Genomic DNA, 51287 nt, shown 5'->3' with positions numbered 1-51287 from the left:
GGATTAAGTGTTGTTGAGGTGGCAGATATAACGGCGAACCGCCGTGCAGACGATTCGGGGCAGTGGATGTATCTGGACGGTCAGGTGAGGAAACGCGAGTATTCGTCAGAGGAAGTCAACAGACAGACAGAGCAACGCAAGGCCACGCTGCTCAGTGAAGCAGATACCATCATCCGGCTTCTGGAGCGGTCGGTAAGGCTGAGTATGGCCACGGAAGAAGAGCGAACCCGGCTGTCGGCATGGGAGCGTTACAGCGTCCTGCTCAGCCGGGTGGATTCAGCGAACCCGGAATGGCCACAAAAGCCAGAGCAGTAAATACCGGAGAAAAGGATTTTACGTTAATCAGTAATTACAGGCAGAGATGATAAAAGCCGCGGAACATTGTATGCAGGAATGTGCTGCGGCATACCGGATAACTGCGTATGTTGTGGAGTTTTATTTGGGGCATATATGGGACAGAAACAGGCCTCAGATAGGCAGTGATATTGAGATCAGGATATTTTTGAAAAGATGCAACCATTTGAAAAAACATAGAAAACCCCAAGAAAACCACAGGATGAAAAAAAACACCTATGAATTATGGATTTCCAGTTATATTCGCTCGGCGCAGCGTTAGTGTTTCATGAAATATTTTTTCCTGAATCATCAACGGCAATGGCGTTAATTCTGGCAATGGGAACCTACGGTGCAGGTTATGTGGCGCGTATTGTCGGAGCATTTATTTTCGGCAAAATGGGCGACAGAATCGGGCGTAAAAAAGTGCTCTTTATTACCATCACTATGATGGGGATCTGTACCACCTTAATTGGTGTGCTGCCGACCTATGCACAAATTGGTGTGTTTGCGCCAATTTTGCTGGTGACGCTGCGTATTATTCAGGGGCTGGGGGCAGGCGCGGAAATTTCCGGTGCCGGTACGATGCTGGCGGAATATGCGCCAAAAGGTAAGCGCGGAATTATCTCCTCATTTGTTGCTATGGGGACTAACTGCGGAACCTTGAGCGCAACGGCAATCTGGGCCTTTATGTTCTTCATTCTCAGTAAAGAGGAACTGTTGGCGTGGGGATGGCGTATACCGTTCCTGGCGAGCGTTGTCGTGATGGTCTTTGCTATCTGGTTGCGTATGAATCTGAAAGAAAGCCCGGTCTTTGAGAAGGTTAACGACAGCAACCAACCGACAGCAAAACCTGCACCTGCTGGTAGCATGTTCCAGAGCAAATCCTTCTGGCTGGCAACAGGGCTGCGTTTTGGTCAGGCTGGTAACTCAGGTTTAATTCAGACTTTCCTTGCAGGCTATTTAGTGCAGACGTTATTGTTTAACAAAGCAATTCCAACAGATGCATTGATGATCAGTTCGATTCTCGGCTTTATGACCATTCCGTTCCTTGGTTGGTTATCCGATAAAATTGGTCGCCGGATCCCGTATATTATTATGAATACCTCTGCGATTGTGCTGGCGTGGCCAATGCTTTCTATCATCGTAGATAAAAGCTATGCCCCGAGCACCATTATGGTTGCACTGATTGTGATTCATAACTGTGCGGTGCTGGGATTATTTGCTCTGGAAAACATTACCATGGCAGAAATGTTCGGCTGTAAAAACCGCTTTACCCGGATGGCTATTTCAAAAGAAATTGGTGGTCTTATCGCTTCCGGTTTTGGTCCTATCCTGGCGGGTATTTTCTGCACCATGACGGAATCCTGGTATCCGATCGCCATTATGATCATGGCATATTCAGTGATTGGTTTAATCTCTGCGCTGAAAATGCCAGAAGTGAAAGACCGTGATTTAAGTGCACTGGAAGATGCCGCGGAAGATCAACCGCGTGTTGTAACAGCTGCGCAACCTTCAAGAAGTCTGTAAATCCTCCATCCCTTCTCTTACCGGAGAGGGGATTTTTTATTCATATAACAAAACATGCAGCTTGCCATATTTAAATTTAAGGAATTGTTATGGGAAATAATTTGTTATCAGCAAAAGCGACGCTCCCTGTTTATGATCGTAATAACCTGGCCCCAAGAATTGTTCATTTAGGTTTTGGTGCATTTCACCGTGCGCATCAGGGCGTGTATGCCGATATTCTTGCTTCGGAACATTACAGTGACTGGGGATATTATGAGGTCAACTTAATCGGCGGCGAACAGCAAATTGCCGATTTACAACAGCAAGATAATCTTTATACCGTTGCGGAAATGTCGGCCGATGTGTGGACGGCTCGTGTCGTTGGCGTCGTTAAAAAAGCCTTGCACGTACAAATAGATGGCTTAGAAACCGTGCTGGCTGCGATGTGTGAACCGCAAATCGCGATTGTCTCTCTGACAATCACCGAAAAAGGGTATTTCCACTCTCCGGCGACCGGACAGTTAATGCTCGATCACCCGATGGTCGTTGCCGACGTGCAAAATCCCCACCAGCCGAAAACTGCAACAGGGGTGATTGTTGAGGTGCTGGCTCGCCGTAAAGCGGCAGGACTTCCCGCATTTACCGTCATGTCATGTGACAACATGCCAGAAAACGGTCATGTTATGCGTGACGTTGTCACTTCCTACGCGCAAGCTGTTGATGTAAAACTGGCACAATGGATCGAAGAAAACGTGACTTTCCCATCAACAATGGTGGACCGTATTGTGCCCGCAGTGACAGAGGATACGCTGGCGAAAATCGAACAACTTACCGGTGTGCGTGATCCTGCTGGCGTTGCCTGTGAACCTTTCCGCCAGTGGGTAATAGAAGATAACTTTGTTGCCGGACGTCCGGAATGGGAAAAAGCGGGAGCCGAACTGGTTAGTGATGTGCTGCCTTATGAAGAGATGAAGTTGCGCATGCTCAACGGCAGTCATTCATTCCTGGCGTATCTGGGTTATCTTGCCGGATATCAGCACATTAATGACTGCATGGAAGATGAACATTATCATCATGCAGCGTATGCCTTGATGTTGCAGGAACAAGCGCCGACGTTGAAAGTGCAGGGCGTTGATTTGCAAGATTACGCTAATCGATTAATTGAACGCTATAGCAACCCGGCGCTACGTCATCGAACCTGGCAGATTGCGATGGATGGCAGCCAGAAATTGCCACAGCGGATGTTGGATTCTGTTCGCTGGCATCTGGCGCATGACAGCAAGTTCGATCTGCTGGCGCTGGGCGTCGCGGGTTGGATGCGTTATGTCGGTGGTGTTGATGAACAGGGAAATCAGATAGAAATCAGTGACCCACTGTTACCTGTTATTCAGAAGGCAGTACAAAGTAGTGCTGAAGGGACAGCGCGCGTCCAGTCATTGCTGGCAATTAAGGCGATCTTTGGTGATGATTTACCAGGCAATAGTTTGTTTACGACAAAAGTAACGGAAGCGTACTTATCTTTATTAGCGCATGGCGCGAAAGCGACCGTGGCGAAATATTCCGTGAAGTAAAAAAAGCAATGCCGCCATCGGCGGCATTCACACGCTTAGTTCATGCCGAGACGAATCAGGTCCAGTGGTGCCAGTTTCTCTTCACAACCTTCAACAACTACGGTTTTTCCGCGGCGGATTTGCTCAGCGGTCAGACCTTCAGTATCAATCGACAGGATCTTGCCAGTGTGACCGGTGCCGCTAACCATAACACGGCTGCCAGTGGTGATTGCGTTACGGTTACGATCGTAGGTCGTCATAGGTGTTTTCTCCTTTCTGATTTACAGTCGAAGCCCACGTAACGGGCGCAATATAAATACTCCTGTCGAGTGAAATATTTTTTGTTTTTGATCAAGCTCACATCTTTTTTGATGCATGCATGAGCCAGATGACGGAGGGAAAAACTCTCACCCCGGATGGGATGAGAGGAAATGAATTACTCTTCGCTAAACCAGTCGCTGTTTTCCTGGCGGATCTGGCGCACGGATTCGCTGATTTCCTGCAAATGTTGCGTCATTGCACGTTCTACCGCATCGCCATCACGTTTTTGCAGGGCAGAGAAAATCTCAAGATGCTGGCGTAACAGCATTTCTGGTGGAGAAACGTGGTCGAAACTCATATAGCGCACGCGATCAACGGTCGCTTTCAGGTTCTCAATGGTATCCCACGCCAGTTGACAGTCGGCAATCTGCGTCAGGAGTTGATGGAAGTTGTCATCAAGTTCAAAAAAATCATCCAGTTGCTTGCGCTCAATGGCAATGCGTTGCTGGTGAAGATTTTGTTCCAGTTGGTAGCACTGGCTTTCGGTAATCATGCTCGCCGCCCGACGCGCCACCGCGCACTCAATGGCCTGACGGATAAAACTGCCGTTGTGCACCTGGGCCATGGAAATTTTGTTGACGTAGCTGCCACGCTGCGGACGAATTTGAATCAGGCCGTTTTCCGCCAGTTTAATAAAGGCTTCACGAACCGGCTGGCGTGACACATTGAAACGAACAGAAACTTCTTTTTCCGACAACGGTGTGCCTGGTGCAATCAGGCAATGGACAATGTCGCGGCGAAGAATACGATAAATCTGCTGATTGACAGGCTGTGTGGGATTAAGTTGCGTTTCGACGGTCATTCGTTCTTGCTTGTGAGTGAGTTAACTGCATGAGTCTACCACTTTTTTGTGACAAGCAATAACCCGGCAGTTACGCCGGGTATAAAAATTACTGACGGTGGACATTCAGTCCGGCATAGCTTTGGGTAACCGGCATCATTTCCAGGGTATTGATATTGACGTGAGCAGGCAGCGTTGACACCCACCAGACGGCTTCGCTGACATCTTCTGGCGTCAATGCAACTGTGTTTTGATAGGTTTTTTCGGCTTTACCGTCATCACCTTTAAAGCGGACATTGGAAAACTCGGTGCCACCCACCAGTCCCGGTTCGATGTCTGTGACACGTACTGCCGTACCGTGCAGATCTGTGCGTAGATTAAGGCTGAACTGACGAACAAACGCTTTCGTCGCACCATAAACGTTACCACCAGCATACGGCCAGCTGCCTGCCGTGGAGCCAATGTTAATGATATGACCATGATTACGTTCAACCATACCCGGTAAGACGGCCCGCGTCATATATACCAGGCCTTTGTTGTTGGTATCAATCATCGTTTCCCAGTCTTCAACGCTGGCTTTATGCGCAGGTTCCATGCCCAGCGCCAGACCGGCATTGTTTACCAGGATATCAATATTGCACCACTCGGCAGGAAGCGATGCCAGCATCTCTTCAATAGCGGCGCGATTACGAACGTCCAGTTGGGCGATATACAGATTATCACCCAGTTCGTCTTTTAACTCCTGCAACCGCTCCTGGCGACGGCCAGTGGCGATAACTTTATGCCCTTGTTGAATAAAACGACGAGTAATGCATTCACCAAAACCTGCCGTTGCTCCAGTTACTAAAACGATCATCTCACTGTTCCTCAACGCTTTTGTGTGTCAATAACATAGCACGTGATGCTTAAGAGCGGGTAATACTGGTTTGCAAGATTGCACTCCGTTATCAGTAAGCCTACGCTATGGAACACCTCGCGTTCAGGAGAAGAAAATGACAACAATGAATCCTTTCCTTGTGCAAAGCACACTGCCGTATCTGGCTCCCCATTTTGATCAAATTGCCAATCGTCACTATCGACCGGCATTTGATGAGGGAATGCAGCAAAAGCGGGCCGAAATTGCCGCCATTGCGCTCAACCCGCAAACACCTGATTTCAACAATACTATTCTGGCACTGGAGCAGAGTGGGGAACTGCTGACCCGCGTCACCAGCGTTTTTTTTGCGATGACTGCGGCGCATACCAATGATGAATTACAGCGTCTTGATGAGCAGTTTTCCGCTGAACTGGCAGAACTGGCTAATGATATCTATCTGAACGGTGAATTATTCGCGCGAGTAGATGCGGTCTGGCAGCGACGTGAATCCGAGGGGCTTGATAGTGAATCCATTCGCCTGGTGGAGGTTATTCATCAACGTTTTGTCCTTGCCGGAGCCAAACTTGCACAAGCTGATAAAGCAAAATTAAAAGTTCTTAATACAGAAGCTGCGACCCTGACCAGCCAGTTTAACCAGCGGTTACTGGCAGCAAATAAATCCGGCGGTCTGGTTCTGGACGATATTGCGCAACTGGCTGGGATGAGCGAACAGGAGATTGCGCTGGCGGCAGAGGCGGCTCGCGAGAAAGGTCTGGATAACAAATGGCTTATTCCGCTGCTGAATACCACCCAGCAACCGGCGCTTGCTGAACTTCGCGATCGCGCGACGCGTGAAAAACTATTCACTGCGGGCTGGACGCGGGCAGAAAAAAATGACGCTAACGATACCCGTGCCATTATTCAACGGCTTGTGGAGATCCGCGCGCAGCAGGCAAAACTGCTTGGCTTCCCTCATTATGCCGCATGGAAAATCGCCGATCAGATGGCAAAAACGCCAGAAGCAGCACTCAACTTTATGCGGGAAATTGTTCCAGCGGCGCGTCAACGTGCGAGCGATGAATTAGCCTCCATACAGGCGGTTATCGATAAGCAGCAGGGCGGGTTTAGCGCGCAGCCGTGGGACTGGGCATTTTATGCCGAGCAGGTAAGACGTGAGAAATTCGATCTCGATGAAGCGCAGCTCAAACCTTATTTCGAATTAAACACGGTGTTGAATGAAGGCGTATTCTGGACTGCGAATCAGCTCTTCGGTATTAAGTTTGTCGAACGTTTTGATATTCCTGTCTACCATCCTGACGTTCGTGTGTGGGAAATTTTTGATCATAATGGCGTGGGGCTGGCGTTATTTTACGGTGATTTCTTCGCCCGTGATTCAAAAAGCGGCGGTGCATGGATGGGCAATTTTGTTGAGCAATCAACGCTGAATGAAACGCATCCGGTAATTTATAACGTCTGCAATTATCAGAAACCCGCTGCCGGTGAACCTGCGTTGTTACTCTGGGATGATGTGATAACCTTATTCCATGAATTTGGTCATACGCTGCACGGCCTTTTTGCCCGCCAGCGTTATGCCACGCTTTCCGGTACCAACACGCCGCGTGATTTTGTCGAATTTCCGTCGCAAATCAACGAACACTGGGCAACGTATCCGCAGGTATTCGCTCGCTACGCCCGGCATTATCAGAGCGGGGCAGCAATGCCTGACGAACTGCAACAGAAAATGCGTAATGCCAGCCTGTTCAATAAAGGGTATGAGATGAGCGAACTGCTTAGCGCCGCGCTTCTCGATATGCGCTGGCATTGCCTGGAAGAAAACGAAGCAATGCAGGAGGTAGATGATTTCGAATTGCGGGCGCTGGTGGCGGAAAATATGGATCTTCCTGCTATACCGCCACGCTATCGCAGCAGTTATTTCGCCCATATTTTTGGGGGCGGATATGCCGCAGGTTATTACGCTTATCTGTGGACGCAAATGTTGGCCGATGATGGTTACCAGTGGTTTGTTGAGCAGGGCGGATTAACGCGTGAAAATGGGCTGCGTTTTCGCGAGGCGATCCTTTCCAGAGGTAACAGCGAAGATCTGGAACGCCTGTATCGACAATGGCGCGGTAAGGCACCTCAGATTATGCCGATGCTGCAACATCGTGGCTTGAACGTATAAACACAACCAATGGCTGGCCTGGATTTATCGCCAGACCAGCCTCGTTATAGCAGTAATTGCAGCAGCTGGGCGAGGGCAAACCTCACCGCTAAAGCTAATACCGTTTCGCAGTCGCCAGCAAAATGCATAACCGCAGTGTAGTTCTGGCCTTTAATATGCCACGCGAACCAGACGGTACCCGCTGGCGTACCATCTTCACCGCCCTCCGGTCCGCCGTAGCCGGTAATGGCAATACTGACATCAGCATCCGCACGCTCTATGGCACCGGTTGCCATTTCTGCTGCCACTTTCTCACTCACCGCAGAATATCGTTCAAGAGATTGCTGGCTTACGCTGAGGATTTTCATCTTTGCCTGATCGGTGAAAGTAACAAATCCTGCACCGTAAAATTTGGGTGTATCTTCAGCTGCACACAGGGCGCTAGCCAACTTACCGCCGGTGCATGATTCGGCGGTAGTTAAGCGTAATTGATCCGCGATAAGTCTTTGACTCAACGCGGATGTCAGGTTTTCAATAGTGTCGGTATCTGCGAGTTGTACAATTTTATCTTTATTAATGTTCACTGTTTTTTGTCCACGCTATTATATGTAAAGGTGATTTGCTTTTTCTGTATGCTCGTCCAATATAATAATTTTCAAACATATAAATCCGATTATTCTGAAAATATGTTTAAGACTCTTCAATCTTCTTAACTTTAGTGAGTTAAATTCTCTGAATATTTGACAGCTAGTTGGCTGATTTTAAATGCCTTATAACAATTGGCAGTATTCTTATTTGGCAATTATAAAAATAGCAACCAGACTTAATAAGTCAAACCAAACGCAATTAAGGAGTTAGTATGAAATTTCAGTCCATTGTATTAGCAAGTTTTCTTGTCATGCCTTATGCGTTGGCAGATGACCAGGGCGGTTTAAAACAGGATGCAGCGCCACCGCCGCCTCATGCAATAGAAGATGGCTATCGCGGAACCGATGATGCAAAAAAAATGACCGTTGATTTCGCAAAAACCATGCATGATGGCGCTTCGGTTTCACTACGCGGTGATTTGATTTCTCACAAAGGAGAGGACCGTTACGTTTTTCGCGATAAGAGCGGTGAAATTAATGTTGTTATTCCTGCGGCAGTCTTTGATGGACGAGAAGTTCAGCCGGACCAGATGATCAACATTAGCGGCAGTCTGGATAAGAAAAGCGCGCCGGCCGTCGTTCGGGTCACTCATTTGCAGAAATAAAAATAAATTAGCCTGATGGCCTGAACTACTGGGCCATTAGGGTATTGGGTTATGCTATTTGTCATCCTTTTAATTGCGATAATGCAGAGTTAATTTATAGAATTAAACACTTTTTTATCTGCTGATTTTGTTTTAAATCACAATGTTATCTCAGAGATGCTCATAACTTCGGATTTCTATGAAAATATTGACGTAATTTTGCTTTTCTCTCGTTAGAATAGCGCGCACAAGGAACTGTGAAAAAGGAGTGGCAATGATCAAGAAGACAACGGAAATTGATGCCATCTTGTTAAATCTCAATAAGGCTATCGATGCCCACTACCAGTGGCTGGTAAGTATGTTTCACAGCGTGGTCGCGAGAGATGCCAGTAAGCCAGAAATAACGGATAACCATTCTTATGGACTGTGCCAGTTTGGTCGGTGGATTGATCATCTGGGGCCACTCGATAACGATGAATTACCTTACGTTCGGCTAATGGATTCTGCCCATCAACATATGCATAACTGTGGTCGGGAATTAATGCTGGCTATTGTTGAAAATCGCTGGCATGACGCACATTTCGACGCTTTTCAGGAAGGATTGCTTTCTTTTACTGCGGCATTAACCGATTACAAAATTTATTTGCTGACGATCCGAAGCAATATGGATGTTTTGACGGGATTGCCGGGTCGTCGGGTTCTTGATGAATCCTTTGATCATCAGTTACGCAACGCTGAGCCTCTGAAACTTTATTTAATGTTGTTGGATATTGACCGATTTAAATTGGTTAATGATACCTACGGGCATTTAATCGGCGATGTAGTATTACGCACCCTGGCAACTTACTTAGCCAGTTGGACGCGTGATTACGAAACGGTTTATCGCTACGGGGGCGAAGAATTTATCATTATTGTCAAAGCGGCTAATGATGAAGAAGCATGTCGTGCAGGTGTCAGAATTTGCCAGTTAGTCGATAACCATGCCATCACACATTCTGAAGGGCATATCAACATTACCGTGACAGCAGGTGTGAGTCGCGCATTTCCTGAAGAGCCTCTGGATGTGGTCATTGGAAGAGCGGACCGGGCAATGTATGAGGGTAAGCAAACCGGAAGAAATCGCTGTATGTTTATTGACGAACAAAACGTGATTAACCGAGTTTAAGCTCCGTTTAACATTCATTGAGAAAACTGATGCTACTGTGTCAACGATCCGTTATCAGTGCAGGAAAATGCCTGTTAGCGTAAAAGCAAAACACAAATCTATCCATGCAAGCATTCACCGCCGGTTTACTGGCGGTTTTTTTTCGCCATCATAAAAATCAGGCCCCTTGTACGCAACTGTAACAAGGGGCCGGTTAGGTAAGGGATTATCTCCGTTCATTAGTCATCCCATTTGTGGCTGAAATACGCGGCCAGAAAACCAGAAAATAAAATTATTCCCAGTACGGCCATAAAAACATTCATATTACCCAGCATTATTTGCCTCCGTTTATGGTGTGGTGTGTTTCCTCGCTTACCTTAATTTTCATCTCAATGAGAAAGATATTAGCAGAGGTAACCTAAACGAAGGATGAATTAGGTGATTAATGTGAAGGAGGACGGCTGTTTTTTCTGTATTGCGAAGGAGATAATAAAAAACGCTGTAGAAAATGATGCCTTAGTAAGGCTGAATTGCCAAACCCCGTCAGCTCGGCAATTTTATCGATGCTGAAAGCCGAATTTTGCAGATAATCCTGCACGCGAATTAACCGCTCATTAAGCAGCCAGCGGGCAGGTGTCATACCCGTTAAGGCGGCAAAACGTCTTAAAAAAGTGCGTTGGCTCATGTTCACTCGCCCGGCAAGAGAGGCAACGGTATGCGTTTGCGCCAGATTTTGCTGTAAAAAGTCGAATAATGCGCCAAACGTCTGGCTTTCTCTCGACGAAGCCATCGGACGCGTCATGTTTTGTGGTTGTTCTCCGTGGCGATGCGGCTGGATGACTAGCCGTTGGGCGACATTGTTTGCAATTTCGTGCCCATAATCTTTACGCACGATATGTAAGCACAGATCGATCCCTGCAGCACTCCCTGCGGAAGTCATGACTTGTCCTTCATCCTGATATAAAACATTGTCACATACATGAATAGAAGGGTAACGATGTTGGAGTTGTTCAGTGTAGCGCCAGTGGGTGGTCGCTTTACGCTGGTGAAGAAGGCCTGCGGCGGCAAGAACAAATACACCAGAACATATCGATACCAGACGAGTTCCTCGCTGGTGAGTTTCGCGTAACGCCTCACATAGCATCTCTGGCACCGGTTCATCTACTCCACGCCAACCGGGAATAATAATCATATCGGCGTCGGCAAGTAACTCCAGCCCTCCATCCGCAACCACCCGGATCCCACCAGTGGCTTGCAACGCACCGGCTTCTACCGCAGCGACAGCAAACCGATACCAGTTATCACCCATTTCCGGGCGTGGAAGGCCGAATATTTCAACTGCGACGCCAAATTCAAAAGTACATAGCCCATCATAGGCCAAGACAACGACCAGGGGGCGTTGTGAAATTGTCATCATTTTGCGCTTTTCTGGCATATCGAGAGGCGGTAAGTGCAAGGTTTGTCGGTTACATTATTGTTAACACAATAAACCAATAGGAAAAAGCACTATGCATTATGTCACTGAATTTACAGCCGCGACGCCGGACATTGCCGAAGCGCATTTTCTCATACGCCTGAGTCTTGAAACAGATTGTGCCGATGTTCATGACTCTCTGGCGTACGTTGGTGATGACTTCGTTCTATTGCATGTGGTTGGGTGTGAAGAAAACTTCGCCCGCAGGCATATTCCCGGCGCGATTCATTTGCCCCATAAGCAAATGACCTCAGAGAGAATGGCTCAATGGTCGAAAGATACTCTGTTTGTGGTGTATTGCGCGGGACCACATTGTAATGGAGCAGACCGGGCGGCACTCAAACTGGCCCAGCTAGGAAGGCCAGTTAAAATCATGCTCGGCGGGATCACCGGCTGGGAAGATGAAGGCTACGCCTTTGCAACAGGAAAATAATGAGTAAAGCCGTGGCAGTGAGGCACGCCCATCAACATGCCACAGGCGGCCCCCAGGATTTTGCACGAATGCCTTTCAGCATTAACACCCACGCGGCAATGATTACCATCGCCAGGATGATAAACAACGTGGAAGGGGGCATGTTCGTGAGCACCACTCCGCTGACTAATGGATTAACTGCTGCGCCAAGCCAGCCCAGTGACTGGGCGGAAAAATAGCTGGCTTTCATTCCTGGCGGCGCAATATGGTCAATCAACATATACTCGCCCGGCGCATAAATGATTTCACCGACAGTAAATACCGCAGCTGACATACCCCACAATAGTAGGCTGTTGCCGGAAAAAATAAAACCAACCAGACCGATGACGAAACAGAGGGTGCCTGCTGTCATCAGCGCGCGGATGTTAGCCGGGTTAAGGCGGCGGCCCACGGAATATTGCAACGTAACTACCATGGCAGCATTAACCGGAAGAACAACCGCGACCACCTTTTCGGCAAAATCCCCATCAGCAATCACCATCACATATTGTGAAATGCATGAAGCAAATGCGCCGCTAACAAAAGAAGCCAGAAAACCAGAGCAGGTAAACCACAACAGTGCTTTATCTTGTAATAAAACTTTCGGCGACCAGACACTGCCTGTTTCCGTGGCGATGATTTTCTCGCTGCGCTTTACCCAAATTTGAATGAAAAGCATGGGAAACGCGGAACAGATAGCAGCCAGCCAAAAAGGCAGATTGATGCTCTGCATGACCAACAGCGTGCCGAGCGGCGGACCGATGGTCCAGCCAATGTTTAACATGGTGTAGTTGATTGAGAAAATCTTCGTTTTGCTGGTGGACGAAAGATTGTCGGCAAACCAGGCTTTCAGCACGGTAGCAAAAACGGAGTAGGCGCAGTTAATAAGGGCAAAAAAGAGCACCACTAGCGTCACGTTATTCACTAAAGGAATGGCAATAAAACCGCTAGCGAAGGCGGTAATTGCCAGTAACATATAGCGTTTCTTGTCGAACTTATCCGCCAGGATGCCAAAACCGAGGCTAAAAACGACGCCAATAGTGAGCGCAATTGTCATCGCATAACCGATTAGATCGACACTCAGGCTGTACTGGCGACTCAAGTAAATGGTCATAAATGGCAGCGTAGCGCCGCGTCCGATGGTTAATAACAACGACGAGGCAAGAAGGGCGCTGGTAGAGCGTCGTAGGGATAAGTTCATTTGTCTGTCCGGCAGTGCGTTTCGTTATGTTTTGTTTTAGAGATGTAAAGAAATAGCATGGCAAAAATCCGAAGTATAGCGACTTATTTGCACATTAATGCCGTCGTAACCGGCGACTAACGAATCAACTGTTAAAGAAAAGTAAATTCAGCTAAGTTGATTGCTTACAAAAGATGAAATTCAGAGGCGGTAGAATGTCGCGAAAAGATGGGGTGTTGGCGCTACTGGTAGTGGTTGTATGGGGGCTAAATTTTGTGGTCATCAAAGTGGGGCTTCATAACATGCCACCGCTGATGCTGGCCGGTTTGCGCTTTATGCTGGTCGCTTTCCCGGCCATCTTTTTTGTCGCACGACCGAAAGTACCACTGAATTTGCTGCTGGGGTATGGATTAACTATCAGTTTTGCGCAGTTTGCCTTTCTGTTTTGCGCCATTAACTTTGGTATGCCTGCTGGACTGGCCTCGCTGGTGTTACAGGCACAGGCGTTTTTTACTATTGTGCTCGGTGCGTTTACTTTTGGCGAACGGCTGCACGGTAAGCAACTGGCGGGGATCGCGTTAGCGATTTTTGGCGTACTGGTGTTAATCGAAGATAGTTTTAACGGTCAGCATGTGGCGATGCTCGGCTTTATGTTGACCCTGGCGGCAGCATTTAGTTGGGCGTGCGGCAATATCTTCAATAAAAAAATAATGTCACACTCAACGCGTCCGGCAGTGATGTCGCTGGTCATCTGGAGCGCATTAATCCCGATCATTCCTTTCTTTGTTGCCTCGCTGATTCTCGATGGTTCCGCAACCATGATTCACAGTCTGGTCACTATCGATATGACCACCATCTTGTCTCTGATGTATCTGGCGTTTGTGGCGACAATTGTTGGTTATGGGATCTGGGGGACGTTACTGGGACGCTATGAAACCTGGCGGGTTGCACCGTTATCGTTACTGGTGCCCGTAGTAGGACTGGCAAGTGCGGCACTATTGCTGGATGAACGCTTAACGGGTCTGCAATTCTTTGGTGCGGTGCTCATTATGACCGGGCTGTATATCAATGTATTTGGTATGCGGTGGCGTAAAGCCGTGAAAGTGAGAGGCTAAAAGGCCCCGAGATGTCGGGGCCAGAATAAATTACATAGCGTGTTGATTATAATAGGGCACGCCGAGCGCATCCGATTTATCACTGCCTGTGCTCATGTGGTTAAAATCAAATGGTGATTGTTCCGGTGATGGGGGAACAACCACCACATTGCCACAGGAAGTAACAACCGGCTGCGTGGTTTGTTCCGCAAAGCTCTGCGCAGAGAAGAGAATAAGCGCGGTTACCATTGCGGATAAAAGTGGTTTCATGATTGCCTCAGTGACGTTGTCACGTTATCAACTAGCTGTTGTAATGATTTAATGGATGTAAAAAGCGCGATTCGCCCTGCATATTGGTCATCCGGTATTTATGTGGCGGAACATCAAAGTAATTTTTGAAGGTTCGGGTCAGAGTTTGTTGCGACTCGAAGCCATATCGTTCTGCCAGATAGAGTATCGGCTCGTTACTTTCCTTCAGCTTTTGCGCGATTTCCGTCATCTTACGGCTGCGGATGTATTGGCCTAATGAATGACCGGTTTCTTTTTTAAACATCCGTTGCAGGTGCCATTTGGAGTAACCCGAACGCTCTGACACTTTCTCCAGTGACAGTGGCGATTCCAGGTTATCCTCGATCCAGTCCAAAATGCTATGAATGGTAATAGCGTCAGTATTGCGTCTGGACATCGTCATACCTCTTTTTTTGTTTACGGCAGGACTTTCTTAAGCAAATGCTCAAGTGTTGCCACTTCGTCCGCCGTCAGGTTTTTTGTTAATTCTTGATGCAGGTCCTGGCCAACTAATTGATGGCATTGTTCACATATTGCCGCGCCGCTGGTGGTAAGTTTTACCAGTACGCCGCGCTTGTCATTCGGGTTCGGCAACCTTTCCACCCAGCCTTTACAAACCAGGCGATCCAGCATACGGGTCAGCGCTCCCAGGTCGACCGACAACACTTTTTTCAGTTCAACCGGAGTAATACACGACGCGCAGCGGATAGAGCAGAGCACCTTAAACTGTGCCGCGGTAATATCCAGCGGAGACAGATACTCGTTAAGCAGGCGATCTTTCTTCTGATTAACCATATGGATTAAGCGACCCAATGGAATAATTTCATTGAACAGATCGCTGGTACTTTTCACATTAGTTGCCCTGGCAAGTAATTAGTTGCAGGGGATAATATTGCCCAGGCAAGTATAAGTCAAATGAATGAATTGACCGATGCCACGTTTTGCTAAATCGGTTCAAGTTTTGGTCAATGCGATTTAAGGCTAGCTAAAGAGTGACACTTTATCGTTGTTTACCCCTTATACTTTTCGCTGATAACCCAGATACACAGGATAACAACCACCAATGTTAGATTTGTTTAAAGCAATAGGCCTGGGGCTGGTGGTGTTACTGCCGTTAGCTAACCCATTAACAACTGTCGCGTTATTTCTTGGTCTGGCAGGCAACATGAACAGTGCCGAACGTAATCGTCAGTCGTTGATGGCCTCGGTGTACGTCTTTGCCATCATGATGGTGGCGTATTACGCCGGGCAACTGGTGATGGATACATTTGGCATTTCGATTCCCGGTCTGCGAATTGCAGGCGGCTTAATCGTCGCGTTTATCGGTTTTCGGATGCTCTTTCCGCAACAGAAAGCGATTGATTCACCGGAAGCGAAAAGCAAGTCGGAAGAGCTGGAAGATGAACCCAGCGCCAATATTGCCTTTGTACCTCTGGCAATGCCTAGTACCGCCGGTCCGGGAACCATTGCGATGATTATTAGCTCGGCGTCCACTGTGCGTCAGAGTTCAACCTTCGCTGATTGGGTACTGATGGCTGCGCCGCCGCTGATTTTTTTCCTGGTGGCGGTTATTTTGTGGGGAAGTCTACGCAGCTCTGGCGCAATTATGCGGCTGGTGGGCAAGGGGGGAATTGAAGCGATCTCCCGTCTGATGGGATTCCTGCTGGTATGTATGGGTGTGCAGTTTATTATTAACGGCATCCTGGAAATCATTAAAACGTATCATTAAAAAAGGCCCGAATGGGCCTTTCAACTATTGCGTCTGTTCTTCGAGTGTCACTGGCCAGCGGCGAAAAATGATGATTGACCATATTAACGCGGCAAAAGCAGGCACCGCGCCCACATAACCAATCATCGACATTGACCAGTGCAGACTGACCTGATTACCTACCAACGCGCCAGCGCCGATTCCAATATTAAATATTCCCGAGAATAGCGCCATCGCGACGTCGGTGGCATCTGGTGCCAGCGCCAGCACTTTAACCTGCATACCAAGCCCGATGATCATCATCGCGATCCCCCAGAAAATACTCAGCACCCCGAGGTGTATTTCACTGTTCGCCGAAGGTAGCAGCAGTGCGAGGCACACCAGCAACAACGCAATCGCCGTACTCACCAACGCAGACGCATACTGATTACCCAGTTTACCGAAAATCACGCTGCCAATAATGCCCGCACCACCGAGTAATAACAGTAATGCCGTGGCAAAGTTGGCGCTGAATCCCGCAATGTTTTGCACAAAAGGCTCGATATAGCTGTATGCCGTGTAATGGGCGGTGACAACCACCACAGTTAACAAATAAATGCTCATTAATGCCGGGCGGCGGAACAATAGCGGAAGGCTTTTCAACGACCCTGAATGCTCGCTGGGGAGTAAGGGAAGTAACTTAATCAGGCACAGAAGGGTGATAAATGCCCCGATACCGATCGCGAAGAAGGTCATACGCCAACCGAAATACTGCCCCACAATGCGCCCGAGAGGTAAACCTAATACCATCGCCAGAGCTGTACCGGTGGCAATTAAACTCAATGCCTGTGCTCGCTTTCCGGCCGGAGCCATACGGATCGCCAGAGACGCCGTAATCGACCAGAAAATCGCATGTGCAAAAGCCACACCAATGCGACTGATCACCAGAACGGTAAAGCTCCACGACAAAAACGACAGTACGTGGCTGGCAATAAACACCACAAACAGGCAGATCAGTAATTTGCGGCGTTCAACCTGGCTTGTCATTAGCATAAAAGGCAATGACATTAGCGCCACTACCCATGCATAAATGGTTAACATGATACCGACTTGAGCGGTTTGCATATGGAAACTTTGTGCGATGTCAGAAAGCAGGCCAACAGGGACAAATTCGGTAGTATTGAAGATGAAAGCGGCGACTGCCAGCGTAACGACCCGTAGCCACGCCACTTTGCGGGAAACAGTGTTTGTTGTCATAACAGATTATCGGGTGAGTTGCGAAAAGTAATGAAATGATCTTAAAACGGTTAATGATGTGAATACAATGCATTTGTGATCTAGATCGCATTTCCATCTCTCTGACGGTTGTTCTGTCACGCGTCAGAGAGTTGTTAACATCACATTTTAATGACGATCAGGAAGGTCTGGCGTTTTGGTGGCTGATGGTAAAGGTGGCCTCACAGGGGAACGAGGCCTGTTGTCCAGTAGTTCTTCGTTACTAATTTTGGGCGGAATTTCATTTTTTACAAAAAGTTTTAAAATCTTGCGTGCCATACGATGGATACTTTTATCTTCACTTAATAATGCCGGTATCAACACATCATTCAGGTCATTTTCATTAGGTTTCATAAAAATTTGAAAGTGCAATAACATATTTGTAAAAAATAAGAATAGACTCTGAAAGTGAGGTATTTCTTTGTTTGATAAAAGCGATAAAAAGCAGATACAAACTTCAGGTAGTACTTGTTTGTTAGAACCTAATGAATCCATGAGGTTTTGTAATAACTCCTCTTTTAATGGGTTATCCTTTATGTCGTAGATGGCGGTGATTAAGTTTGGGTTTTTATTCGCGAACCACCTGTGGACCTGCGGCTTATTCCATAGTCGTGGGAGTATGACAAAATTACCACGAGAGATAAAGTTCAGTACGAATAAATCAAACTGACGTAAGTAATCTGCAGCGGTATGATGCTCAGGAGGAAGAGGTTCAATATGTGGAGTATGAGACCTTTTGATGGGGACGCCGGGGCTGATCATTGGAAATTGTTCAATAAAGTCATTAAGAAATAGAAAGAGCACACGCTCGACGCCGGTCTGAAAGGCCCGACCCATAGTGACAGGCTTTGGGTCGGGAGCACAATAAATATTAATTTCCCCATCGTGGCGAAAATTATCTAAATAAATAGGGCTTAAATTTATTACTACCTGAAATTCAATGTTTTCTTTATGTCTTCCATTCTTAACAGGATAAGTGAGTTTAAATTGAACCTTTTCATTGTATAGCGTGTCGTTATCTCGGAAAGTTGTCCTCTGTATATAAGATAGGTTATCAAGATTATTGAATATCTTTTTGGTGTTTGAATTGATGTTTAAAGACGTACGCCACTCCTCATCACATATTATAATGCTGAGCGCATCAATAAAATCCTTCAAAACTTCTTTTACCTGAGGTGCAATATTGCGAACGGGAAAATCATCAGGAAGTGAGATGAAATTGCTGATGCTTACTGGCGTAACCATATTTGCCCCATATAGTCATAAGTCATCGGAACATCACTATATAGAGCATATGAGCTGCAAGAACTATCAAAAATAGCTCATTGGGAAGACTGTTTTGCTGAGTCAGGCACATCGAGCAGTTGAATAAACGCTTCAAGAGGACGCGTTTTCGCACCGCGACGCCAGACCAGCCAGGTTGTTAACCAACGCCATTGCTCAGCCAACGGCCACGCTTCAACCTGGTGATGCCCCGGCATACTTTCCAGCATTGAGCGTGGGATAAGTGCAATGCCCGCACCTGCAACCACACAGGCTAACATACCGTGATACGACTCCATCTCATGGATGGTCCCCGGCGCTGCACCGTCGGCATGAAACCAGCTTTCAAAGTGGCGACGATATGAACAATTGGCACGGAATGCATAAATGTTACAGCCATTAACCTGACTGGCGCGGGTTACTGGTGCATGTCCTTGCGGCGTGACAATCATCAACTCCTCGCGGTAGACCGGTATTCCATCAATAGCAGTATGGTTAATGGGCCCATCAATAAATGCCGCATTCAGTTTTCCCTCCAGCACCCCTTCCAGCATGGTGCCGGAAGGACCGGTGGAAAGCGAAAACTGAATTTTGGGATAACGACGGTTAAACTCCGCCAGCGTGGGCGGAATGCGCACTGCTGCGGTGCTTTCCAGCGAACCAAGAGAAAATAAACCTTGCGGCTCATCGCCAGCGACAACATTCCGCGCTTCATCCACTAACGCGAGAATGTGTTGGCTATAGCGTAAAAAGTTATGCCCGGCAGGCGAGAGACGTAAACGCTGATTCTCGCGAATAAACAGATCAACCCCCAGTTCTGTTTCCAGCTGGCGTAGACGGGTAGTGAGATTCGACGGGACGCGATGCACTTTTGCTGCAGCCTGGGTAATGCTGCCAGCTTCGGCAACCGCGTTGAACATCTCCAGTTGGGTCAGATCCATGGCATTCTCAATTCGTGAATAAGTGGCTTAATATTATTCATTTTCAAGCAAGAGTAAATCTGCGTATCTTTTTACCATAACCCATAAAGGAGATACCCCGATGACCATTACTCCGGCAACCCATGCAATTTCGATAAATCCTGCCACTGGTGAACAACTTTCTGTGCTGCCGTGGGCTGGCGCTGACGATATAGAAAACGCACTTCAGCTGGCGGCAGCAGGCTTTCGCGACTGGCGCGAGACAAATATAGATTATCGTGCTGAAAAACTGCGTGATATCGGTAAGGCTCTGCGCGCCCGTAGCGAAGAAATTGCGCAAATGATCACCCGTGAAATGGGCAAACCGATCAACCAGGCGCGTGCTGAAGTGGCGAAATCGGCGAATTTGTGTGACTGGTATGCAGAACATGGTCCGGCGATGCTGAAGGCGGAACCTACGCTGGTGGAAAATCAGCAGGCGGTTATTGAGTATCGACCGTTGGGGACGATTCTGGCGATTATGCCGTGGAATTTTCCGTTATGGCAGGTGATGCGTGGCGCTGTTCCCATCATTCTTGCAGGTAACGGCTACTTACTTAAACATGCGCCGAATGTGATGGGCTGTGCACAGCTCATTGCCCAGGTGTTTAAAGATGCGGGGATCCCGCAAGGCGTATATGGCTGGCTGAATGCTGACAACGACGGTGTCAGTCAGATGATTAAAGACTCGCGCATTGCTGCTGTCACAGTGACCGGAAGTGTTCGTGCGGGAGCAGCTATTGGCGCACAGGCTGGAGCGGCACTGAAAAAATGTGTACTGGAACTGGGCGGTTCGGATCCGTTTATTGTGCTTAACGATGCCGATCTGGAACTTGCGGTGAAAGCGGCGGTAGCCGGACGTTATCAGAATACCGGACAGGTTTGTGCAGCGGCAAAACGCTTTATTATCGAAGAGGGAATTGCTTCGGCATTTACCGAACGTTTTGTGGCAGCTGCGGCAGCCTTGAAAATGGGCGATCCCCGTGACGAAGAGAACGCTCTCGGACCAATGGCTCGTTTTGATTTACGTGATGAGCTGCATCATCAGGTGGAGAAAACCCTGGCGCAGGGGGCGCGTTTGTTACTGGGCGGGGAAAAGATGGCTGGGGCAGGTAACTACTATCCGCCAACGGTTCTTTCGAATGTCACACCAGAAATGACTGCATTTCGGGAAGAGATGTTTGGCCCCGTTGCGGCAATCACTATTGCAAAGGATGCAGAACATGCGCTGGAACTGGCTAATGATAGCGAGTTCGGTCTTTCAGCGACCATTTTCACCACCGACGAAACACGGGCCAGACAGATAGCGGCACATCTGGAATGCGGTGGCGTGTTTATCAATGGTTATTGTGCCAGTGATGCGCGAGTTGCCTTTGGTGGCGTGAAGAAGAGTGGCTTTGGTCGTGAACTTTCCCATTTCGGTTTACATGAGTTCTGTAATATCCAGACGGTGTGGAAAGACCGGATCTGACGCTACATATTCAGCTCTGATATACTCGCAGGTCTTTTCAGACCTGCGGTCCAGGAGTAGAAAGTGGCAGTCGCCATGGATAATGCAATTTTAGAAAACATCTTGCGGCAAGTGCGGCCGCTCATTGGTCAGGGTAAAGTCGCGGATTATATTCCGGCGCTGGCGACGGTTGATGGTTCCCGACTGGGCATAGCTATCTGTACCGTTGACGGACAGCTTTTTCAGGCCGGAGACGCACAAGAACGTTTTTCCATTCAGTCTATTTCCAAAGTGCTGAGTCTCGTTGTCGCCATGCGTCATTACTCCGAAGAGGAAATCTGGCAACGCGTCGGCAAAGATCCGTCTGGATCACCGTTCAATTCTTTAGTGCAACTGGAAATGGAGCAGGGTATTCCGCGTAATCCGTTTATTAATGCCGGTGCGTTGGTGGTCTGCGATATGTTGCAAGGGCGATTAAGCGCTCCTCGGCAACGTATGCTGGAAGTCGTGCGCGGCTTAAGCGGTGTGTCTGATATTTCCTACGATACGGTGGTAGCGCGTTCCGAATTTGAACACTCCGCGCGAAATGCGGCTATCGCCTGGCTGATGAAGTCGTTTGGCAATTTCCATCATGACGTGACAACCGTTCTGCAAAACTACTTTCATTACTGCGCTCTGAAAATGAGCTGTATAGAGCTGGCCCGGACGTTTGTCTTTCTGGCTAATCAGGGGAAAGCTATTCATATTGATGAACCTGTGGTGACGCCAATGCAGGCGCGGCAAATTAACGCGCTGATGGCGACCAGTGGTATGTACCAGAACGCGGGGGAGTTTGCCTGGCGGGTGGGACTACCGGCAAAATCTGGCGTTGGTGGCGGTATTGTGGCGATTGTTCCGCATGAAATGGCCATCGCAGTCTGGAGCCCGGAACTGGATGATGCCGGTAACTCGCTTGCGGGCATTGCTGTCCTTGAACAATTGACGAAACAATTAGGGCGTTCGGTTTATTAATGCAGTCTCTCGATCCACTCTTCGCGCGTTTATCCCGTTCAAAATTTCGCTCTCGCTTTCGTTTGGGTGTGAAAGAGCGTCAGTATTGTCTGGAGAAAGGCGCGCCAGTCATCGAACAACATGCGGCGGATTTTGTCTCTAAACGTCTTGCTCCGGCATTACCGGCTAACGACGGTAAGCAAACCCCCATGCGCGGGCATCCGGTGTTTATCGCTCAGCACGCCACTGCAACCTGTTGTCGCGGTTGTCTGGCTAAGTGGCATAACATTCCGCAGGGTGTTTCGTTAAGCGGGGAACAACAACGTTATATCGTGTCGGTAATCTATCACTGGTTGGTTATACAGATGAATCAGCCATGATAATTGCGGAAAACGATAAAATAGCATTCCCAGGATATCTTTATTTGCCGCCGCTGTCAGCGAACATGCTATCCTTTATGAGAATTTACTTATTACGTTGAGATAATTGCCACCCGCAATTGTATGGACAGATAATTAATGCATGTACAGCCCATTTCAACTTTCCGTTTGTTCCAGGAAGGTCATCTGCTACGTAATAGCATCGCTATTTTTGTGCTAACCACGCTGTTCTATTTTATTGGTGCAGAGTTACGGCTGGTTCACGAACTTTCTCTTTTCTGGCCGCTGAATGGCGTAATGGCGGGGGTGTTTGCCCGCTATGTCTGGCTTAATCGACTGCATTACTATGCGATCAGTTATGTGGCAATGCTGGTTTATGATGCCATAACCACCGAATGGGGGCTGGTTTCACTGGCTATCAATTTCTCCAATATGATGTTTATTGTTACCGTCGCCTTACTGGTCGCGCGGGATAAGCGTCTGGGGAAAAATAAGTACGAGCCAGTAAGTGCCTTACGGCTATTTAATTACTGTCTGATTGCCGCATTATTATGCGCTATTGTCGGGGCGATTGGTTCGGTCAGTATTGATAGTCTGGATTTCTGGCCTTTGCTTGCCGACTGGTTCAGTGAGCAATTCTCAACGGGCGTGTTGATCGTGCCTTGTATGCTGACGTTGGCAATTCCTGGAGTGCTGCCGCGCTTTAAAGCAGAACAGATGATGCCCGCTATCGCGCTTATTGTGTCGGTTGTTGCCTCGGTAGTCATTGGCGGAGCGGGGAGTCTGGCGTTCCCGCTGCCTGCATTAATCTGGTGTGCAGTGCGCTATACGCCGCAGGTAACATGTCTGTTGACCTTTGTCACCGGTGCGGTGGAAATCGTACTGGTGGCAAATTCGGTGATTGATATCTCGGTCGGTTCGCCGTTCTCCATTCCGCAAATGTTCTCCGCACGTCTCGGTATTGCCACGATGGCGATATGCCCAATTATGGTTTCTTTTAGCGTGGCAGCGATCAATTCGCTAATGAAGCAAGTTGCGCTGCGAGCCGACTTTGATTTTCTGACTCAGGTTTACTCACGGTCCGGTCTTTATGAGGCGCTGAAAAGTCCATCGCTGAAACAGACACAACATCTGACTGTCATGCTGCTTGATATCGACTATTTCAAAAGCATTAACGATAACTATGGACATGAATGTGGCGATAAAGTGTTAAGCGTGTTTGCCCAGCATATTCAAAAGATTGTCGGTGATAAGGGGCTGGTGGCGCGAATGGGCGGCGAAGAATTTGCTGTTGCAGTGCCATCGGTGAATCCTGTCGATGGTCTGTTAATGGCGGAAAAAATCCGTAAAGGCGTTGAACTGCAACCATTCACCTGGCAACAAAAAACGCTTTATCTCACGGTAAGTATTGGCGTCGGTAGTGGTTGCGCATCGTACCGAACGCTGACCGATGACTTTAATAAATTGATGGTCGAAGCCGATACATGTCTGTATCGCTCGAAGAAAGATGGGCGCAACCGTACCAGCACTATGCGTTACGGTGAGGAAGTTGTCTGACATCTTTATCCATGCAGAGCGATTTTAACGGAATGTGTTCTACCACTTTATTGAGCGAATAAAAGGCGTAGTTCCTCGATTAAACCATGATCCGCGCCACACTTTTCTCATAAAACTGCTCATTAATCATCAGGAGTTGATCAAAACAGGGGTTCGGCGTATTAAAGTTTGCTAACCTGTCGTACCAATTCAAACAGGTTGTATGACTAATCAGAAGGGAACCCATTGTGAAAACACTAAATCGTCGCGATTTTCCCGGTGCACAGTATCCAGAACGTATCATTCAGTTTGGTGAAGGTAACTTCCTGCGCGCCTTTGTTGACTGGCAAATCGATCTCCTGAATGAGCACACCGATCTGAATTCTGGCGTGGTCGTTGTTCGTCCGATTGAAACTTCATTCCCGCCGTCACTGAGCACGCAGGATGGTCTTTACACCACTATTATCCGTGGCCTGAACGAGAAGGGTGAAGCGGTCAGCGACGCGCGTCTGATTCGCTCTGTTAATCGTGAAATCAGCGTTTACAGTGAATACGATGAATTCCTGAAACTGGCGCACAATCCGGAAATGCGCTTTGTGTTCTCTAACACCACCGAAGCGGGTATCAGCTACCATGCGGGCGATAAATTCGATGACGCACCAGCGGTAAGCTATCCGGCAAAACTGACCCGTCTGCTGTTCGAACGTTTCAGCCATTTCAACGGAGCGCAGGATAAAGGTTGGATCATCATTCCGTGTGAGTTGATTGACTACAATGGCGATGCGTTGCGTGAACTGGTGCTGCACTACGCACAGGAGTGGGCACTGCCAGAAGCATTTATTCAATGGCTGGATCAGGCTAACAGCTTCTGTTCTACGCTGGTGGACCGTATCGTTACCGGTTATCCACGTGATGAAGTGACCAAACTGGAAGAAGAGCTGGGTTATCACGATGGTTTCCTCGACACCGCTGAACACTTTTACCTGTTTGTGATTCAGGGGCCGAAATCCTTAGCGACTGAGCTGCGTCTGGACAAATATCCGCTCAACGTGCTGATTGTTGACGATATTAAACCGTATAAAGAGCGCAAAGTGGCAATCCTCAACGGTGCACACACGGCGCTGGTGCCGGTGGCGTTCCAGGCAGGGCTGGATACTGTAGGTGAAGCGATGAACGATGCTGAAATTTGTGCATTCGTTGAAAAAGCCATCTACGAAGAGATTATTCCGGTACTGGATTTGCCTCGTGATGAACTGGAATCTTTCGCCAGTGCAGTCACCGGACGTTTCCGTAATCCGTACATCAAGCATCAGCTGCTGTCTATCGCGCTTAACGGTATGACCAAGTTCCGCACCCGTATCCTGCCGCAGCTGCTGGCAGGGCAGAAGGCAAACGGCACACTTCCGGCGCGTCTCTCTTTCGCATTAGCAGCATTGATTGCGTTCTATCGCGGTGAGCGTAATGGAGAAACATATCCGGTACAGGACGATGCGCACTGGCTGGAACGTTATCAGCAACTCTGGAGCCAGCATCGTGACGGTGTTATCGGTACCCAGGAACTGGTTGCTATAGTGTTGGCAGAAAAAGACCATTGGGAGCAGGACCTGACGCAAGTGCCTGGTCTGGTCGAGCTGGTTGCTAATGACCTGGATGCGATTCTCGAAAAAGGAATGCGTGAAGCGGTACGCCCGTTGTGCTAATACTCTGAACCCGGTTTCGACCGGGTTTCTTATTTCACTATATTAGTTACAACATCCTATGTGCCTTTATCATTAACAGGTGCCACATGCAGCACCTGTTAATGTTGTAAGCTTGTAGGTAATTTGTAAGTAGTGTCTTGAGAATGTGATCGTAATCACGTTTAATAGGGCGACTTTTCCACGCCTGAAGATAACCATGATCGTTCGTCCACAACAACACTGGCTGCGCCGTATTTTTGTCTGGCACGGTTCAGTATTATCCAAGATATCCTCGCGCTTACTACTCAATTTTCTCTTTTCTATCGCTGTTATTTTCATGCTGCCCTGGTACACGCATTTGGGAATCAAATTCACCCTCGCACCGTTCAGCATTCTCGGTGTCGCCATCGCCATTTTTCTTGGTTTTCGTAATAATGCCGGGTACGCCCGTTACGTTGAAGCGCGAAAACTTTGGGGGCAGTTGATGATTGCCTCACGGTCGTTACTGCGCGAGGTAAAAACGACATTGCCGGATTCGGCAAGTGTAAGGGAGTTTGCACGGCTGCAAATCGCCTTCGCCCACTGTTTACGCATGACATTACGCAAACAACCACAGGCGGAAGTGCTGGCACATTATCTCAAGACTGAAGATCTTCAGCGTGTACTGGCTTCAAACACTCCAGCTAACCGTATCTTGTTGATAATGGGGGAGTGGTTGGCGGTTCAGCGACGCAATGGACAGCTTTCAGATATCCTGTTTATTAGTCTTAACGATCGGCTCAACGATATTTCGGCGGTTCTGGCAGGCTGTGAGCGTATTGCCTATACGCCAATTCCTTTTGCCTACACCCTGATTTTGCATCGTACCGTGTATCTGTTTTGTATCATGCTGCCGTTCGCGCTGGTTGTGGATCTGCATTACATGACGCCTTTTATCTCTGTGCTGATTTCCTACACTTTTATTTCGCTGGATTGTCTGGCGGAAGAGCTGGAAGATCCGTTCGGTACTGAAAACAATGATTTACCGCTGGATGCCATCTGCAACGCTATTGAAATTGACCTGTTACAGATGAACGATGAAGCAGAAATTCCAGCAAAAATTCTTCCCGATCGTCATTACCAGCTGACGTAATAATTACTCCGTACGCCGGGCAACAATAAACAGACGCGGAAATGCCAGCAGTATCTCTCCGTTCTCTTGCAGTGGATACTGCTCTTCCAGCATCTGATGGTAGCGCGTAAGAAAATGCTGCTGTTCGCTCTCGGTCAGATCCTGTAACCACGGACGTAATCCAGTGGCGGTCACCCAATCGATAATCGCCTGGTGCGACGGCATCTGGTGATAGTAGGTGGTTCGCCAGATATCGACCTCACATCCGGCTTCGCTCAAAATATCGTAGTAAGCATGAACGCCAGCCAGCGGCTCACGCCCGCGATCCGGATAATTTTGTTCCCAGGCGACTTCGCGCATGAGCACATGGGTTGGCTCTAGCCAGTTATCCGGCATTTGTACCGCCAGCACGCCCTGCGGACTGAGTAACGAAACCAGATGAGGGAACAGTTCGTAATGGTCGGGCAGCCATTGCAGCGAGGCATTAGCAAAAATCAGATCGAGTGCCTGTTCCGGTTGCCAGTTGCGGATGTCTGCTTCCACGAACTGGCAGTCTGGCAAAGCACTGCGCGCTTCAGCAATCATCGCCGGAGACGAGTCGATGCCTGTTATCCTGGCCGCAGGCCAACGTTGATGCAGCAGGGCGGTGCTGTTACCTGGGCCACAGCCAAGATCGGCAACGTATTCGATATTCTCCAGCGGCACTCTGGCAAGCAGCTCCACCGCCGGACGCGATCGTTCAGCGGCAAAGTGCAGATATAAAGAGGGGTTCCAGTCAGACATTTATTTACTCCCGTCAGTGCGTTACCCCAATTGTAGATAAAACTGATAAATTCGCCTCACGGCATCAATCCATTGAACAGACGTTTTTTACGCGGCCCGGTCATTAAAGATTCCAGTTTTGCGACACAGGTTTTGTAGTGGGGCGTGGTTTTATGGAACGCCACTGCGTCTTCATCTTTATAAGCTTCGTAGATATAAAAGCGCGAATTCACTTCCGGGTCCTGTAAGACATCGAAGCGCAAATTGCCTTCTTCCTGTACCGAGCCCAGGTGGTTCTGGCGAAAAACCTCGATAAACTCGTCAACCTTGTCTTCATGAACGTTAATTTCAACCAGTGTGACGTGCATGATTCTTCTCCTTAAATCCGCAGTTACTGTTTTTCACTCAGATAGAGTTCATATGCCCGATCAGCCGTTTCGTTATGGTGTACCACCGCCTGTATGGCTTTCATCATCGCCACCGGATGGTCAGACTGGAAAATATTACGCCCCATATCCACACCAGAAGCGCCCTGATCGATAGCCTGCCAGCACATTTCCAGCGCCTCGCGCTCCGGTAATTTTTTACCGCCAGCAATAACAATGGGTACCGGACATCCGGCAACAATCCGTTCAAAACCTTTATCGACATAATAAGTTTTGATAATCTGCGCCCCCATTTCAGCGGCGATTCGGGTAGCCAGCGAGAAATAACGTTGGTCGCGCACCATATCTTTGCCCACGCCAGTCACGGCCATGGTCGGCATTCCTACTTTCATTCCGGCATCGACCAGCTGAATAATATTTTTAATCGACTGATGTTCATATTCACTGCCGATATAAACCTGCGCTGCCACCGCGCAACTGTTCAGGCGCACGGCGTCATCCATCGATAACGCCACGGCTTCATTACTTAATTCCGCCAGAATAGAGTTCGCACCAGACGCCCGCAGTACTACCGGCTTATTGGTCGCCGGGGGGACTACGCTGCGCAAAATGCCGCGCGTACACATTAATACATCGGCATGTTCAAACAGCGGGGCGATATTTATATCAATGCGTTCAAGTCCGGTAGTCGGCCCCTGAAAATAACCATGGTCAAAGGCCAGCATCACGGTTTTACCCGTTTTCGGATTAAATATCCGTGATAAGCGTGACTGCATTCCCCAATCCAGCGCACCGCAACCTTTCAGGATAAAAGGGATATTTTGTTGCGGTTGATCGGTGCGAAAATCTTTACCATCTTTAATATCGTCTAAATCTGCCATAACGTACTCCAGTTAAGTAATGCACATCAGAAATCGTATTTGCCGATATTCTCTTTGTTGAATATCACGCGCTCCGGTAACAGTACGATGCCATTACCATCCGCTTCGTAGTCATAGCCCTGAACGCTGTTTGGCGAGACTTCAACCTGACCTACGCCCTGAATATTCAGCTTGTCGCCCGTTTTCATTGATCCTTTTTTCAATAATGCATCCGCGACATAAACTGAAATTTTGCCTTGCTGAACCACATCCCACAGGCCAAATTCTTTCACCGTGCCGCGCTCTACATACGGACGCATCACGTTTGGCGTACTGAATCCGACAATCGCAACTTTGTCATTTTTCAGGTTTTCTGCGGCTTGTGCGGCAGCGGGCAGGGCGTTGGCGTCCGGGGCGATAATGGCGTCGAGATCGCTATAGGCTTTTAATATTCCTTCTGCGGTTTGTAACGATTTAGTGGCATCGTTATAGCCAAACTGCGTAGTGACAATTTCCCAGCCTGGATGGTCTTTGGCGATTTTCGCTTTCGCCTCTTTCACCCACTGGTTTTGGTCCGTAACGGTGGGGCTTGAGTAGAAAAACGCGACTTTGGCTTTGTCCTTATTCACCTGACGCGCCGCCATATCCACCAACATACCTCCCAACTGGGCGGGCGTTCCCTGATTAATGTAGTAAGAGCGGCACTCCGGTTTGGTATCAGAGTCCCAGGTCAGCACTCTCACGCCACGTTGCATGGCGCGTTTCAGTGCCGGACACAAGCCATCAGGCGAAACCGCAGAAACGATAATGGCGTTATACCCCTGATTGACGAAGTTATTAATCAACTGTACCTGACCAGAAACACTGGGTTCTGTCGGCCCGTCGTAGGTCACATCAACGCCCAGCTCTTTACCAGCTTGTTGTGCGCCGTTGCCACCGCTGGTAAAAAATCCCACGCCAACCAGTTTGGGAATAAAAGCAATACGCTCTGCGGCCTGCACATTCATAGAGATTGCGGCAATGCCAAGAGCGCTAAGTAAGGCGATTTTCTTAAAGCGATGAAGTGTCATGAAGATATCCTTTATGGCAATGGGTTATTGGCCCGACGCGCCAGCCACTCTTTAATTTGCTGGCGATGCAGGCTAACGGAACGACCTACGACAACGACGATAAGCAGCGCACCGGAAAGGGCGCTGGACACCTGATTTGGCACTCCTGCCATTTGCAAACCTTGTTGCAAATATCCCACTAGTAAAACCGCAATGGCGGTGCCGATAATGGAACCGGAACCACCATAAATATTGGCACCGCCAAGCACCACGGCGGTGATGGCGGGCATCAGAAACGACGCACCGAGATCGGAACGTGCTGAACCAAAATACGATACCAGCAGCACAGCGGCGACCGCAGACGCCAGCCCCGTCATGGCATAGAGCGCACATAAGGTGCGGTTAACTTTAATCGCGCTATAAAGCGCCACGCGCGGGCTTTGCCCAATCAAAAACACATTACGTCCGGCATGGGTTTTATGCAGCCAGAGCCAGAAAACGAGGAGACATATCAGAAAGATAATCAGCGGAACGGGGAGTCCCAGCACATCCAGGTTAGCGAAATCTGTAAACGCCATCGGGAATCCACCAATACCTTCGTACCCCGTCGCTCCGGCCATCCCGGAAAGCAGCAGAGCGCTTCCGGCAAACAGATACAGCGTGCCAAGCGTAATCACCAGCGGGTTAACTTTGGTATAGATAATTAATCCGGCGTTAATCAGCCCGCACAATGCGCCGAGCAGAAAGGTCAGAAGAATCGCCAGCGGCATCGGCACGCCGCTTTGAAACAGTACGCCTAATGCAATGGCGCACAAGCCGATGGTCGAGCCAAACGAAATATCGATCCCGCCACTGACAATCACCATCGTCAGCGGTAGGGCGACAATGCCAATGCAGATAAAGTCACTGGTGCTGAACAGCAACATATTGAGATCTAACATCCGCGGGTTAATTGCACCAAATGCGACAATCTCAATAACGAGCAGTGCGGCAAGAGCTAGTTCCCAACCGTAGCGAATACGCATTACGCGGCCTCCCGTTTTTTACCTGACGAAGCGGGTTTAACGGATGGCGGTGGCGTCATAAAGCGGGCATATTTTTGCCGCCGTAGATTACGTTCCAGCGCACAACGCAGGCGTCCATCAAACACCAGCACCGCCAGCAGAACCAGGCCCGCGATAAAATCATTCCACCATGCCGGAATGCGCAACAGCACCAGTACACTATCGATCTGCGTCAGGAACCATGCGCCGAGTACAGCACCGATGATCGCACCGGAACCGCCGAGCAAACTAATACCGCCCAGCACGCAGGCTGCAATCGCTTTCATCTCCAGCCCGGTACCGGTCTGGTTGGGAATAAAACCGATCTGCGAAGCAAACACAATCCCCGCCAGTGCCGCCATGCAGCCGTTCAACGAAAATGCCACAATCCTAATGGCTTCCGTACGAACGCCCAGTTGACGAGCGCCCTGCAAATTATCGCCCGTGGCATAAAAACTGCGTCCAAACGCCGTCTTCGCCAGCAGCCAGGCCATAAATGCCACCAGAATTATCGTCAACCAACCAATTGCTGAAACGCCAAACAGCAGCGGGGCGGAGAGTTGTTTCAGTTCGGCGGGTAACCCCTCAATCCATTTACCGCCAGTCCACAGCAACATGATGCCCCTGTACAACCCTAACGTGCCAAGGGTGGCAACAATGGCAGGGATCTTTAGCCACGCGACCAGGACACCGTTGAAAAATCCCGCGAGCAAACCAAGCAGTAAAGTCGCGACACAAGCAACAGGTAGTGAATATCCTGCGTTTAATAACATCCCCAACAGCACCGCGCACATTCCGGTAATCGAACCCACTGAAACATCAATATTGCGTGTCAGCATCACCAGCGTCGCGCCCATTGCCAGCAGGATCAGGATTTGCGCGCTGCTATAAACCATGGTTAGCGTTTGCAGACTTAAATACTGGCGGTCGAGAAAACCAGGCAATACAAAAAGAAGCACCACTGCCAGCAGGGCCGTGATTTCACGGTTGTTCTGGATAAATTTCAGCATGACGCCTCCTTGCGGTGAGCATCACCGAAGGCGACACGCATAATGGTATCGACATTAATATCGCGTCCCGTCAGTGCCGAGTGGGTAATCTCTCCCTGATGCATTACATACACGCGATCTGCCATCAGTTCGATCTCTTCCAGATCGGAGGAGATAAGCAGCACAGCCACATTTTGTGCGGCGATGCTGTGCAGCAGCTGGTAGATATCACTACGGGCCGAAACATCAACGCCGCGCGTCGGCTCATCGACAATCAATACTTGCGGCGAGGCTTCAAGACACTTGGCGATCAGGATTTTTTGCTGGTTGCCACCGGATAATGTCCGTGCAGCTTGTTCAGATTGGTTAAATTTAATATTCAGCGCCCGACGATAACGTTCCAGTGTGGCATTATCTTTCGCAGTTTTCGCCCAGAATCCACGAAGGTTGTGGGTCAGGGCGCAAACGTTCCAGGCCAGCGAGGCATCGAGATTCAATCCGGATGACTGGCGATCCTCCGGCAAATAAACAAGACCGCGCAGTAAACGTTCTCCGGTAGATAATTTATTGATCTCCTTACCATTCAGCATAATGCATCCGCCACGCAAAGTGCGTAAACCATATAGTGTCTCAGCCAGTTCCGTACGTCCGGCACCCACAAGCCCAGCCAGCCCCAGTATTTCTCCGGCATTAAGCGTCAAGCTAACATTCATAAAACCTTCGCCGGTCAGGTTTTCCAGTGTCAGCACCGGCGTTCCGGCGGCATGTTGTGGGCGGTTGCCAGGTAACTCCAGCCATAATTTTTGGCTGGCAGAGAGCGATTTTTCCCGTAGCGCTGGCGTGATGGCCTGAATGATGTCGTCGGTAGACAGCTCACAGGTTTTGCCACTTAACGCGATAGTTCCGTCGCGCATCACGCTAATACGATCGGCAATTTGGCGAATTTCCGGCAGTTTATGTGAGATAAAAACAATACCCACGCCAGTGGCGAGCAGTTCCCGTAAACGGCTAAACAAGCGTTCGGTTTCCGCAGGGGTAAGCGACGCTGTAGGTTCATCGAGAATGAGAATTTGCGAATCGCGCATCAGACCGCGCAGGATTTCCACCATTTGGCGGTCGGCAATATCCAGCGATCCTGCCAGACTATGCAGATCAAACTGGCAGCCCAGCGCCGCCAGCAAGTTCTTCAGTTTCTGCATGGAGAGCTGTTTTTTTGCCAGCCCAAACAGAATGTTTTCTTTTATCGACAGGCTTGGGAAAAGCAGCGGTTCCTGGGGAACGAGATAAATACCCAACTGATGAGCATGAACTGGCGTTAATCTGGTGTAGTTGTTGCCCCCAATCTCCAGCGTACCGCTATCAGCAGGGGTAATACCGGCAATGATCTTCATTAACGTCGATTTACCGGCACCATTGCCGCCAAGCAGGGCGTGGACTTCCCCCTGATGCAACGTAAAATCGATGCCTTTCAGGACATTAACCCCTGAATACTGTTTATAAACCGAGCGGGCGCAAAGTAGCGGTAACGCGCGGGTATCACTCGTTAGCATGTTTCCCCCGTTCAGTTTTGCAGGTGAGTTTTGAACAAATGTATTTCTGCTTTCAATTTGTTCATAAACCTTAGGTGGACATTGCACATATTTCCGACGAATAGATCACAATTTATGCTATTTTGATTTTCACGGTTGCGTTTGTTCATGCTCGTAGAGTCAAACTGTGGTTGCTATCACAGATATAAATGCGCAAGAACTGAACAATTGCATTAAAGATTTAAATATGTTCAAAGTGAAGAATGAATTATGACAATCAACGATTCGGCAATTTCAGAACAGGGAATGTGTGAAGAAGAACAGGTCGCGCGGATCGCGTGGTTTTACTATCACGACGGGCTGACCCAGAGCGAGATCAGCGAGCGTCTCGGGCTGACTCGCTTGAAAGTGTCGCGATTACTGGAAAAAGGGCATCAGTCCGGCATTATTCGCGTGCAGATTAATTCTCGCTTTGAAGGCTGTCTGGAATATGAAACTCAATTACGTTGTCAGTATTCGCTGCAACATGTCCGGGTGATCCCTGGGCTTGCGGATGCTGATGTCGGTGGGCGACTAGGGATAGGCGCGGCGCATATGTTGATGAGTTTACTTCAACCACAACAGATGCTGGCGATTGGTTTTGGCGAGGCAACCATGAATACGCTGCAACGCTTAAGTGGTTTTATTTCGTCGCAGCAAATTCGCCTGGTCACGCTCTCCGGTGGCGTCGGTTCTTATATGACGGGTATCGGGCAGCTTAATGCGGCGTGCAGTGTGAATATTATTCCGGCTCCGCTGCGGGCATCCTCCGCTGACATTGCCCATACGCTAAAAAATGAAAATTGCGTCAAAGATGTTCTGTTAGCCGCACAAGCTGCGGATGTGGCGATTGTCGGCATTGGGGCCGTGAGTCAACAAGACGACGCGACGATCATTCGCTCCGGTTATATCAGTCAGGGCGAACAGTTAATGATTGGCCGAAAAGGGGCGGTTGGCGACATTTTAGGCTACTTTTTTGATGCAAAAGGTGACGTTGTCACGGATATTAAAATACATAACGAACTGATTGGCTTACCTTTAAGCGCGCTGAAGACCATTCCCGTCCGGGTTGGCGTGGCAGGGGGAGAAAATAAAGCCGAAGCCATTGCCGCTGCAATTAAAGGCGGCTATATCAACGCACTGGTTACCGATCAGGACACAGCAGCGGCGATTTTACGTAGTTAAATTTGCATGACCTTATTACCGGGAATGATGGAGAACGTATAGAGGAACAGACAGAACGCATAAGCCGAGGATAATCTAATGGCTCGACTCTTTACCCCTTCAGAATCAAAGTACTACCTGATGGCGCTGGATGCAGGCACCGGAAGTATTCGGGCTGTGATATTCGACCTGGAAGGCAATCAAATAGCAGTGGGACAGGCGGAGTGGCGGCATCTGGCAGTACCGGACGTTCCTGGTTCTATGGAATTTGATCTCAACAAAAACTGGCAACTGGCGTGTGAGTGTATGCGCCAGGCGCTGCACAACGCCGGCATAGCCCCGGAGTATATCGCTGCCGTTTCGGCATGTTCGATGCGCGAAGGCATTGTTTTATATAACAATGAAGGAACACCGATCTGGGCCTGCGCCAATGTGGATGCCAGAGCGGCGCGCGAAGTTAGCGAACTTAAAGAACTGCACAACAATACCTTTGAAAACGAAGTTTATCGCGCCACCGGACAAACGCTGGCTTTAAGCGCTATTCCCAGATTACTTTGGCTGGCGCACCATCGTTCTGATATCTACCGACAGGCGTCGACCATCACCATGATCAGCGACTGGCTGGCCTATATGCTCAGCGGTGAACTGGCGGTGGATCCCTCTAACGCTGGCACCACGGGACTTCTTGATCTAACCACCCGTGACTGGAAACCTGCATTGCTGGATATGGCCGGACTGCGGGCCGATATTCTTTCTCCTGTCAAAGAAACCGGCACATTGCTGGGCGTGGTAAGTTCACAAGCGGCGGAACTCTGCGGTCTGAAGGCGGGCACTCCGGTGGTCGTTGGAGGAGGCGACGTGCAACTTGGTTGCCTGGGGTTAGGCGTTGTCCGTCCGGCACAAACCGCTGTTCTTGGCGGTACATTCTGGCAGCAAGTTGTAAACTTAGCTGCGCCGGTGACAGACCCAGAAATGAACGTGCGCGTTAATCCTCATGTTATTCCTGGCATGGTACAAGCTGAATCTATAAGCTTTTTTACCGGACTCACCATGCGCTGGTTCCGCGATGCTTTCTGTGTCGAAGAAAAACTGATTGCCGAACGTTTAGGCATCGACACCTATACGTTGCTTGAAGAGATGGCAAGTCGTGTGCCGCCTGGGTCGTGGGGCGTAATGCCGATATTCTCCGACAGAATGCGCTTTAAAACCTGGTATCACGCTGCGCCTTCCTTTATTAATTTGTCTATTGATCCGGATAAATGTAACAAAGCGACATTGTTCCGTGCGCTGGAAGAAAATGCGGCGATTGTATCAGCGTGTAACTTGCAGCAAATCGCTGATTTCTCGAATATTCATCCTTCATCGTTAGTCTTTGCAGGCGGAGGTTCAAAAGGGAAATTATGGAGTCAAATTCTCGCTGATGTCTCGGGATTACCCGTCAATATTCCGGTGGTCAAAGAAGCCACCGCATTAGGATGTGCCATTGCAGCTGGCGTCGGTGCCGGAATTTTTTCATCAATGGCAGAAACCGGAGAACGCCTGGTTCGCTGGGAACGGACGCACACACCAGACCCGGAAAAGCATGAACTTTATCAGGATTCACGCGATAAGTGGCAGGCAGTTTATCAGGATCAGCTGGGGCTGGTTGATCATGGACTGACGACGTCGTTATGGAAAGCGCCTGGGTTATAGTTTCATTGACAGCCACATCATGATGACTGTGGCTGTTAGTTTTTGAGTATTGGCATTCTTATTTCCCTTCTTTAGAGCTGGCTTGTTAAATGCCAGCTTGCAGATTCATCGTTCCATCACCAGTACTATATTCAAGGGAAAATTGCTATTTTTCTTAAAGCATTAAGCATAACCCTTATTTTATAGCGAATATTCCTAAAGGCATTAATGGATGAAAAAGGGTTTTAATAAACTTCTGTTTTTAGCAATTAGTGCTATTCTTTGTTAAATATGATGATGATAATCTTCTTATTGAAAGAAACAGTTTTCTTATTAAGCAACAATAACTCATGGTTCATTTTTAAATAAAATAAGAACTATGCAATTTTTAATCTATCGATTAGAAAGTATTAGCAAATTAGCCAAATTGACACATTCCCACCTCCAACCAACACTCAATACAGACCTCTGACAACTTAATAAGTTTCATTTTTAACGTCTGATGACTCATCTCTTTCGTGGCTGTATTGTTTGTATATGGAGCGTTTATATGAATAGAATCTATCGCGTGATATGGAATTGCACTCTACAGGTATTTCAGGCCTGCTCGGAATTAACTCGCAGGGTAGGTAAAACATCAACGGTTAATTTGCGTAAATCCTCTGGATTGACAACGAAATTCAGTAGATTGACGCTGGGTGTTTTGCTGGCACTAAGCGGTTCAGCGTCTGGTGCGAGTCTGGAAGTTGATAATGGTCAGATTACCAATATTAATACTGATGTTGCTTACGATGCCTACCTGGTTGGGTGGTATGGCACTGGAGTGCTTAATATTTTGGCTGGCGGTAATGCCTCCTTAACCACTATTACTACCAGCGTCATTGGTGGTAATGAGGACTCAGAGGGCACCGTTAACGTTTTGGGTGGCACCTGGCGATTGTATGATAGCGGAAATAATGCAAGGCCTTTAAATGTGGGTCAATCCGGAACGGGGACGCTGAATATTAAACAGAAGGGTCACGTTGACGGAGGATATTTAAGGATAGGTTCTTCGACAGGAGGCGTCGGGACGGTCAATGTTGAAGGAGAGGACTCGGTTCTGACGACCGAATTATTCGAAATAGGGAGTTACGGTACAGGCTCATTAAATATTACGGATAAGGGTTACGTCACGAGTTCAATAGTCGCCATTGTAGGATATCAGGCGAACAGTAATGGTAAGGTTGTCGTTGAAAAGGGTGGCGAGTGGCTAATAAAAAATAATGATTCCTCAATTGAACTTCAGATTGGTAATCAAGGGACGGGCGAAGCAACTATTCGCGATGGGGGGCTAATTACGGCTGAAAATACGATTATCGGTGGCAACCTCACCGGTATCGGAACCCTGAATGTGCAGGATCAAGACTCTGTCATCACGGTACGCAGACTCTATAATGGATATTTCGGTAATGGCACAGTCAACATTTCCAATAATGGACTGATTAATAATAAAGAATATTCATTGGTGGGCGTTCAGGACGGGTCCCACGGTGTCGTCAACGTGACCAATAAAGGGCATTGGAATTTCCTCGGAACGGGCGAAGCTTTCCGCTATATCTATATCGGTGATGCTGGCGACGGTGAACTTAATGTCTCGAGTGAAGGCAAAGTAGATTCGGGAATTATCACTGCGGGGATGAAAGAAACAGGTACAGGCAACATTACTGTTAAGGATAAGAACTCTGTTATCACTAATCTCGGAACTAATCTTGGTTATGACGGCCACGGCGAAATGAATATCAGTAATGAGGGGCTTGTTGTCAGCAACGGAGGAAGCTCACTCGGTTATGGAGAAACCGGCGTCGGGAAGGTTAGCATCACCACGGGGGGGATGTGGGAGGTCAATAAGAATGTCTATACCACTATTGGTGTTGCGGGCGTCGGAAACCTCAATATCAGCGATGGCGGTAAGTTCGTATCGCAAAATATTACTTTTTTGGGCGATAAAGCAAGCGGTATCGGTACACTGAACCTGATGGATGCGACATCATCGTTCGATACTGTAGGTATCAATGTCGGTAATTTTGGTAGCGGCATCGTAAATGTCAGTAATGGTGCCACCCTTAATTCAACGGGCTATGGATTTATCGGAGGAAATGCCTCCGGTAAGGGGATAGTTAATATTTCAACGGATAGTCTCTGGAATTTAAAAACGTCATCTACTAACGCCCAATTGCTACAGGTCGGTGTATTAGGCACGGGTGAACTGAATATTACCACCGGAGGTATAGTTAAAGCGCGTGATACACAGATAGCTCTCAATGACAGAAGTAAGGGCGACGTGCGGGTGGATGGGCAGAACTCTCTTCTTGAAACATTCAATATGAACGTAGGGACGACTGGCACAGGTACGTTAACCCTGACGAATAACGGCACGCTGAATGTCGAAGGTGGAGAAGTTTACTTAGGTGTTTTTGAGCCTGCTGTAGGAACGCTAAACATTGGTGCTGCTCACGGAGAGGTGGCGGCAGATGCCGGGTTTATCACCAATGCGACGAAAGTGGAGTTTGGTCTTGGCGAAGGCGTTTTTGTCTTTAATCATACCAATAACAGTGATGCCGGCTACCAGGTCGATATGCTGATTACGGGTGACGATAAAGACGGAAAAGTGATGCATGATGCAGGCCATACGGTGTTCAATGCAGGGAATACTTATAGCGGTAAAACGCTGGTCAATGACGGCCTCCTGACTATTGCGTCACATACGGCAGATGGGGTAACAGGCATGGGTTCGAGTGAAGTAACCATTGCAAGCCCCGGTACGCTCGACATTCTCGCATCAACGAACAGCGCAGGAGATTACACGCTGACCAATGCGCTCAAAGGCGATGGCTTGATGCGAGTGCAGCTGTCATCCTCCGACAAAATGTTTGGCTTTACCCATGCAACAGGAACTGAATTCGCCGGTGTTGCCCAACTGAAAGACAGTACCTTCACACTGGAACGCGACAACACCGCTGCGCTTACTCACGCGATGCTTCAGTCTGACAGTGAAAATACCACATCGGTAAAAGTGGGAGAGCAATCCATTGGTGGACTAGCCATGAATGGCGGTACGCTCACTTTCGATACGGATATACCTGCTGCGACGCTTGCGGAGGGATATATCAGCGTCGATACACTGGTTGTCGGCGCGGGTGACTACACCTGGAAAGGCCGTAACTATCAGGTAAACGGGACGGGCGACGTGCTTATCGACGTGCCTAAACCGTGGAATGATCCCATGGCGAATAACCCTCTGACTACGCTCAATTTGCTGGAACACGATGATAGCCATGTCGGCGTTCAACTGGTGAAGGCGCAAACGGTTATTGGGTCGGGTGGCTCATTAACGTTACGTGATTTACAGGGCGACGAGGTGGAAGCGGACAAAACGTTACACATTGCACAAAACGGAACAGTGGTCGCCGAGGGTGATTATGGATTCCGACTCACGACCGCACCTGGTGATGGTTTGTATGTTAACTATGGGCTGAAAGCGCTGAACATCCATGGTGGGCAAAAGCTGACGTTAGCCGAACATGGCGGAGCCTATGGCGCAACGGCCGATATGTCGGCAAAAATCGGTGGTGAAGGGGATCTGGCAATCAATACGGTGCGACAGGTTTCGCTTTCCAACGGTCAGAACGACTATCAGGGGGCAACCTATGTTCAGATGGGGACATTACGTACCGATGCGGATGGCGCGCTGGGCAATACTCGGGAACTGAACATCAGCAACGCGGCCATCGTCGATCTTAATGGATCGGAGCAGACGGTAGAGACATTCACCGGGCTGATGGGTTCGACTATTTTGTTCAAAGAAGGTTCGCTGACGGTGAATAAAGGTGGGATCAGTCAGGGCGAACTGACAGGTGGCGGAAACCTGAATGTTTCAGGGGGAACACTGGCTATCGAGGGGCTTAATGCACGCTACAATGCGTTAACCAGCATTAGCCCAAATGCGGAAGTCAGCCTCGACAATACGCAGGGGTTAGGCAGAGGAAATATTGCCAATGACGGTCTGTTAACGCTAAAAAACGTGACCGGCGAACTGCGCAATAGCATAAGCGGTAAAGGTATCGTGAGCGCAACCGCCAGCACAGACGTAGAGCTGGATGGCGATAATAGCCGCTTTGTGGGGCAATTCAACATCGATGCAGGCAGCGCGCTCAGCGTCAACGAGCAGAAAAACCTGGGTGATGCTTCCGTTATCAATAATGGCCTGCTCACCATCGCCACTGAGCGTAGCTGGGCGATGACGCACAGTATCACCGGTAGCGGCGATGTGACAAAACTGGGGACCGGGATCCTGACTCTTAACAACGATTCCGCGGCGTATCAGGGTACGACGGATATCGTGGGTGGTGAAATTGCTTTCGGTTCCGACTCTGCCATTAATATGGCAAGTCAGCACATTAATATCCATAACAGCGGTGTGATGTCGGGAAATGTCACCACTGCAGGTGATGTGAACGTTATGCCTGGGGGGACACTGCGTGTCGCCAAAACCACTATCGGCGGCAATCTGGAGAATGGTGGCACGATTCAAATGAATAGCGAAGGGGGGAAACCGGGGAATGTACTGACCGTTAACGGCAACTATACCGGAAACAATGGCCTGATGACGTTCAACGCGACGCTGGGCGGCGATAATTCACCCACGGATAAAATGAACGTGAAAGGCGATACCCAAGGGAACACTCGCGTTCGGGTTGATAACATTGGCGGCGTCGGTGCACAAACGGTCAACGGTATTGAACTCATTGAGGTTGGCGGTAATTCTGCAGGTAACTTCGCGCTGACCACCGGAACTGTCGAAGCTGGGGCTTACGTCTACACGCTGGCTAAAGGGAAGGGGAATGACGAGAAAAACTGGTATCTAACCAGTAAATGGGAAGGCGTAACGCCACCGGATACACCCGATCCCATCAATAATCCTCCTGCTGTGGATCCGGAAGGCCCATCAGTTTATCGCCCGGAGGCCGGAAGCTATATCAGCAACATTGCCGCAGCCAACTCGCTGTTTAGCCATCGTTTACACGACCGTCTGGGTGAGCCGCAGTATACAGATTCACTGCATTCTCAGGGTTCGGCAAGCAGTATGTGGATGCGTCATGTCGGAGGGCACGAACGTTCAAGGGCCGGTGACGGTCAGCTAAATACTCAGGCTAACCGCTATGTATTGCAGCTAGGCGGCGATTTGGCGCAGTGGAGTAGCAACGCGCAGGATCGCTGGCATCTCGGCGTCATGGCAGGCTATGCCAATCAGCACAGTAATACTCAGAGTAATCGTGTGGGTTATAAATCGGATGGGCGCATCAGCGGTTACAGCGCTGGGATGTACGCGACCTGGTATCAGAACGATGCGAATAAGACCGGCGCTTATGTTGACAGCTGGGCGCTGTATAACTGGTTTGATAACAGCGTCAGTTCCGATAACCGTTCTGCTGACGACTATGATTCTCGCGGTGTGACGGCCTCTGTTGAGGGTGGATATACCTTTGAAGCGGGAACATTTAGCGGCAGCGAAGGGACGCTGAATACCTGGTACGTCCAGCCACAGGTGCAAATCACCTGGATGGGTGTGAAAGATTCTGACCATACCCGGAAAGACGGAACACGCATTGAAACGGAAGGTGACGGAAACGTGCAAACGCGACTTGGGGTGAAAACCTACTTGAACAGTCATCACCAGCGCGACAATGGTAAACAGCGTGAGTTCCAGCCTTACATTGAAGCGAACTGGATCAACAACAGCAAAGTCTACGCCGTGAAGATGAATGGTCAAACCGTAAGCCTAGATGGTGCGCGTAATCTCGGTGAAGTACGTACCGGGGTTGAGGCGAAAGTAAATAACAACCTTAGCCTGTGGGGGAATGTTGGTGTGCAACTAGGTTATAAAGGCTATAGCGATACTCAGGGCATGCTGGGTGTGAAATATAGCTGGTAAACCGTATAAGCCGCATGTCGAAGATGGCATGCGGCTGCTTAATATTGCCGACTTCAAACGACTTTTAAATCCTCCTTTTTATCCGCGATCGCGGATATCACAGTGTTTATCCCGTAGAGCGGATAAGATGTGTTTCCTGATTGACTTTATCCCCACTAAAGGATAAAACTGATAATATCCCCTTGAGCGGATAAATATGCTGTGGACGTATGACATGATGAGCTTTCAGAAGATCTATAGCCCAACGCAATTAGCGAATGCAATGAAACTGGTTCGTCAGCAAAATGGCTGGACGCAGAGCGAGCTGGCGAAAAAAATCGGTATTAAGCAGGCGACAATTTCCAATTTCGAAAACAATCCTGACAATACCACGCTCACGACATTTTTTAAGATTTTACAGTCGCTTGAACTCTCAATGACGCTATGCGACACGAAAAATGCCTCGCCAGAATCAACAGAACAGCAAGATCTGGAGTGGTAATGCCTAAACTTGTCACTTGGATGAACAACCAGCGGGTAGGCGAGTTAACGAAGTTAGCCAATGGCGCGCACACCTTTAAGTATGCACCGGAGTGGTTAGCTAACCGTTATGCCAGACCGTTGTCACTTTCGCTGCCATTGCAGAGAGGGAATATCACCTCTGATGCCGTATTTAACTTCTTCGATAACCTGTTACCCGATAGCCCGATTGTACGTGACCGGATCGTTAAACGTTATCATGCTAAATCCAGACAACCGTTTGATTTATTGTCAGAAATAGGGCGAGATAGCGTTGGTGCCGTAACGTTATTACCCGAAAATGAAACCATAACGCGCCCGATAATGGCATGGGAACAGCTCACTGAAGCCAGGCTTGAAGAAGTATTAACGGCTTATAAAGCAGATATCCCTCTAGGCATGATTAGAGAAGAAAATGACTTTCGCATCTCGGTTGCTGGCGCGCAGGAGAAGACAGCGCTGCTCAGAATAGGCAATGACTGGTGCATTCCGAAAGGAATAACGCCGACGACGCACATCATTAAATTACCGATTGGCGAAATCAGGCAGCCCAATGCGACGCTCGATCTCAGCCAAAGCGTTGATAATGAGTATTACTGTCTGCTGCTGGCGAAAGAACTTGGGTTGAATGTGCCGGACGCAGAAATCATTAAAGCGGGAAATGTGCGCGCGTTAGCGGTCGAACGTTTTGACAGGCGTTGGAATGCTGAGCGAACGGTTTTACTTCGCTTGCCACAGGAGGATATGTGTCAGACATTCGGTTTACCTTCATCGGTGAAATATGAATCAGATGGAGGCCCAGGCATCGCGCGGATCATGGCTTTTTTGATGGGGTCCAGCGAGGCGCTGAAAGATCGCTATGATTTTATGAAGTTTCAGGTGTTCCAGTGGTTGATTGGCGCAACGGATGGCCATGCAAAAAACTTCTCCGTATTTATTCAGGCTGGCGGCAGTTATCGACTCACGCCATTTTACGACATCATTTCAGCATTTCCGGTATTGGGTGGCGCAGGAATACACATCAGCGATCTCAAACTGGCAATGGGGCTTAACGCATCCAAAGGCAAAAAAACGGCAATCGATAAAATTTATCCGCGACATTTTCTGGCGACAGCAAAGGTGCTGAAATTTCCGGAAGTGCAGATGCATGAAATCCTGAGTGACTTTGCCAGAATGATTCCGGCAGCACTGGATAACGTGAAGACTTCATTACCGACAGATTTTCCGGAGAACGTGGTGACGGCAGTTGAAACCAATGTGTTGAGGTTGCACCGTCGCTTAAGCTGAGAATACGGTATTAAGTAAGATATGGGGTTTGGCCGTTGTTAATGAGCAGGACAATCATGACCGCCAACGGCTGGATTCTCCCTTGGTTTATGTTGGTGCGCATAATGTATATTATGTTAAATCATGTTGATTGTTAACTTACTTCATGAACTTAGATGGCTCGCATAAAATCATAGGGTTAAGCCCCCTCTTAATCTTTAGTTTGCTGGCGTTATGTTTAAGAGCTATTTTCTTCATATCCACGAACCTCTCTGAGGATGTCTCAAATGTATGTACTTGACCAGTTGAGCGTTGCTCCTAACCGGCGACTTTGGACATTGGTTGACACCACTACTAACTTACCGCTTCTGTTTCCACTTCTCTTTCTCATTGATCGCTTAGCTTCACGTTCCGAATCCACGCAGTCATCTACGCTACAAGCTCTAAAGTTTTTTTATGAGTACTGGTATCAAAAACATGATGTCACTTTCTGTTTGAGCTTCCAATTGTCTGGATACAATCCTTCGATTGCGGTTAGTGAGCTTGAAGCATTTCTTCATTATCTTGAATCAGGAAAGCTTATGTTGCCTACACTCGGATATGCAGTAATTAGCAAGCACAATACTAATATAAATCATGTACATGCAGTCTGCCGTTTTATAAACTATCTGATCAATACTTACGTTTCTCCTCGTTATATGGATGGCACCCCAAAAGAGCTTTCTCGTTATGCTTTACAATTATCCAAGCGTTTGTCGACCTATCGTTCTGATTTTCGACCCAGCAAGCAAAAGCATTCACACAAACATTTTAATAGCCTTACAGCAGACATGGTCAGGAGATTTTATGAGATTATTAGACCAGAATCGTCTTTCAAGCCAAATCCTCTTAATCCCTTCCCTGCTGGAGAAGTTCAATTCAGAAATTATTTAATCTGTCGTCTTCTTTTGAATTATGGTTTGCGAGTAAGTGAATTGCTCCTGTTAGAAAAACACTCAATTAAACCTAACATCCAAGGCGGACAATTCAGTATCATAGTGACGTCTGTAGATGATGATGTCAGAGATCCAAGAAAACGATTGCCATCATTAAAAAACTCATGGGCGCATCGAGTTTTAGCGTTAGACATAAATGATTACAACCACTTGAAAATATACATTGATAAAATAAGTAAAAATACCTCTCATAACTTCATATTCACATCAACAAAAAGTAACTTGCCTCCTCTATCATATCACTCTATATATGATATTTTCTCAAAAATTGATTGTGTATTTAAAAAAGAGTACCCGCAATTCAGTGATGAAAAAAATATTGATTCTGTAGTTAGCATAACACCACACGTAACTCGCCATACATGGGCTTATTTGATCTTAAAGAGAATTTATGCTGCTAAATATCAGTCTGTTATGAGAAATTGCAAGCTTACCGGAGTTGATTTCGCTATTGCAGGTCTGATGAGTGAAGCTAAAGATGAGCTTCGTCTTTTAGGTGGATGGAGTCATAATAGCCGCATGCCAGAATTTTATGCCCGGCGTTTTCTTTCTGAGCGAGCTAATTTTTCCAATGTCACACGAATTGCCGCTGACTCCTCAGAGGATGAATTTTTTTCATTGATACATCAAGCGTTTGGGGAGGTTATCAAATGAATAAAATCCCAGCAATAGAAAGCGAAGATAAGCATGTCTTTTTTTCACGTGAACAAATGATACAAATAAAAAGTCTCTACATCCCTTCAAAAATCCACTTAAGGTCAGCTGATGTTTTTGATGACAAGAATATATTTGCAGAGACTAATGATTGGGTGTTCCATTACTCAGGTAGCCAGTCACACATTAATTTCAAAACGGATGATTACACGACTAAACTAATTAAGTATATATTATACCGTTATGCATCATCAAAATCTCCTGGGACTATTTATCGTGTGCATCGCGCATGGCTAGACGCAATTGAATATGTTTCGAAGCAAGGAATATTTAACTTTAAATTGTTAAGCTCTTTCCTTGAAAAAGAAAGCTTATTGCCGACTTATTTTTTCTGTATTGTTTTTGGTCTGAAAATTCTTTGTGTAGATGAATTTCCGGGTTTTACTTTAGATGACTACGAAGACCTTGAATTGATCCCTCGCCCTAATTCAAATGATTGGAATGTATATCAAAACATAGATAATATCCTTGACCCATTTGAAAAGAACATGATCAGCAAAGGTCTTTTTGAAATGGCTGCCGCTATCTCACGAGGCAGAAAATACAATCTGGTGGACCTTCGCAATGCCACTGTTCTGGGGCTAAGTTATGTCACAGGTAGTCGTCCGGTTCAGTTAGCTAAATTGGCTGCTGGTGACTTTCGAATCGATACTTGCAGTACGACAACAGGGTTGGTTCGTTATAGCGTTCTTTTACCTTATGCTAAACAAAGGTACGTCACTACGGATCGGTTGATTCTGGCGCTCCCGCCAGAAATCGGTGCACTGGTTAAGCATTATATAGATGAAGCCAGATTATTACCTACCGATAAAATGTTTAATATGGGGGGATCAGCACCTAAATTTGTTTCTCAGTCGATTAGCCAAACGATTCTATCCTTTAGCCCACAAGATTACCAGTTTGCCGTATCGTGCGGTGAAGCCGCCCTACCTTCAATAACATCAACTGATTTGCGCCACAACGTTGGTCACTCACTTGCAATGCAGGGCGCTAGTGCAGAGGAAATTGCTCACATTCTCGGCCATTCATCTCTGGTTGTAGCAAAGCACTACATCCGTGCGACCCCAGCCTTGGCATTGATCCGCGCTAAAGCACTCGGTTCTAACCCTGTGTGGCAAAACATGGTGGCTATGATGCTTACTGGGAAACTAGTTCCTTCAAAAGAATGGGAAGGTCGACGCGTGGTTGGTATGGTTGGTGATCGATTACACTATGAGATTGGTGGCTGTGCGAGAACCGATGATGAATGCCCCTTCTGTGAAGTTCGTTGCTGCTATGGTTGCTTATATTACCGCCCTTTCCTTGATGGCCATCACCAGGGCGTATTGAATAGCGTCTCTAAAGAAGTCGATGAGCTGATAGCAGTATCAGATAGTGTTGGTAATGCTCTCAATCCACTAATTTCTATCCACGAGACGACGCAAATAGAAATCAAGTCAGTGATTGCCCGTTGTCATTTGCATAACGTCAGAGGTTGTGGGAAATGAAAAAAAATATAGCGAACTTTGAGACTTTTATCATAGAACAGAAAGCTTGGTTCGAAGAGAATCTGGCAGCAGATTTTGCAGAATCATGGGATAGCTTTGTCTGGATATGTGGGATCAAAGGATCCGGCTGGTTACGTGGCAATGGGGCTAATTTATTACGTTTTGATGAGGTTAACCGGCTCAAAGGGATCGATGATCGCCATACAGTATCCGAGCCTTATCAGTTGTTCATGAAAGCGATGCTGGTACTCGTCTATCGAGGGAGAAATCGCAGTATTTCCTCTGCGGTTGCTGTCGCAACGCTGATTATTTTGAAACGATGGTACTGCGCTCTCATTAAGTTAACTGGGCAAACACATCCCATCTATCTGACTACAGATGTCGTACGTAGCGCAATGGATACTCTGAGTGCAGCTTCCCGGCCAGGTGATACCAACCTAGCCAACTACAAGGGGCGTTGTGTTAAGATTCAGAAATTAGTAAACCATCACGCCTTCACATTAGTAACATTGCAATATGTTTCCGATGATTGTTATACCAATCAGACTAATTTGACCCGGAAAGCCCGGGAAACAATCTCACTAAAAGAAAAAGACAAGCTGGATGATACTTCCACTGATGGTGAAGATACACTGATTACCATTAAAGGTTTCCTCAATATCGTGTCGTTAATCCAGCGAGTTGAAAGCGGTACTGAAAAGATTGCCCTCAATTGTCTTCTGCTACTGATCGTCACTGGATTCCGTTCTGTTGAGGCATTCAATCTCAGACAGGATGCCTTGGTCAAACGACATATAGATAACTCTGACCTCAGCAAACGTCTGCGGAATAAAGGATTGCCAGATTATTTTCTTGGCATACGCTATGTTGGTGTTAAGGGGGCTGGCGAACGAACGCATTGGGTCGAGCCTTTAGCTGTACCTCTGGTCGAAAATATATTTAAGTCGGTGAAGTTACTAACAGCTGAGTTTCGCAAACATATCGAATATTTACGATCAAAAAAATTTTCTGATTATTTACCAAAGCCAATCAGTGATATTACCAGTGAACTCGTTGAGCTTGATGATATTGTAAAATACATGGTCCAGTCCTCATCAGAGCTTCGGGGGCGTGCAGGCTTACGTGATAAAGCTTCGAAAGCATTAGAGAAACGTGGCTTTATACCGGCAAAAGTCATCCTTAAATCAGGTAATGAAAAAGAAAAATATTTTACAAAGTCTGATCTTAGTCATTTTCTTAAAAGTGAATTCGGTGATAACAGTGCAAATACTCCCTGTACTCATGCATGGGCAGAAAATGGCAAAAGATATGAGATTAAATATGAAGAGCTATTGTTCCTTTTCCCCAAAGGATCACTGACTCTCAAGAGAGTATTGCAACTAAAAGCCACGCCACTACCATTAAATAATAACGGCCTAAACAAATTTCTAGGTAACGTTACTGGCTATGTATCTGTTTTCAGCAAATACAGGTTGCTTGAAGATGACGGCCGCCCTACTCAGCTCCGAACGCATATCCCTCGACACAACATTAATACTTTTCTCGCAATTGCAGAGATCTCAGACCACTTACAAGCGATGTTGATGGGGCGTGTTGATATTACTCAAAATCAGCATTATCAGCACCTGGCTCTCAAGGAACGGCGAAAAGCAGCTTCTCTAACCCCTTTAGTTCCAACCGTACCGGAGCAGTCAGCATTTACTGCTGTTGACGTTGATTCACCTCTCGATATGGTAAAGCAAAGCGGTTTAATGACGTTTAATAGTACCCAAACTCTGGAAACCAACATAAAGGCAAACCTGCATACCTTTGATGATCGTAAAGATGTTGCTGGTTTCATTGAAGCGTCGTCAGGGGATGGATTATTCGAAGACATAGCCGCTGCGTTCGAGGAAATCAGTAAAAACGAAGGGCCATTACAAGCGTCTGAAATGGTACAAAGGCATGCGGTATTGCATCCATTAAAACTGGGCTCCTGCATGAGAGACGTTAACTTGTGGGGATGCCCTTATCGAATGAAGTGCCAAGCATTGAAACCCTGTGAGCATTTCACGTTGACAGGTCGTATTGATGAATACTCAACTATTGCAGTAAAAGGTCGGGCATTAAACGAGGCTTCGCTCGCTTTTGAACAGTATATCGCGGCCCTTCCAGACAACCAGTTAATACAAGGCAATATCGAAGAAAATCTAACTCACCTGGATGCCTTAAGCGAGCAATTACGCAGGCGCTCAAACTTGTTACAAGTTCTCTCTGCTCAAGAGATTCTGTCTGGAGAGATAAAAGTGGAAGGTGAAATTCGTACTTTAGCTCAATTATTTGCCCTTGAGCACCATAAAAACAAAGAGGAAGAAAACTAATGCGTGGTAAAGAATTGGATACTCAGATAGAGCATGAACTCCAGTTAATGTTGATTGAAGGGTTTGATAAATCGCCTATTTCAGCTAAAAACTTACATGCCAGACTTAAATCAAAAGGAATCATTAATGGTGGCTTAAGTACATTAAGTAACATTGAACGAAGGCGTCTTATTGCAGCCTATGTCGATCAACAACTATCGCCTCTGAATCTTCGTCCCAAAGAAAAACAGCAGTATGTGAACCGTAAGACTCGGCAGGCCTTGCTTGGTCGTAATCAGCAGTTACAGGAAGAGAATAAAGAGCTTCGCGAACAACTAGCTCAGAATACCTTGTCATTGATTGAAATTGTCAAAGCGGTAAAAGTCAATACGGTTATACCGGTAGAAAGCCTTCTTGCTCCGCATTTGATCATGGAATTACACAAAAGGAATAAAGATCAATGATAGATATAGCGGTATATTCGCACTACGAACTCATGAATAAACATCTTGCTCTATTCGAAAGATTAGCATTGCAACTTTCAACGCCCACTCATTAGAGTCCATTTTATCAGAGGGCGTCTACTACTGTAATGCCCTGCTTGGTTTATTGCACTGCACTTTTGTTACCTTCAAAAAGTTTAGCAGGCGTTTGTACAACATCATTTTTTGTCAGCAGTGTTGTCACCTGAAGACGTTTTGAGTGCTTCGATAAGTTTAATTCGCTCTTCCTCTGTCATTCGGGATATGAGTAATGTAAGTTCTGCTGTCGTCTGATCATCACAAAAAAAGTAGTTCAACGGCACGTTTAACTCTGCCGCCATCCGTCGAAGCGTATCAATGTCGGGGACATGGCGCCCTTTCTCATAGTGATTCATACGACTACTAGCCGATGCGGGATCAAAGCCAATAAGTAGCCCCAGAGAGCGCTGTGATAGTCCCGCCCTGCATCTCGCTTCTTTAAGTCGTTCTGGTATCGGGTTTTTTTCTGACACTGAATCATCTTCATCGGCCTCGACAGCCTTTTTTAGTGATATGAATAGTAGAGTAACCAACCCTGAGTCGTACATATTTTCTGCAATCATCTATATTGGCAAAGATAACTTCACCAGTAACGAAGTAGCGAAAATTCTTATCGAGCGATTTTCACTTCCGAAAAATTATTTAAAGGCAAAAGCTTTTGCTTATAACCAAATTCAAGGTCTGGTTAGAAAGGGATTGTTAAATAAAGTAAGAAAATTAGGTGCGTATCAATATTTATACTCAGCTACATCTGAATTCAATGTCGTAAAGGAAAACGTAGAGTTAATTGAGGCACCCAAAAAAAGCCCCTGTCAATTTATTTCAAGTGCTACCAGTCATGAACATAGCAATGTAAACATTCAAATAAGAACTCTTATTGAAAAATACAGCAGCGAGTTGGAAAAAGTATCAGGAGCAAAGGAGATTTATGAAGAATTGATAATTACCGTGCCGAGCAGGGAAAATGAATTCAGGAAACTTTCTCTCGAACAAGAGAAAAAGCAAATTAAGATAAATGAAAAAATAAACACATTGATTGGGATTTTTAATAAAACCATTGCAATAAAGCAATGACTTTTAAAAAACATTTAAAGTTAAATAAGTTCATGAAAGAGAGAGGGCGAAGCAGAGTCCGCCCTCTCCCTTCATACCCTGATCAGCCTCATTACAATGAGGTTAACAGCGTACACCACTATATGCTAGTCCTTAATAAATATAATCCCAGCCAGAGCGAGATGCAAGTTTTGAGCGTCGGTAATGACTCCAACTTATTGATAGTGTTTTATGTTCAGATAATGCCC

At 47.6% G+C, this 51287-nt stretch carries 46 protein-coding genes and 1 pseudogene; 25 read left to right on the top strand and 22 right to left on the bottom strand.

Annotation, left to right across the window (positions count from 1 at the left end; translation table 11 throughout):
* From AACU19_RS20955 to AACU19_RS20945, 3 genes and pseudogenes are all read left to right on the top strand, one after another.
* Nucleotides 1-315, top strand: a 315-nt coding sequence (locus AACU19_RS20955) for a tail fiber assembly protein (RefSeq protein WP_105278486.1), incomplete at its 5' end; no start/stop codon positions are given.
* Nucleotides 316-579: 264 nt separating this feature from the next.
* A pseudogene (gene ydfJ, locus AACU19_RS20950) lies at nt 580-1863 on the top strand (MHS family MFS transporter YdfJ); the annotation flags it as partial.
* Nucleotides 1864-1952: 89 nt separating this feature from the next.
* A complete protein-coding gene (locus AACU19_RS20945; protein ID WP_105278484.1) occupies nt 1953-3413 on the top strand; it encodes a mannitol dehydrogenase family protein in 1461 nt (486 codons plus the stop codon).
* 35 nt (nt 3414-3448) lie between these two features.
* Here the strand turns inward: AACU19_RS20945 and ydfZ are convergent, their stop codons facing one another.
* The 3 genes from ydfZ to ydfG all read right to left on the bottom strand — a co-directional run bounded on the left by ydfZ (nt 3449) and on the right by ydfG (nt 5350).
* A complete protein-coding gene (gene ydfZ, locus AACU19_RS20940; RefSeq protein WP_000214712.1) occupies nt 3449-3652 on the bottom strand; it encodes a putative selenium delivery protein YdfZ in 204 nt (67 codons plus the stop codon).
* Nucleotides 3653-3828: 176 nt separating this feature from the next.
* Complete coding sequence (gene rspR / locus AACU19_RS20935) at nt 3829-4515, bottom strand: DNA-binding transcriptional regulator rspR (protein ID WP_000215540.1); 687 nt, start codon at nt 4513-4515, stop codon at nt 3829-3831.
* Nucleotides 4516-4603: 88 nt separating this feature from the next.
* Nucleotides 4604-5350: a bifunctional NADP-dependent 3-hydroxy acid dehydrogenase/3-hydroxypropionate dehydrogenase YdfG gene (ydfG, locus tag AACU19_RS20930; protein ID WP_000636571.1), complete on the bottom strand. Its 747-nt coding sequence runs from the start codon at nt 5348-5350 to the stop codon at nt 4604-4606.
* Nucleotides 5351-5486: 136 nt separating this feature from the next.
* Here ydfG and dcp point away from each other — a divergent pair, with 136 nt between their 5' ends.
* Nucleotides 5487-7532: a peptidyl-dipeptidase Dcp gene (dcp, locus tag AACU19_RS20925; protein WP_001353191.1), complete on the top strand. Its 2046-nt coding sequence runs from the start codon at nt 5487-5489 to the stop codon at nt 7530-7532.
* Between the two features lie 44 nt (nt 7533-7576).
* Here dcp and AACU19_RS20920 read toward each other — a convergent pair whose 3' ends face one another.
* Nucleotides 7577-8095: a 2-oxo-tetronate isomerase gene (locus tag AACU19_RS20920; protein ID WP_001024558.1), complete on the bottom strand. Its 519-nt coding sequence runs from the start codon at nt 8093-8095 to the stop codon at nt 7577-7579.
* A 275-nt stretch (nt 8096-8370) separates the two neighbouring features.
* Here AACU19_RS20920 and ydeI point away from each other — a divergent pair, with 275 nt between their 5' ends.
* Both ydeI and dgcZ read left to right on the top strand, forming a co-directional pair.
* The gene (ydeI, locus tag AACU19_RS20915) at nt 8371-8763 is read left to right on the top strand and encodes a YdeI family stress tolerance OB fold protein (protein WP_105278483.1); all 393 of its coding nucleotides are present in this window, start codon (nt 8371-8373) and stop codon (nt 8761-8763) included.
* A 253-nt stretch (nt 8764-9016) separates the two neighbouring features.
* Nucleotides 9017-9907 carry a diguanylate cyclase DgcZ gene (dgcZ, locus tag AACU19_RS20910; RefSeq protein ID WP_105278482.1) on the top strand — a complete coding sequence of 297 codons (891 nt, stop codon included), beginning with the start codon at nt 9017-9019 and terminating at the stop codon, nt 9905-9907.
* 114 nt (nt 9908-10021) lie between these two features.
* Here the strand turns inward: dgcZ and mgtT are convergent, their stop codons facing one another.
* The 3 genes from mgtT to ftrA form a co-directional block, all read right to left on the bottom strand.
* Nucleotides 10022-10126 (bottom strand): protein MgtT, encoded by a 105-nt coding sequence (mgtT, locus tag AACU19_RS20905; protein ID WP_241957767.1) that lies wholly within the window; start codon nt 10124-10126, stop codon nt 10022-10024.
* Nucleotides 10126-10221 carry a protein MgtS gene (gene mgtS / locus AACU19_RS20900; RefSeq protein ID WP_000901367.1) on the bottom strand — a complete coding sequence of 32 codons (96 nt, stop codon included), beginning with the start codon at nt 10219-10221 and terminating at the stop codon, nt 10126-10128. The genes mgtT and mgtS overlap by 1 nt, the downstream gene beginning before the upstream one ends.
* A 107-nt stretch (nt 10222-10328) precedes the next feature.
* On the bottom strand, nt 10329-11300 hold the full coding sequence (gene ftrA, locus AACU19_RS20895) for a transcriptional regulator FtrA (RefSeq protein ID WP_122990223.1): 972 nt from the start codon (nt 11298-11300) through the stop codon (nt 10329-10331).
* Nucleotides 11301-11394: 94 nt separating this feature from the next.
* On the opposite strand from ftrA, the gene AACU19_RS20890 reads away from it, so the two are divergent.
* Nucleotides 11395-11793, top strand: coding sequence for a rhodanese-like domain-containing protein (locus tag AACU19_RS20890; protein WP_000559548.1), 399 nt, complete (start codon nt 11395-11397; stop codon nt 11791-11793).
* A 31-nt stretch (nt 11794-11824) separates the two neighbouring features.
* Here AACU19_RS20890 and ydeE read toward each other — a convergent pair whose 3' ends face one another.
* Nucleotides 11825-13012 carry an efflux MFS transporter YdeE gene (gene ydeE / locus AACU19_RS20885; RefSeq protein WP_105278481.1) on the bottom strand — a complete coding sequence of 396 codons (1188 nt, stop codon included), beginning with the start codon at nt 13010-13012 and terminating at the stop codon, nt 11825-11827.
* Between the two features lie 194 nt (nt 13013-13206).
* Between ydeE and eamA the strand changes: the two genes are divergently transcribed.
* Nucleotides 13207-14106, top strand: coding sequence for an O-acetylserine/cysteine exporter (gene eamA, locus AACU19_RS20880; RefSeq protein WP_032184269.1), 900 nt, complete (start codon nt 13207-13209; stop codon nt 14104-14106).
* A gap of 30 nt (nt 14107-14136) precedes the next feature.
* Here the strand turns inward: eamA and marB are convergent, their stop codons facing one another.
* Genes marB through marR form a run of 3 tightly spaced genes read right to left on the bottom strand, consistent with a single transcriptional unit; the run spans nt 14137 to nt 15225 of the window.
* Nucleotides 14137-14355: a multiple antibiotic resistance protein MarB gene (gene marB / locus AACU19_RS20875; RefSeq protein ID WP_000803540.1), complete on the bottom strand. Its 219-nt coding sequence runs from the start codon at nt 14353-14355 to the stop codon at nt 14137-14139.
* Nucleotides 14356-14386: 31 nt separating this feature from the next.
* Nucleotides 14387-14770, bottom strand: coding sequence for an MDR efflux pump AcrAB transcriptional activator MarA (gene marA, locus AACU19_RS20870; RefSeq protein WP_000091199.1), 384 nt, complete (start codon nt 14768-14770; stop codon nt 14387-14389).
* Nucleotides 14771-14790: 20 nt separating this feature from the next.
* Nucleotides 14791-15225, bottom strand: coding sequence for a multiple antibiotic resistance transcriptional regulator MarR (gene marR, locus AACU19_RS20865; protein WP_000843424.1), 435 nt, complete (start codon nt 15223-15225; stop codon nt 14791-14793).
* A gap of 211 nt (nt 15226-15436) precedes the next feature.
* Here marR and marC point away from each other — a divergent pair, with 211 nt between their 5' ends.
* Nucleotides 15437-16102: an NAAT family transporter MarC gene (gene marC, locus AACU19_RS20860; protein ID WP_000885028.1), complete on the top strand. Its 666-nt coding sequence runs from the start codon at nt 15437-15439 to the stop codon at nt 16100-16102.
* A gap of 24 nt (nt 16103-16126) precedes the next feature.
* Here the strand turns inward: marC and ydeA are convergent, their stop codons facing one another.
* The 3 genes from ydeA to ptrR all read right to left on the bottom strand — a co-directional run bounded on the left by ydeA (nt 16127) and on the right by ptrR (nt 19539).
* Nucleotides 16127-17317, bottom strand: a complete 1191-nt coding sequence (gene ydeA, locus AACU19_RS20855; RefSeq protein WP_088541882.1) for an L-arabinose MFS transporter — start codon at nt 17315-17317, stop codon at nt 16127-16129.
* Nucleotides 17318-17464: 147 nt separating this feature from the next.
* Nucleotides 17465-18580 carry a putative protein YneK gene (gene yneK, locus AACU19_RS20850; protein WP_088541883.1) on the bottom strand — a complete coding sequence of 372 codons (1116 nt, stop codon included), beginning with the start codon at nt 18578-18580 and terminating at the stop codon, nt 17465-17467.
* A gap of 77 nt (nt 18581-18657) precedes the next feature.
* On the bottom strand, nt 18658-19539 hold the full coding sequence (gene ptrR, locus AACU19_RS20845; RefSeq protein ID WP_105278480.1) for a putrescine utilization regulator PtrR: 882 nt from the start codon (nt 19537-19539) through the stop codon (nt 18658-18660).
* Nucleotides 19540-19639: 100 nt separating this feature from the next.
* Here ptrR and sad point away from each other — a divergent pair, with 100 nt between their 5' ends.
* The 6 genes from sad to AACU19_RS20815 all read left to right on the top strand — a co-directional run bounded on the left by sad (nt 19640) and on the right by AACU19_RS20815 (nt 26724).
* Complete coding sequence (gene sad, locus AACU19_RS20840; RefSeq protein ID WP_105278479.1) at nt 19640-21028, top strand: succinate-semialdehyde dehydrogenase; 1389 nt, start codon at nt 19640-19642, stop codon at nt 21026-21028.
* A 63-nt stretch (nt 21029-21091) separates the two neighbouring features.
* Nucleotides 21092-22018: a glutaminase B gene (gene glsB / locus AACU19_RS20835; protein ID WP_000257402.1), complete on the top strand. Its 927-nt coding sequence runs from the start codon at nt 21092-21094 to the stop codon at nt 22016-22018.
* Nucleotides 22018-22377 (top strand): DUF4186 domain-containing protein, encoded by a 360-nt coding sequence (locus AACU19_RS20830; protein ID WP_001191039.1) that lies wholly within the window; start codon nt 22018-22020, stop codon nt 22375-22377. The genes glsB and AACU19_RS20830 overlap by 1 nt, the downstream gene beginning before the upstream one ends.
* 138 nt (nt 22378-22515) lie before the next feature.
* The gene (locus AACU19_RS20825; protein WP_123057639.1) at nt 22516-23934 is read left to right on the top strand and encodes a sensor domain-containing diguanylate cyclase; all 1419 of its coding nucleotides are present in this window, start codon (nt 22516-22518) and stop codon (nt 23932-23934) included.
* 227 nt (nt 23935-24161) lie between these two features.
* Nucleotides 24162-25613, top strand: a complete 1452-nt coding sequence (gene uxaB / locus AACU19_RS20820; protein WP_105278478.1) for a tagaturonate reductase — start codon at nt 24162-24164, stop codon at nt 25611-25613.
* Nucleotides 25614-25809: 196 nt separating this feature from the next.
* A complete protein-coding gene (locus AACU19_RS20815) occupies nt 25810-26724 on the top strand; it encodes a bestrophin family protein (RefSeq protein WP_039021838.1) in 915 nt (304 codons plus the stop codon).
* A gap of 3 nt (nt 26725-26727) precedes the next feature.
* On the opposite strand, the gene tam is transcribed toward AACU19_RS20815, so the two are convergent.
* The 7 genes from tam to lsrA are packed head-to-tail and all read right to left on the bottom strand — an operon-like array spanning nt 26728 to nt 33342.
* Nucleotides 26728-27486 (bottom strand): trans-aconitate 2-methyltransferase, encoded by a 759-nt coding sequence (gene tam / locus AACU19_RS20810; RefSeq protein ID WP_001286550.1) that lies wholly within the window; start codon nt 27484-27486, stop codon nt 26728-26730.
* A gap of 56 nt (nt 27487-27542) precedes the next feature.
* Complete coding sequence (lsrG, locus tag AACU19_RS20805) at nt 27543-27833, bottom strand: (4S)-4-hydroxy-5-phosphonooxypentane-2,3-dione isomerase (RefSeq protein ID WP_000558527.1); 291 nt, start codon at nt 27831-27833, stop codon at nt 27543-27545.
* A 23-nt stretch (nt 27834-27856) separates the two neighbouring features.
* Nucleotides 27857-28732, bottom strand: coding sequence for a 3-hydroxy-5-phosphonooxypentane-2,4-dione thiolase (gene lsrF, locus AACU19_RS20800; protein WP_105278477.1), 876 nt, complete (start codon nt 28730-28732; stop codon nt 27857-27859).
* Between the two features lie 26 nt (nt 28733-28758).
* Nucleotides 28759-29781, bottom strand: a complete 1023-nt coding sequence (gene lsrB / locus AACU19_RS20795; RefSeq protein ID WP_088541886.1) for an autoinducer 2 ABC transporter substrate-binding protein LsrB — start codon at nt 29779-29781, stop codon at nt 28759-28761.
* Between the two features lie 11 nt (nt 29782-29792).
* Entirely contained in the window at nt 29793-30785 is a 993-nt protein-coding gene (gene lsrD / locus AACU19_RS20790; RefSeq protein WP_001222710.1) for an autoinducer 2 ABC transporter permease LsrD, read from the bottom strand.
* Entirely contained in the window at nt 30785-31813 is a 1029-nt protein-coding gene (lsrC, locus tag AACU19_RS20785; RefSeq protein ID WP_105278476.1) for an autoinducer 2 ABC transporter permease LsrC, read from the bottom strand. Before lsrC ends, lsrD begins: the two co-directional genes overlap by 1 nt.
* Nucleotides 31807-33342, bottom strand: coding sequence for an autoinducer 2 ABC transporter ATP-binding protein LsrA (gene lsrA, locus AACU19_RS20780; RefSeq protein WP_105278475.1), 1536 nt, complete (start codon nt 33340-33342; stop codon nt 31807-31809). The genes lsrC and lsrA overlap by 7 nt, the downstream gene beginning before the upstream one ends.
* Before the next feature lie 249 nt (nt 33343-33591).
* On the opposite strand from lsrA, the gene lsrR reads away from it, so the two are divergent.
* The 9 genes from lsrR to AACU19_RS20735 all read left to right on the top strand — a co-directional run bounded on the left by lsrR (nt 33592) and on the right by AACU19_RS20735 (nt 49929).
* Nucleotides 33592-34545, top strand: a complete 954-nt coding sequence (lsrR, locus tag AACU19_RS20775) for a transcriptional regulator LsrR (protein ID WP_105277010.1) — start codon at nt 33592-33594, stop codon at nt 34543-34545.
* Nucleotides 34546-34623: 78 nt separating this feature from the next.
* Nucleotides 34624-36216 carry an autoinducer-2 kinase gene (gene lsrK / locus AACU19_RS20770; RefSeq protein ID WP_105278474.1) on the top strand — a complete coding sequence of 531 codons (1593 nt, stop codon included), beginning with the start codon at nt 34624-34626 and terminating at the stop codon, nt 36214-36216.
* A gap of 529 nt (nt 36217-36745) precedes the next feature.
* Nucleotides 36746-42166: an ECSE_1600 family autotransporter gene (locus tag AACU19_RS20765; RefSeq protein ID WP_105278473.1), complete on the top strand. Its 5421-nt coding sequence runs from the start codon at nt 36746-36748 to the stop codon at nt 42164-42166.
* A 214-nt stretch (nt 42167-42380) separates the two neighbouring features.
* A complete protein-coding gene (gene hipB, locus AACU19_RS20760; RefSeq protein WP_001296726.1) occupies nt 42381-42647 on the top strand; it encodes a type II toxin-antitoxin system antitoxin HipB in 267 nt (88 codons plus the stop codon).
* Nucleotides 42647-43951, top strand: a complete 1305-nt coding sequence (hipA, locus tag AACU19_RS20755) for a type II toxin-antitoxin system serine/threonine protein kinase toxin HipA (RefSeq protein WP_105278472.1) — start codon at nt 42647-42649, stop codon at nt 43949-43951. Before hipB ends, hipA begins: the two co-directional genes overlap by 1 nt.
* A gap of 266 nt (nt 43952-44217) precedes the next feature.
* A complete protein-coding gene (locus tag AACU19_RS20750) occupies nt 44218-45579 on the top strand; it encodes a site-specific integrase (protein ID WP_105278471.1) in 1362 nt (453 codons plus the stop codon).
* Nucleotides 45576-47126: a site-specific integrase gene (locus tag AACU19_RS20745; RefSeq protein WP_016236667.1), complete on the top strand. Its 1551-nt coding sequence runs from the start codon at nt 45576-45578 to the stop codon at nt 47124-47126. The genes AACU19_RS20750 and AACU19_RS20745 overlap by 4 nt, the downstream gene beginning before the upstream one ends.
* Nucleotides 47123-49486: a hypothetical protein gene (locus tag AACU19_RS20740; RefSeq protein ID WP_016236668.1), complete on the top strand. Its 2364-nt coding sequence runs from the start codon at nt 47123-47125 to the stop codon at nt 49484-49486. The genes AACU19_RS20745 and AACU19_RS20740 overlap by 4 nt, the downstream gene beginning before the upstream one ends.
* Nucleotides 49486-49929 carry a hypothetical protein gene (locus AACU19_RS20735; RefSeq protein ID WP_016236669.1) on the top strand — a complete coding sequence of 148 codons (444 nt, stop codon included), beginning with the start codon at nt 49486-49488 and terminating at the stop codon, nt 49927-49929. Before AACU19_RS20740 ends, AACU19_RS20735 begins: the two co-directional genes overlap by 1 nt.
* Nucleotides 49930-50126: 197 nt before the next feature.
* On the opposite strand, the gene AACU19_RS20730 is transcribed toward AACU19_RS20735, so the two are convergent.
* On the bottom strand, nt 50127-50459 hold the full coding sequence (locus AACU19_RS20730; RefSeq protein WP_105278485.1) for a helix-turn-helix domain-containing protein: 333 nt from the start codon (nt 50457-50459) through the stop codon (nt 50127-50129).
* Between the two features lie 40 nt (nt 50460-50499).
* On the opposite strand from AACU19_RS20730, the gene AACU19_RS20725 reads away from it, so the two are divergent.
* Nucleotides 50500-51060: a hypothetical protein gene (locus tag AACU19_RS20725; protein ID WP_016236671.1), complete on the top strand. Its 561-nt coding sequence runs from the start codon at nt 50500-50502 to the stop codon at nt 51058-51060.
* Nucleotides 51061-51287: the final 227 nt, after the last annotated feature.

Source organism: Escherichia sp. MOD1-EC4550 (assembly GCF_963876935.1).
Classification (GTDB): Bacteria; Pseudomonadota; Gammaproteobacteria; order Enterobacterales; family Enterobacteriaceae; genus Escherichia; species Escherichia coli_F.
The sequence above is the reverse complement of the archived record's forward strand: the minus strand, read 5'-3'. Positions and strand labels throughout refer to the sequence as shown.

Excerpts from the sequence above, each read along its gene's own strand:
- ptrR (WP_105278480.1), bottom strand. The coding sequence starts at position 19,539 with ATGGATCTGACCCAACTGGAGATGTTCAACGCGGTTGCCGAAGCTGGC.
- AACU19_RS20745 (WP_016236667.1), top strand. The coding sequence starts at position 45,576 with ATGAATAAAATCCCAGCAATAGAAAGCGAAGATAAGCATGTCTTTTTT.
- sad (WP_105278479.1), top strand. The coding sequence starts at position 19,640 with ATGACCATTACTCCGGCAACCCATGCAATTTCGATAAATCCTGCCACT.
- ydfG (WP_000636571.1), bottom strand. The coding sequence starts at position 5,350 with ATGATCGTTTTAGTAACTGGAGCAACGGCAGGTTTTGGTGAATGCATT.
- lsrK (WP_105278474.1), top strand. The coding sequence starts at position 34,624 with ATGGCTCGACTCTTTACCCCTTCAGAATCAAAGTACTACCTGATGGCG.
- lsrB (WP_088541886.1), bottom strand. The coding sequence starts at position 29,781 with ATGACACTTCATCGCTTTAAGAAAATCGCCTTACTTAGCGCTCTTGGC.
- lsrR (WP_105277010.1), top strand. The coding sequence starts at position 33,592 with ATGACAATCAACGATTCGGCAATTTCAGAACAGGGAATGTGTGAAGAA.
- ydfZ (WP_000214712.1), bottom strand. The coding sequence starts at position 3,652 with ATGACGACCTACGATCGTAACCGTAACGCAATCACCACTGGCAGCCGT.
- eamA (WP_032184269.1), top strand. The coding sequence starts at position 13,207 with ATGTCGCGAAAAGATGGGGTGTTGGCGCTACTGGTAGTGGTTGTATGG.
- rspR (WP_000215540.1), bottom strand. The coding sequence starts at position 4,515 with ATGACCGTCGAAACGCAACTTAATCCCACACAGCCTGTCAATCAGCAG.
- AACU19_RS20825 (WP_123057639.1), top strand. The coding sequence starts at position 22,516 with ATGCATGTACAGCCCATTTCAACTTTCCGTTTGTTCCAGGAAGGTCAT.
- ydeI (WP_105278483.1), top strand. The coding sequence starts at position 8,371 with ATGAAATTTCAGTCCATTGTATTAGCAAGTTTTCTTGTCATGCCTTAT.
- ydeE (WP_105278481.1), bottom strand. The coding sequence starts at position 13,012 with ATGAACTTATCCCTACGACGCTCTACCAGCGCCCTTCTTGCCTCGTCG.
- AACU19_RS20890 (WP_000559548.1), top strand. The coding sequence starts at position 11,395 with ATGCATTATGTCACTGAATTTACAGCCGCGACGCCGGACATTGCCGAA.
- dgcZ (WP_105278482.1), top strand. The coding sequence starts at position 9,017 with ATGATCAAGAAGACAACGGAAATTGATGCCATCTTGTTAAATCTCAAT.
- mgtS (WP_000901367.1), bottom strand. The coding sequence starts at position 10,221 with ATGCTGGGTAATATGAATGTTTTTATGGCCGTACTGGGAATAATTTTA.
- AACU19_RS20830 (WP_001191039.1), top strand. The coding sequence starts at position 22,018 with ATGCAGTCTCTCGATCCACTCTTCGCGCGTTTATCCCGTTCAAAATTT.
- ftrA (WP_122990223.1), bottom strand. The coding sequence starts at position 11,300 with ATGACAATTTCACAACGCCCCCTGGTCGTTGTCTTGGCCTATGATGGG.
- marB (WP_000803540.1), bottom strand. The coding sequence starts at position 14,355 with ATGAAACCACTTTTATCCGCAATGGTAACCGCGCTTATTCTCTTCTCT.
- mgtT (WP_241957767.1), bottom strand. The coding sequence starts at position 10,126 with ATGAACGGAGATAATCCCTTACCTAACCGGCCCCTTGTTACAGTTGCG.
- AACU19_RS20735 (WP_016236669.1), top strand. The coding sequence starts at position 49,486 with ATGCGTGGTAAAGAATTGGATACTCAGATAGAGCATGAACTCCAGTTA.
- AACU19_RS20750 (WP_105278471.1), top strand. The coding sequence starts at position 44,218 with ATGTATGTACTTGACCAGTTGAGCGTTGCTCCTAACCGGCGACTTTGG.
- marA (WP_000091199.1), bottom strand. The coding sequence starts at position 14,770 with ATGTCCAGACGCAATACTGACGCTATTACCATTCATAGCATTTTGGAC.
- AACU19_RS20815 (WP_039021838.1), top strand. The coding sequence starts at position 25,810 with ATGATCGTTCGTCCACAACAACACTGGCTGCGCCGTATTTTTGTCTGG.
- AACU19_RS20765 (WP_105278473.1), top strand. The coding sequence starts at position 36,746 with ATGAATAGAATCTATCGCGTGATATGGAATTGCACTCTACAGGTATTT.
- lsrC (WP_105278476.1), bottom strand. The coding sequence starts at position 31,813 with ATGCTGAAATTTATCCAGAACAACCGTGAAATCACGGCCCTGCTGGCA.
- AACU19_RS20725 (WP_016236671.1), top strand. The coding sequence starts at position 50,500 with ATGAATAGTAGAGTAACCAACCCTGAGTCGTACATATTTTCTGCAATC.
- AACU19_RS20945 (WP_105278484.1), top strand. The coding sequence starts at position 1,953 with ATGGGAAATAATTTGTTATCAGCAAAAGCGACGCTCCCTGTTTATGAT.
- lsrF (WP_105278477.1), bottom strand. The coding sequence starts at position 28,732 with ATGGCAGATTTAGACGATATTAAAGATGGTAAAGATTTTCGCACCGAT.
- dcp (WP_001353191.1), top strand. The coding sequence starts at position 5,487 with ATGACAACAATGAATCCTTTCCTTGTGCAAAGCACACTGCCGTATCTG.
- AACU19_RS20740 (WP_016236668.1), top strand. The coding sequence starts at position 47,123 with ATGAAAAAAAATATAGCGAACTTTGAGACTTTTATCATAGAACAGAAA.
- hipA (WP_105278472.1), top strand. The coding sequence starts at position 42,647 with ATGCCTAAACTTGTCACTTGGATGAACAACCAGCGGGTAGGCGAGTTA.
- yneK (WP_088541883.1), bottom strand. The coding sequence starts at position 18,580 with ATGGTTACGCCAGTAAGCATCAGCAATTTCATCTCACTTCCTGATGAT.
- marC (WP_000885028.1), top strand. The coding sequence starts at position 15,437 with ATGTTAGATTTGTTTAAAGCAATAGGCCTGGGGCTGGTGGTGTTACTG.
- lsrA (WP_105278475.1), bottom strand. The coding sequence starts at position 33,342 with ATGCTAACGAGTGATACCCGCGCGTTACCGCTACTTTGCGCCCGCTCG.
- ydeA (WP_088541882.1), bottom strand. The coding sequence starts at position 17,317 with ATGACAACAAACACTGTTTCCCGCAAAGTGGCGTGGCTACGGGTCGTT.
- lsrG (WP_000558527.1), bottom strand. The coding sequence starts at position 27,833 with ATGCACGTCACACTGGTTGAAATTAACGTTCATGAAGACAAGGTTGAC.
- tam (WP_001286550.1), bottom strand. The coding sequence starts at position 27,486 with ATGTCTGACTGGAACCCCTCTTTATATCTGCACTTTGCCGCTGAACGA.
- lsrD (WP_001222710.1), bottom strand. The coding sequence starts at position 30,785 with ATGCGTATTCGCTACGGTTGGGAACTAGCTCTTGCCGCACTGCTCGTT.
- hipB (WP_001296726.1), top strand. The coding sequence starts at position 42,381 with ATGATGAGCTTTCAGAAGATCTATAGCCCAACGCAATTAGCGAATGCA.